Here is a 57,671-nt window from a genome sequence, read left to right on the forward strand (position 1 = left end):
AGAGCTGCCTCCATTTCATCTGTATGTAAGATGTATGCCTTATACTCCGTACATCGTCGTGATTCGTTTTTTCACTTCATCATCATGAAACGTCTCATCGTGCATGATTAACTCCTTCTCAATGACGGCCGGAAGCTGCTCGCGAAACGGCGTCACCAAGTGCCTTTTCAATGTAATTAAAGAGTTTCTCGGTTTTTCTGCAAGCTCACGGGCCAATTCCTGCGCATAGTCTAGTACTTCCTGCCGAGGAAGCACCGGAAAAGGCACCCCTCTTTTCTCCAGGTCACCGCCGCGGTAGTGGCCGCCGTTTAACAGCATTTCATGGCCGAGGCTTGCCCCAAGCTTCTCCGGAACGATAAAGGTAGCGCCCATTCCGGGGGTGAAACCGTATTTCATAAAGTTTGCGGTATACACGCTTTCTTTGCTTAAAATGACAAAATCACTGAAAAGCCCCATGACAAATCCGCCTCCGATTCCGTGTCCCTGCATGGCGGAAATGACGGGGATATCACATTCCAGCGCCAAAGAGTACATGCGGTCTTCCGTAAACTTCGTGATGCCCTGCTGAATCCTGAGCAGGCCTTCCTGTGTGCCTCCGGAAGCAAAGTAATGGCCGTATCCTGTTAAAATCACAGCTTTATAGACTGACGATTTTTTTATACGGGTGAATGCTTCCATCAATCCATCCGTCAGTTCTTTGGAGAAGGCGTTTTTATGGGCTTTATCCTGCATTGTCACTTGGATAATATCCGGTTCAATTTCGAGCAGTTCAACTGCGGCGTTCGGCATGATATCCTCCTAACTGTTCTCCGTTTCCCAAGGAAGCCGCCCCGTTTCTGCATAACGGGTGATGGCTGATTGGTTATCCGGATCTGAAAACATCGCTTGATTTTCGGCTAAAGCAATGGATTTCGAACGATGAACAAGGTCGTTTAAAGAATCCATGTATTTTTTATAGCGGATGACTGCTTTTTTCGACAGCGGGCGGAGGCGCAGCAAATGCTTTCTCAGCTCTGTTGCTGAGTCCGGGACGCATACGTCACAAAGTCCCCATTCAAGCGCCTGGCGTGCCGGCACGGGCTTTGTCATGATCGTCATATAATGCGCCTTTTGAAATCCGATTCTTTGAATTAAAAACGGCAGAACGCAGGCCGGATAAAGTCCGAATAACAGTTCAGATAAACTGAACGAAGCATTCTCCTCTGCAATGACGATATCGCACGCGGCGGCAAAACCGACACCTCCCGCATTTACTTTTCCGCGGACGCGGGCGATTGTGATGTACGGCCCGGATTTTAATGCCAGCCACAAACGGTAAAGCGGCTCCTGCGATTCCGCATGCTGCATTCCCTGCCTCATTCTCCGGTACATCTCATCAAAATCCGCCCCGAAACAAAATACCTCCGGCTGCCCTTCAAGCACTACGGAGGTCACGGAGTCTTCACATTCAGAAAGAACATGCAGGCATTCCTCCACTAAACGCTCATTAATCGTATTGTTGGCTTCAGGCCGATCAAAGGTGATGAAGCAGACATTTTGCTGAAAACGGACGTTTATCGTTTCATAGGTCACGATATCCACCTGTATTTCCGATGAAATTCCGTGATTTCTTCCAAATATAAACGAGGGCTCCCGGCATGATGGTCTAAAATGTTCGGAATCATATTCATATCCAATTTGACATTCCGGGTACCGAACTTCACCAGACCGCTGCCTTTAAACAGTTCTTCATATTCTTCCATGGACAGCCTGTACCTGTTGTTCAGATGCTCTTCTATTTTGAAAGAATGCTGCCGCGCTTGCCCTTCAGGCGTCACAACGCCGCTGTAAAATTCCGAACAGCATCCGGAGCCGTAGGAGAAACAGCCGATCCGCTTAGAAGTGCCGAATGCCCCTTGGTCAATCGTGCTTGCAAGAGCCAGTAAAGAGGCTGCCCCCATAATGTTTCCGACTCTTTGGCAGTAGCGGAGCCCCGGCTCTACTCTGGTTTGAAAATCTTGTTCGATCTCAGCGTTTTTCGCTTTTGCAAGCTTGCGCATCATCGTCCGGTGGGCCCCTTTGACCATGCCGCCAAACGGTGTATGGAAGGCAAGATAGTGAAACGTCTCTTTGTAGTCAGCGCCCGGCACACGGTTTTTGTACTCGCGAAATGTCTGTTCACAGCAATCGAGGTAAGACATCAATGACAAATCGGCGTCACCGGCTTCACTGTCCGGGATCGGACGGCATGTATCCATCACCTCATAGCCGTAGTAGCCGTTGGCGCCCGCATCCGCCTGAAATACGATTGGATTTTCACCGATCAATAAGGCGACGGCACCCGCTCCAGCGCTCGGTTCTGCGTAAGACCAATCCTCGCTTAACGCATCGCCGCCTTCGGCAATTAAAAACCGGGAAATATCCGTCGCGACGACAAGCGCCTTCGCTCCGGGGGATGTCTGCGACAAAATAAAGTTAAGCGCCATCTGCAAACCCGCCGTTCCTGAATAACAGGCTTGTTTCAGTTCAAATAAACGGCAGTTCCGGTTGAGGCCTAAGTAATCATGAATATATGTACTGAGTGATTTTCCGAAGTCGATGCCGGACTCCGAGCAGGTAATCAGCAGCTCGATTCTGTCTTTTTCAGCCTCTGTCAATCGGTCGATAATCGGCTTTGCCGCGTTAACGCCGAATGTAACGGGGTCTTCGTACGGAAGCGCCACCGCTTTTTCTTTCATCAGTAAATTCTCAAATCTGGCAGGGTCTAAGTTTCTGTACTCCGCCAGCTGCATGACATCAAGGTATGCTGTCCCGCCAAACACATTTATCGCTTCTATTCCGGCAGCCGCCATGAACTTCGCCTCCAATATGAATTTTGAGTTTCCGATTATTTCACCGTTTTATCAGACAGCCTGTACCTTTTCATAAAGCTTTGCCGCCAATTCGCCGATGTTTGACACTCCCGTCAGCTCAACACGCGGGATCTGCAGTGATAATTCTTCAAGCATCATCGTGATAATTTCGGCGCGGTCCACTGAATCCGCCCCCAGATCAACTAACCGGTCTTCCTGCGAAAGCTGTTCGCCTTCTAAATCAGGTAAAACCTCGTAGATTGTGTTCTGCAGCAATTCAAAGATTCTTTCTTTACTCATTGTCAGTTCCTCCCTGTTTCATCTTTTATGAATATTCCATGTTTTCAATCTATCATTTCGTCTTGTCAACACGTTTGCAAAAATGAACCTAACTTCTGATTCAAAAGCGAGGCCGTCTCTTCCATAAGCCGCATGCCGATACCATCGGCATGGCGGTTTTTCCAGGACTCCAGCTCCGTACCTTTCACCCATTGATTAAAGGCGCCTAATGCCGGGCCGCAATGAATCTGGAAGTCTACCTTGGCATCCGGGTCTCCTTTAATCGCCGAAGCAGAGCTTTGCCTGAAATACCATTTGAATATGAGCGCCATTTTCTGTTTCGGATTCCGTTCGGCTTTTGAAATGTCTTCATTCGAATAATGAGCCTTCACTTTGTCATAAATACTGCTTACACTTGCCTTAAAATACTTCTCTTCTATTTGTCTGAGTGTCTTTTCATCAATTTCTTCAATTGAGCGGTGACGCTGATACAGTTCATGCAGCTTAGAGGCGCGGGTCGGAAAGAACAGCCCTTTCTTTAATACCTGCACCTTGCTGCCTGATTCAAACATATCGCCGGCCGGCGCGTAGGCCGTGTCCTGTACATTCATCTGCTGCAGGAGGTCCTTTACGAGGCCGCTCGTCGCTGCCTCAACGGTGCATTGGTTAATAGATCCGGTCACAATAAAATCAGCGCCGAGCATAAATGCGGCCATGGCAGCCTCGGGCGTTCCGATTCCCCCTGCGGCTCCGACGCGGACAGTTTTGCCGTATCGGTATTTTTTCATCATGTCATCTCGTAAACGGATGATCGCCGGCATGAGACTGTAAGCAACTCCGCCGTCAGTGTGGCCGCCTGAATCAGCCTCTACGCAGATGTCATGCGCAACGGGTATTTCTCTCATCAGACTTGCTTCTTCAGCGGTAATTTTGTTTTCGGCTGCAAGTTTCTGCAGAATGTGATCAGGCGCCGGGCTGAGAAACGCTTCCGCTACTTCCGGACGGGACAGCTTGGCGATAATCCGTTGACGCGCTATTATTTGTCCGCCGGCACCGCGTTTTAACCCCTTAGCGCGAAACCTTACTAAAGCGGGAGTAACCGTTAAAAACGCTGATGCTTCCAAGTTCTGAATCCCATGCTTCAGTAAAAGATCAATCATTTTTTCTTCTGAATCTGTATGCTTCATGTTATGTACAACATTTATGCCGAAGGAACCGCCGTCACGAAGCTCATGCTGAATTGACAAAATGGCGTCCTCAACGTGCGCGATGTTCAAACCGCCCGTTCCGAAAAAGCCCATCATTCCTTTTTCAGCCAGTTTGACAACCATTTCCTTCGAAGAAATTCCGCGGTACATGCCGCCGGCCAAGTAGGCGTATTTCAATTGATAATCGCGCTTAAACTCTTCATTTCCTAAAGACGCCGCCGTAATTGAGCTTTTTCCAGCCTCAGCCGGGACTTTGATTTCATCTGTTATCGGCTCCGCTTCAGCCGTAATTCTTTGTATCAGCCCCGTCAGCACTTTTCCGGGACCGATTTCCTCAAAGCTCATGTTCTTTCTTCCCATTAAGAAACGGATGCTGTCTGTCCAGTTCACCGATCCCGTTATTTGTCCGGTGAGTGTCTCTTTCAGCTCTCTCTGCTCATAGGGTCTTGCCGTCACATTTGAAATGACCGGGATGGACAGCGGCTTAAAATGGAAAGATTCAATAAACCGTGAAAACTCTTCCTTCGCTTCCAGCATGTATCTGGAATGAAAGGCGCCGCTGACATTTAAGCGGTGAACCATTTTTACGCCGGTTACGGCTTCAAAAACGGATGCTGCTGTTTCAATATCTTCTTTATATCCGGAAATGACAATTTGCTGCGGTGTGTTCATGTTGGCGATATCAATCATATCCAAGTGATTTTCTCTTAAAACATCCGTCACCTGCTCATGAGTCAGGCCGATCACCGCTGCCATGCCGCCTCCTTTTGCGCGGCTCATCAGTTCGCCCCTTTTTTTGACCAGCTGTAAGCCTTCTTCAAAATCAAAGGCGCCCGAAGCGTATAACGCGTTATATTCGCCCAAACTGTGTCCGGCGGTAAAATCCGGTTTCAAGCCGGTTTCTTCTGTTTTTTTCAAATAACTGAGGGCATTGACGACATAGAGCGCCGGCTGAGTGAATTGAGTCTGATTGAGACGTTCTCCGTCCCGGCACAGCTCCTGAATGGAATATCCGAGAATGTGATCGGCCTTTGCGGTTAATTCAGGATAGCGGCCGAACAGGTCCTCCCCCATCCCTATTCTTTGCGAGCCTTGGCCTGGAAAAACAAAGCTGATCATCTTACAGTCTCCTTCCGGGCGGTGATAAAATGCTGTCTTCGATTTGCTGCAAATGTGTTTGTTCTTTATGAAACGGCGTCATAATGGCACGGATGCGTTCAGCCGATCCTGCGGGAAGAATCTGTTTGGCAAATGCGGCCAATGTTCCGGAAGGCCCGGCATCGATATACAATCCTTTTTGGCGGCTGTCTGCGAATTGAAGCGCTTCGCGGAATCGAATCGGCTTTCTTACGATATCCCAGAAAAAGTCCGCTTGTATATCGGTCTCAGCCTCTCCGGTCGCACTGGAGATGTACGGTATAAACGGAGTCCGGATTGATTTCTGAGCTAAAAAGCGCTTGTACGGCTGTTCCGCCTGATCAACCAGCGCTGAGTGAAACCCGTAAGATACCGGCAATAGCTGATGAGGAATCTGCTTTTCTCTCAGATCGTCCATGATCTTTTTGATATGTTCCCGCTCTCCCGAGATGACAAAGTGAGAATGATAGTTTACAGATGCCAATTCACTATGTTCGCCGAGCAGCGGATCATCTTGATATAAAGCCGGATCACCCAGTATCGCAAGCATGCTGCCGTTACGGCAAGTTTCCGTAACGATTCGGGCCTGTTCCAGCACGCAATCTAAAGCATCCTCGGCGCTCAGCACGCCCGACACAGCGGCCGCTGCATACTCTCCGAGGCTTGCTCCGATCACATAATCGGGACGTATGCCTCTTTGCTCCAAAGCATATGCAAGTGCGTACTCAGCCATAAAAATGGCAGGATGGCTGAAAAGAAGGCGGTCAAATGGATCAGACAGACGATTGCCTGTATGATACATCTCTTTAAGGACAGAGTAACCGAAACGGCTGACTGCAAAATCGTCCAAGTCAAGCATTTTCTGCCGAAAAGCGGCGTTATGTGCAAACAGCTCTTTCCCCATTTGATAGTATTGGGAACCCTGTCCAGAAAACATGAAAACAATTGGCTGGTTCATTTGTTCTCCTTTTTGCTCTTTATTTTTTTAAAATATTGATTTGTGAGTTTTTCGTGATGTCGTGTGCAGGTGAAGTGGTCGTGATGCTGTATGGCTGGCACTATTGTGTGAGATAAGAATTTTGACTTGCGTTCCGCTACATGGCGGGTGAAGCTTCAGTTTCTTTTTTGATGCGGTGAATAAGTCCTGTCAGCACATGGCCCGGGCCGACTTCTTCAAAATCCATCCGCCCTTTGTCCAGCAGATAGCGGATGCTGTCGTTCCATCGCACTGAATGGTCGATCTGATCGGCCAGAACGGAGTGGATTCCGTCTTGCTCATAAGGTCTGGCATGCACATTAGAAATGACAGGAATTGATATAGCAGAAAAATGAAATGACTGTAAAAATTTTTCGAACTCTTGTTTTGCTTCACTCATATACCTCGAGTGAAAAGCGCCGCTTACGTTTAACGGATGAAACATCGTAACGTCTTTTAATCCTTCGAATACGCTTTTGGCTCTTTCAATGTCTTCTTTGCGTCCGGATATGACAACTTGGTGAGGAGAATTCATATTGGCAATATCAATCGTATGTAACCCGTGCGTTTGAAGGGCGTCTGACACTTGAGCTGCAGTTAACCCCATAACAGCGGCCATTTTTCCGTCAGTGGCCATACTCATTAATTCGCCTCTTTTACGGACAAGCTGCAGACCGGTAATAAAATCAAAAGCACCTGCTGCAAACAGCGCATTATATTCTCCCAAACTGTGGCCGGCCACATAATCCGGCTTTATGTCATTGTCTTGGATTTTTTTCAAATAGCTTAACGCGTTTACAACATATAAAGCAGGCTGGGTGAACTGCGTCTTGTGAAGGTTGGAATACGGATTCTCAAGACAAAGCCGTTTCATGGAATATCCGAGTGTTTCATCAGCCTGCTCCGTTAAGTCTTTAAATTCATCAAACAATGAGCTCCCCATTCCCTGCTTTTGAGAACCTTGTCCGGGGAATAAGTATGTGATCATTTTCTCAGCCATCCTTTCTCGGATTCAGATAAGAAGCATGTTCAAGTTGATAGTAACTTCACAAAAATACCATGTCAAGTTAATTTATCCTATGCGAACTCCTGAATAATGCCTATTTTTCCCTGTCGAAAGGCGGACTCAGGGCTTTCGGAACAGGCGTAAGCAGAATGTCCCATCCGGCCTGCCCGGCGTTCTCTTCCGCAAACTCCCGTTACTCAGCCATTCATCACCAGAAATCTAGTAATAACTTCCATTCCATTTCAGAAGTTCCTTGCCTCAAAAGAAAAGCTAGTTAGATAGAACTAAATTACACATTACTTAAAATGAAACAGCCCTTTTTGATTTTTTCTGTTGCGGAAATTCACAAAATGTTCTTTTTTTTCAATCTGAAAGTAAATATTGTTTTTCAAAAGACTCTCCATTTTTTGACCCGGCTTCTCCCCGAAGGAGTGCCCCGGATACACACGCACATGCGGCGGAATGGAGGCTTTGATCCTCTGTATACTGTGAAACATATCTTCAGCTGAGCTGCCCCTGTCCCCACATATACCGCACCCTTCTGTAAACACGGTGTCACCGGTAAAAAGATGATCAGATAGCAAATAGCACATTCCCCCGGCCGTATGTCCCGGGGTCAGTATACTTCTGATGATAAACCCTCCGGCCGCAAAGGTTTGGCCGTCTTCAAGCGCTATTAAGTTTCTGCACCGGAATTGATAGAAATCGATTTCCGCCGACGACATGTATATATCAGAATGATAGATTTGCTGAAGCGGCTCCGCCAAGTTTACATGGTCATAATGCGAATGTGTTAATAAAATAGCTGATAAATCAACATCCAATTCATGCAGTTTATCGGTTATTTTATCGATTTCCCAGGACGGGTCCACCGCTATCGCAGATTTTTTTGAGCGGTCTGCGATAATATAACAATAGTTGGACCACATCTGGTGATAAGTTTTGATTTGATGCACTTCATATGTATGATCCATTGTCACCATTCCCATTTAAAAGATCCGGGCAGACTGCTGCCGCCGCCCAGCCGACTGTAACCACTTTACCAGATGACACCACGTTTTTCCATGGATTTTCCGGTAAAGTTAAAAAAACTTTCTGCTCCCGCCAAAAGCACCAGTCTGGACCTTTTTTACAAATTGCTATGCTGATATATAAGGAAATTAGAATATTAATTTAGATGAATTCTTTAGGGAATTTTATTCAGAAAATGAAGGATGAATATGAGTTTCGGATAAAAAGAAAACAAATTGAGCTTTTGTTTTGAAAAGCAATTGCCGAAGCGGCCGAAGGGGATAATCAGTTTTTAGAAATGACCCGCAATCAAGACTATTATTTCAATCCTTTTCTTCAAGATAAACTAAACCATACGGGCTCTCGAAATATATCAGAATACCTTAGTTCTTACACCGAATTCAACGTTATGTTGACATTAACATAATTGAACTTAGAAAAGTACGGCGTAATTTACACTCTTTTCAAATCAGCCCTAGCTGCAACAATTCACGAAAGCGTCGCGCAGCTTTTTACTGTGCAAAAACAAAACTAACATAAAATCATTAAGTGTAAAAAGTAAATATAAAATATTAAACATTAGACAAATAGACTATGTTATATGGGTCGGAGTTTACTGCTCAAGGTAAATTGCCCTGGGATGCAAAAGCACTAAGAGCAGATTGGGATGCAATACCTGCTAAAGTTAAAGCTGCTATGGGCGGAATCGGCGTTTTGAAATAATTCTTAATACGATCGACAATTTTACTGGTGCAGTTGAAGATGCGTGCTATGCGGGTGCTCTAAAAGAACTGGCAACCCAACAGCCGCTTGGTGGATTACTAAAACTCTTAAGCTTTTCATTTAAACGGGGCTATTGTTGGCGTTTAACAAATTTATCCTGTGTTAAGCTTTAAAGTGATTATTTCTAAAGTGTTAAGACAGGAGGTAACTATGGAAGATAAAAATAACGCTGAACCGAGCCCAAAAGTTATAAAAATTCTAACTTACATTATTCCTATAGTTTTAATAGGGCTTATCCTTGTTCTTAAGAATATTAATACCGCAGCAGCAGAAATTTCATTTTATATCGTTGCTATCGGTGCGGTTCTCTTAGTGGTTTTCAGTTTGATCAAAAATAGAAAAAACCGCAGGAAGAACTAAATGTAAGGGGGGCTAATTACTAGTCCCCCTTGACTAACTTGCGGATAGTATAACCTGCCAAATTCGAATTTTATTTAAATTCCCCCTCCATCTCCTCCCTGTGAATTTGGAAAAGCAGGTACCCATCTATATAACTCAGGGTAGTCACCTGGTTCTTCACAGATAACTTTAAGATTTTAAGGAATCGCTTTCTCCATTATTTCACTATTAATGCAGTGACATATAGACGGTTACACCAAACACAAGATGCTGCGCTGTCACCCCAAATACTATCCATAAACAATTTTTATATGAAAGAAAAGCAGCTGGATGTTAAACAAATTATTTTCATGATTTACGGCATACAGATGCAACAATTATACCAGAAATTAAAAAACTCAAAAGTTATCTCTGACAGGCTGGGTCATTCAAACTAGTAAGGCTACTTGTGGGCAAATAACGGTTTAGTCTCACATAAATCATTGTTCTTGCATCACACGCTTAAACATCTTCTCCATCTCATACGTACTGTTATTTTTAGTTTTTTGACAATAAACCATGATTACTCAAAACATTGATATTTCAGAGCTTCTAATAGTTTTCTGGGTAAATATTTTTATTAAATTAGCATGGTTAGACATAAAGAGAGCAGCCTCCTTTTTTGATGATAATAAATATGATGATGAGTGGACCGAGAATGGTTACAAAATTAAATTTAAGCGAACCCCTATTATAAATATAGCGGATGTTTATATATCTAAGAAATAGTCTTAACTTTTTAATTTAAGGGAATGAAAGATATGCTGACTCAGAAAGGAAATATACCGTATTATACTTAACATGAGCTACCGATGTAAAAGGCCAGTTAAAGAGAAAAACAGGAAAAAGCGAAATAGATTTACGTGCAGTTGTAAAAAGTCTCATGCGACAAGGAGAGGTTCCGTAAGACAAAATACAAAATTGCATCATCTAAAAAAGCCCAAACTCTAAAAAGTTGGGCTTTTAATTTAAGCGGGGAGAAAGCGATTTGTAGCCTTAAAATAAAGTTTGATTAAATGAACTTAATAAACCTTGATAAAAGTACAAATAGAAAAAACGTGTTTTGAAAAAAAGATTGATCAAAACACGTTTTTTCTATATTCATTTCAATCATCGTTTTATAAAAAAGTTTGATCATTTTATGTCTAGAATCTTCAACAAACGCGCAGTCTGAGGAATAGTACCTTATAATAAAAACTGCTGAGTGCTACCTAGACTGAATACTCCACCCATGTGTTTTAAGCTTTTTTATATAATCTTCAACACTAATTTTTTCAACTTCAATTGCTAACGGCGTCAGTGAAACAAGGCACTCATTTGAAGTATAATTTATTGTAACTTTTACCACCTCGTATCCATTATGGAAACCTGAATCAAATCCAGGATCGTCAATTATATCTCCTACTTGAGGGCGAAAGTCAGATTCAAATGTTTTCACTAATGTTTGAGTATTTTCCTCTGTAGGTTCTTGATTAATTGATGAGACAAATAATATTAAATTTATATTCAAAGCATTTCCCCCCTTTCTATGCTGTTTAAATAATCTTTAGTTTAATTCTATTGTTATTGATGATAACAAATTTTAACTTGCATCACAAATTAATTGTGCCATTAAATGGACCGTTTGTTGAATTCTAAAAATCTGTATTGTTAATGTGATTCTATCAAACTTTTTTATAAATTATCGGACTTTGTTTTACATAATCAATCTTTATTTTAAAGCTACACGATTAAGTTTTTTAGTCCTCCCCTGTTTTTCTTTTATTTGATTTTACTACTATCCCCGTAATTTGCACAAATGGAAAAACCGCAATATGATTGCGGTCTGCTGTGAATCTGTATTTGAAGTTATTCAGTCCGCTCATCAGCTTGCGGCTTTAGTAAGATGGTTAAGACAATTCCTGATAATATCAAAACATTTCTATAAAAAAAGATTCGGATTATAGAATGCTTAAAGACAATTACCTGGACAAGGAACAAGTATCTGTCTTTATGGAGGCAGCAAAATCTTCTAAATATCATCACATGATCGCTTTAACTCTTTTAAGGACCGGCTTAAGAAAAGGTGAACTCATTGCTTTATATTGGTCCGATATTGACTTTAATAACAAAACTTTAAGGATTGCTAAATCTAAGAACGAGTTTGGAATCATAGCACCTAAAACCCGTAAAAGTGTTAGAACTATAAGCATCGATGACACTTTAATTAAAGAGATGAAAAAGTTTAAGGAATGGCAAGAAGAAAATAAAATAAAACACGGTGATAATTATAACCAGTCTCCCTTTTTTATTATCAACCATAAGGGAGATGACCTTGGACCGTTTGGAATTGATAAAGTCATAGATTCCTTGCTAAAGAAAACTGATCTGCACCACATTACTCCACATGGTTTGAGACACACACACGCCATTATGCTGCTAGAAAGTGGTGCAGATATCAAATTTGCAAGTGAGAGACTCGGTCATACGGATGTGAAAATGACAGCTGATGTCTATATCCATATCTTGCAGAATCACAATCAAAAAAGCATTAATCAGTTTGATGAATACCTAAACAGCTAAAATCAGTGGGCAAAATGTGGGCACGAGAGATAAATCCCTCACAGAATCCTTCTACATCACACGCTTAAACATCTTCTCCATCTCATACGTACTGTGGTGAATTATAATCGGCCTGCCGTGCGGGCATGTGAACGGGTCTGTCGTTCGGCGCAGGTCGTCCAAGAGCGCTTTGATTTCATCGTTTCGCAAATGGCGGTTCGCTTTGATTGAGCCTTTGCAGCTCATCATAATGGCCGCTTCCTCCCGCAGTTTTTTAATATCGATCTGTTTGGCGTCAAGCACCTGCTGAATGATTTCTTCAATCAGTTCAGCTTCTTCCCCTTTTGGAAACCAGGCCGGATGGCAGCGAACGATGTAGCTGTTCGTGCCGAATGCTTCTAAAAATACTCCGACGCTTTCAAGCTCATGCTGATGCTGGTCAATGATCAGCGCTTCATTTGCCGCATAATGAAAGGTGAGCGGCACGATCATATCCTGCACTTCAGGCTCGACCTGCCCGACTTTCTCCCGGAAATATTCGTATTTAATCCGTTCTTGGGCCGCATGCTGGTCAATGATATACAAGCCGTTTTCGTTTTGGGCTAAAATATATGTCCCGTGCATTTGGCCGATCGGATACATCACCGGAACTCTTTCTTCACGTATTTCTTCAGAGACAGCTTCCGGTTCCGGAGTATCGGAAACAGGCGCTTCCGTTTCGGGCATGCCGATCTCCGGCGGCACATCGTGATCCGCTTCATTCGGGAGGATCTCTTCTTCTATTATTACCGGCTCAGGCTCTTTTACGACCGAACTCAGCTTCATTGGTGAGTAAGACGGCTCCGGCGTTTTTTCAGGAAGTTTCCGCTCAGGCGCGCTTTCCTCGAATGTCATAAATTGCTGTTCGTTTTTGGCCGGTGCCGGCGCGGATTTTTTCGGGAGCTGGGCGCTCGGAATAAGCCGCTGCTTTTGAAACACTTCCTTTATCCCATCACGGATCAGCTCATGCAGCTCCGTCTCTTTGCTGAGGCGGACTTCAAGCTTCGAGGGATGGACATTGACATCGACCAAAATCGGGTCCATCGTAATTTCGATAAACGTAATCGGATGGCGGCCGATCGGCAGTAGTGTGTGATAGCCCTCATGCACCGCTTTTACAAGCGGGAAATTCTTAATGTATCTTCCGTTAATGACAGATGACATGTAGTTTCTGGATGCACGCGTGATTTCCGGAAGCGCAATGTAGCCCTTGACTTCAAAATCAAGCGAGCTGACATGGAGCGGTATCATTTTTTTCGCAACCGCCGTCCCGTAAATTGCGGCCAGCACATGGCGCACGTCCCCGTTACCGTTTGTCTGCAGCAGATTTTTCCCCTGATGGCGGAGACGGATCGATACTTCCGGATGCGCAAGAGCGATCCGGTTGACAACATCCGTAATATTGCCGAGCTCCGTATGCACGGTTTTCATATATTTCAATCTGGCGGGTGTATTGAAAAACAGGTTGGTAACGATAATCTCCGTTCCTTTTCTGCTGGAGGATTTCTGCTCAGAAATGATATTCCCGCCCTGAAGAATGAGATGGGTTCCCGCTCCCTCGCCGATGCTCGTTTTGATTTCCAGATGAGAAACAGACGCGATACTTGGCAAAGCTTCTCCGCGGAAACCGAGTGTTCTCACCCGGAACAGGTCGTTTTCATCTTTGATTTTACTGGTCGCGTGGCGGCGGAAAGCCCGCTTGCAATCATCGGTTTCCATCCCTTCGCCGTTATCGAGCACCCGAATCGACGAAAGCCCCGCTTCCTCTATGTCGATTTCAATGACTGTGCTGTTTGCGTCGATGGCGTTTTCCACCAATTCTTTAACGACTGAGGCAGGCCGTTCGACCACCTCGCCGGCCGCTATTTTATTCGAGAGTTCATCTGACAGCTGGATGACTTTTGCCAAGTCCGTCACCTCTTTCTATTTTAATTTTTTTTGCAGCTTGTACATTTCGTTCATCGCTTCAAGCGGCGTCATATCGAGAATATTGATTGACTTAAAGGCTTCAAGCACTTGTTTTTCTTTATTAGAAACAGCCGGTGCCTGCTGTTCTTTTTCACCGTCAGCAAAAAAGGACAGCTGTGCCGGTTCTTCTCTGACGGCGGGCTTTTTCTCAGATACCGCCGGAAGCTCCGGTTTATCTCCCGTCTGCTCAAGCTGTTTCAAAATCTCCTGCGCGCGGCTGATCAGATCGTCCGGGAGCTCGGCAAGCTGGGCGACATGAATGCCGTAACTTTTATCTGCGGCTCCTTCTTTGATTTGATGGAGAAACACGACCGTTCCGTTATATTCCTCTGCGCGCACATGAACGTTTTTCAGCTGAGGAAGCTTATCTTCAAGCACCGTCAGCTCATGATAATGCGTGCTGAACAGTGTTTTAGCGCCGATATGATCATGGACATACTCAATAATCGCCTGTGCCAGCGCCATTCCGTCGTACGTTGATGTCCCGCGGCCGATTTCATCAAACAGGATTAGGCTGTCTTTTGTGGCGTTCACAATCGCGTTTTTCGCTTCCAGCATTTCCACCATAAAGGTGCTTTGTCCGGAAATCAAATCATCCGCTGCCCCGATTCTCGTGAAGATTTGATCAAAAATCGGCAGAACCGCTTCTTTTGCGGGCACAAAACAGCCGATCTGAGCCATGATCGATAGAAGTGCGATCTGTCTCATATACGTGCTTTTACCTGACATATTCGGACCCGTAATCAGGAGCATTTCCCGCGAATCGCCCATCAGGCAGTTGTTCGGGACGTATTCTTGACTGTCCATCACCTTTTCAACGACGGGGTGTCTCCCTTCAATGACTTTTACTTCATTATCAGAAAAGACAGGCTTTGTGTAATGCCTGTTTTCACTGATCGTAGCAAAGCATTGCAGTGCGTCCAGCTCACTCATTTGTTTGGCAAGACGCTGCAAGCGCGGAATAAATTGTTTCACCTTTTCACGCAGTCCGGCAAAAAGCTCATATTCCAGCTCGCAGATGTTGTTTTCCGCTTCTAAAATAAGCGCTTCTTTTTCCTTCAATTCCGGCGTAATGTACCGTTCGGCGTTTGTGAGGGTCTGTTTCCGCTCATACCGTCCGTCTTCAAGCAGATGAAGGTTTGCTTTTGTGACTTCAATATAATAGCCGAACACTTTATTGAAACCGACCTTTAATGAACGGATGCCCGTATAAGCGCGTTCCTGCTGCTCCAGTCTGGCAATCCAGTCTTTACCGTTTTTGCTGGCGTCACGGTACTCATCGAGCTTCTGATGATAGCCGTCTTTAATTAAATTGCCTTCTTTTAACGATAACGGCGGGTTTTCATGAAGGGCTTCTTCTAACAGGTCAAGCAAATCTCCGCACGGATCAATCAAGCCGGCGCGTTCTTTTGCTTTTTTATGGTTAAGAGACCCTACAAGCTCTTTGATGCTCGGCACTTGTTTTAAAGATTCTTTCAGCTGGATTAAATCCCTTGCGTTGACGTTTCCGAATGCGACCCGGCCCGCCAGACGTTCTAAATCGTATACTTCCTTCAGGCGCTCTCGCAGATCTTCACGCTCAAACAGATGATTGATCAGCGTCTCGACCATTTCCTGGCGTTCTTCGATTTGGGATGCCCTGATCAGCGGGCGGTCAATCCATTGTTTGAGAAGCCGGCCGCCCATCGCTGTTTTCGTCTCGTCTAAAAGCCAAAGCAATGACCCTTTTTTGCTTTTCGAACGGATCGTTTCCGTCAGCTCAAGATTCCGTTTTGAATACAGGTCAATTTTCATCGCTTCTTCCAATTCATATACTTGAACCGACTGCAGATGATCCAGGCTCCGTTTTTGCGTTTTCTGCAAATACGTATATAAACGCATAAACGTCTCTGTCAGCTCTTCGCCCGGCAAGTGCTTTGCGATTTCAATGCGTTCTGTTATTTCCCCGTCTTCGATAGAAATCGTGGCGCCGCACCGTTCTTTCAGCTGAGCAGCTGTATGTTCGTTAAACTTGCTCGATACGACAATTTCCTTTGCGCCGACTGAGTAAATTTCTGACATGACATCTTCAATCCGCTCAATAAATACGGCCAGGTTTTCTCCAGTCGTTAAGTCCGATAAAGCGAGACCGTATCCGTCACGGAATTCGGAAACGGAAGCGATAAAGTTGTTTTCCGATTCATGAATGCCTTTTCCATCCATCACGGTTCCCGGTGTGATCAGCTGGACGACTTCTCTTTTAACAACGCCTTTAGCCGCCTTCGGATCTTCCGTCTGCTCACAGATCGCCACTTTATAGCCCTTTTTAATCAGCTGTTCAATATAAGCCGCCGCGGAATGATACGGCACGCCGCACATCGGAATTTTATCAGCCGAACCTCCGTCTCTGCTTGTCAGTGTAATTTCAAGCTCTTGTGACGCTTTTTTTGCATCTTCAAAAAACATTTCATAAAAGTCACCAAGCCGAAAAAATAAAAAGGCATCTTGGTGCTCTGCCTTTATCTTCAAGTATTGCTGTATCATAGGCGTGTAACTAGCCATCATTTAATCCCTCACTATGTATCTTCTCTTATCCGAATCCCATTATAACATAAACAAAAGAGTGATATCTTTATATATAAAAAAGAGACTTGGGGTGTTAAACTCCCCTAGCCTCAACTTATTCTTCAGGATCTCCGACTAAAAATTCAGGGTTAATGTCCTCTAATTCTTCATCAAGATCGTCTTCCCAATCATCATCATCGTCTTCTTCCCAGTCAGGATTGACTTCGACGACGACTTTCGTTTCACCGACCACTTCTGCTAAAAATTCTCTCTCTGCCTGAACCACGATTTTATTTCCGTTAGGAGAAATGGTGACTTCAAGACAATTCGGCTGCTGCAGCACTTTGGCAATGACTTCGTGTTCGTCATCTAAGTAATTTGTGTCTCTGTATCTGAGTTTAATCACATCGACATACTTTACTCTCTCGGTTACAACTTCCGTTTTTGTATTATCGGCGTAAGAGTACCAGACGTTTATATCATAATACCCTTCAATTTCTACAGTCTTCCCGATCTTTTCGGCATCGTACTTGTGGTTGATAATCCAGCCGCCCAATATACTTGACGGTTTTTCTCCAGGTGAGATCGTGTTGGTGCATTGGGTGAATTTTCTTCCTTTCGCAACTACCGCTTTCGTAATAATTTCCCTGTATTCAGACATTCCGGCAGGCCTCCTTGTTCTTCTTCGTGTTATCTTATGCTGGGCATTTGTCTCATGTGCATTTTTATAATAAAAATATAAAAATACAAAGTTTCTGTTTCATTGTATGCAGCCCTGCCCAGAAACTTTACCTTTAAGTATGATAAAACTTTCCAGTAAAATGGGACAAAACGGTGAGTCAATGAAACTTTAGTACATATTACAATTAGTTCTCAACCAGCAAAAAAACACGGGCCGATGAAGGCCCCGTGTTTAAATAGAACAGCTGTTATTCGAATGTTTTACTTTTGAACCGGTTTCTCCCGTCAGCAGGTTGCCTCCGGTAGATGTAATGATTTCGTTTGTCACCTGATTTGAGATCGTATGTGCGACAAGCTGAAGAAGGTCATTGACCTCAATCTGGGAATCTCTGAATTCCTGAATGATCGGAATCCCTTCAAGCTCTTCCTGCAGGGCGTCAATTTTACTTTCCACTTGTTTCAGCGCTTCAAGCTTTTCGTAGTGCTTCAGGTTAACGGCTTGCTTTTGCAGGGTTTTAATCTGATTAATAATCGCAGAGACTTTTTCATTTTCGTTAATCTGCGCCTCGGCGCGTTTGAAAAAATCAACTTCTTCTGTTTCAGAAATCATTTTCGCAAGGTTCCTAGCCTGCTGTACAATGTCTTTCTTTGAGTAAAGCGTCATTATTATTTCACCTCGATTGCTTCTCCTGCCATCACACCGTCAAGCGACCATGTTTTCGCCTGTTCGATTTTGACGCGTACAATCTTGCCGATGGCGTCTTTCGGCCCTTTGAAGTTGACGAGCTTGCTTTTTTCCGTATAGCCGGCAAGAATGTCAGGGTTATTTTTGCTTTCTCCCTCAACTAATACTTCGACAGTCCTGCCTTCATATTCCTTCATTTTTTTGGCTGAAATTTCTTTCACCAAATCATTGAGGCGCTGAAGACGTTCTTTCTTGACCCTCATCGGAACATTGTCTTTCATCTTCGCTGCCGGCGTGCCTTCACGAGGAGAGTAAATAAACGTATATGCGCTGTCAAATTCCACTTCGCGATATAACGAAAGCGTTTCTTCAAATTGTTCATCGGTTTCATTCGGAAAACCGACAATAATATCGGTCGTCAGTGAAGCGTTCGGCATCGCTGCTTTAATTTTTCCGACAAGCTCCAGATAGCGTTCTCTGTCATATTTGCGCGCCATCATTTTTAACATCGCTGAGCTTCCTGATTGAACCGGAAGATGGATATGGTCAAGAAGGTTGCCGCCTTTGGCGAGCACTTCGATCAGATGATCATCAAAGTCACGCGGATGACTCGTCGTGAATCGGATTCTCGGAATATCAATTTTACGCAGTTCGTCCATTAAATCACCGAGTCCGTACGTCATATCCTCAAAATCTTTTCCGTACGCATTCACGTTTTGACCGAGCAGTGTGATTTCTTTATAACCTTCGCTTGCAAGTCTTCTGACTTCCTGGATAATTTCCTCAGGACGGCGGCTTCGTTCTTTTCCGCGGGTATACGGTACGATGCAGTATGTGCAGAACTTGTCACAGCCGTACATAATGTTGACCCAGCCTTTAATTTTCCCGTTGCGGACTTTCGGAAGGTTTTCAATGACATCCCCTTCCTTCGACCACACTTCAATGACCATCTCTTTTGATAAATATGCCTCTGATAACAGTTCCGGCAGACGGTGAATGTTGTGCGTGCCGAAAATCATATCGACAAACGGGTGCTTCTTAAGGATGCGGTTTACGACTGATTCTTCCTGTGACATGCAGCCGCAGACGCCGAGAATCAGGTCAGGGTTATTTTTTTTGAGCGCCTTTAAATGGCCGAGCTCTCCGAACACTTTGTTTTCAGCATTTTCCCGGATAGCGCAAGTGTTTAATAAAATAACGTTCGCGTCATCAACCGAATTTGTCGCTTCATAACCGAGCGCCATAAAAATACCCGCCATGACTTCCGTATCATGCTCGTTCATTTGGCATCCGTACGTGCGGATATAAAATTTCCTGCCTTCACCGAGGCCTTTAAATTCTTCTGAGATTTTAAAATCGTTATGATATTGAACGGATTCTTTGCCCCGTTTTTTCGCATCTTTTAAAGAAGGCGGAATATATACGGCTTCAAAATACTTGCTGTAATCCTTTTCGGATGTTTTGTCCGCCGGATTCACTTGTCCGCTTTCCTGCTTTTGCTTTTCATTCATGTTCGAATGTCTCCTTTCAACCGAAACTTCCACCCTCAAGTATACTGGTTTAAAGCGTTTGGCACAACCGCCAGCCTATTATTGTACACCTTATTGAGAATAAGAATCAATAAGAAATAAAAAAGAGGGAATCATTTCCCCCTTACACAAGCTGCAGCTCTTTTGCGGCTGAACGGATTACTTCCAGGGCCCGGTCAAGCTCCTCTTTTGTATGCTCCGCCGTAATAATGGTGCGGATTCTCGCTTTTCCTTGGGCGACCGTCGGATACACGATGCTTTGTGCAAAGACGCCGCGGGTCAATAAAAGGTCTGATAATGCCTGGGCTTTTTCTTCCTCCCCTATTAATATCGGCACGATCGGTGTTTCGCTTTTTGTGAGGGTCAGCCCCATTTGAACCAATTTGTCTTTGAAATACGCCGTGTTCTCCCATAGCTTTTCCATATGCTCCGGCTCTTCCAGCAGGACGTCAATGGCTTCTATGCATGCGGCCGTTACCGCAGGCGGATGAGAAGTGCTGAATAAGAAAGGACGCCCTTTATGGCGCAGGTAATCGATCAGAACCCGCGATCCTGCGGCGTAACCTCCAAGCACTCCGATGGCTTTGCTTAATGTGCCCACCTGTATGTGGACTCTTCCGTCAAGCCCGAAGTGATTAACCGTTCCCCTTCCGTTTTTTCCGAGTACGCCGGAAGCATGCGCGTCGTCGACCATCACAAAGGCATCGTACGCCTCTGCAAGTTTGACGATGTCAGGCAAAGGAGCGATGTTGCCGTCCATTGAGAATACGCCGTCGGTGACGATCAGGCGCATGCGGTAATTCATTGATTTTTTCAGCACCCTTTCCAAATCGTCCATATCAACATGGCGGTACACCTTTTTGTCTGCTTTCGTCAGCCTGATCCCGTCAATAATGGAAGCATGGTTCAGTTCGTCAGAGATCACGATATCCTCTTTTGTAAGTATGCTTGATAAGACGCCCTGATTCGTTGTGAACCCCGATTGAAAAACAAGTGCCGCTTCTGTTTTTTTAAAGTTTGCCAATTTTTTCTCCAGCTCATTGTGTATGGTGAATGTTCCGGCGATTGTCCGGACGGACCCCGTACCCGCTCCGAATTCTTCCGCGGCGCGTTTGGCCGCTTCGACAAGCCTTGGATGCGACGTCATACCGAGATAATTGTTCGATGAAAGCTGTATCACGTTTTCCCCTTTGACTTCCACCGACGAACCCTGCTTCGTTTCAATTTGTTTCATTTGCTGCCACGTTTTATTTTCTTTCATTTTATCAAGCTCTGCTTTTAGAAATTCAAATTCTTTCATTATAGAACCCTCCCCTTATGGAATCAAAATGACTTTGCCGCACTGGCCCTTTCTCATCAGGTCAAACCCTTTTTCAAAGTCTTCAAGCGGAAACTGATGCGTGATCACCGGCGTCAGATCAACAAGGCCGGATTCAAGCAGGTGCGATACCTGCCGCCATGTTTCAAACATTTTTCTGCCTGTGATGCCTTGGACGGTAAGTCCTTTAAACACCACGTCATTTGTCAGGTCAACCGTCACCGGACGTTCCGGCAGACTCAGCATATGGAACCTTCCCCCGTTGGCCGCCATCTTTAATCCTTGTGCGATAGCTGCCGGGTGGCCTGACATTTCGCAGACAAGGTCGATCCCTTCTCCGCCTGTTAAGGTATCGATCACCTCAAGCGGATCTTCCTTATCAGCTGAAATGGTGATCGTGGCTCCCAATTTCTTCGCAAGAGCCAGCCTGTAATTATTTTTATCAATGGCCGCAATACGGGATGCACCGGCCGCTTTAGCCACCGCCACCGCCATCAGCCCGATCGGTCCGCAGCCGATAATTGCAGCGGAACCGCCCGCAAGCTGGCTGCTTTCCAGCACCGTATGCACCGCGTTGCCAAGCGGCTCTTGAACAGAAGCGACGGCGGGGTCCATATCAGCGGGATTTTTCCAAACATTTCGAGCCGGCACTTTGACATATTCAGCGAAGGAACCGGCTGTATCTACGCCGAGGATCTTTGTATGGGTGCACACATGATGTTTTCCTGTTAAACAAGGAACACAAGTACCGCAGACGAAGTGGGTTTCAGCCGAAACGTAGTCACCTATTTTGACATTTGTGACGTGCTTGCCCGTTTCCGCTATGATACCGCTGAATTCATGTCCGAATACTTGAGGTGTTTTGATTCGTTTCTGCGCCCATTGATCCCAATTATAAATATGCACATCTGTACCGCATATAGATGCGGCCTGTACTTTAATGAGAACTTCATTCTCATTAATGGAAGGTATGGGAATTTCTTTCAGAGTTGCTCCGAAAGCGTTTTCATTTTTGACGATAGCTTTCATCTTTCCTCCCAACACGTACACTCCTCCTCGAAAAAACACTGTAATAACTGGATTGTAACATGATATAAAAAGGAGGTAAATACCAGTGTCCACTCCGAGAAAACAACTGCTTCCGTCCGGAAAAATGGGCGGGATTTTTTTTGAATATTATATGAATAAAGCCATTTATCATCTCTTCGTACTATCAATATAATATTGTGAGAAAATATGACAACAATAAAAACAACCCGCTCGCCTTACGCAAGCAGGTTGAGAATGTCATGTTTTTGTTTTTAACGGGGTTCGACGATTAACTTAATCGCCGTTCTTTCTTCTCCGTCAATCTGTATATCTGTAAAAGCCGGAATACAAATCAAATCTACGCCGCTTGGCGCGACAAAGCCTCTGGCAATCGCAACCGCTTTAACAGCCTGGTTTAAGGCGCCCGCCCCAATTGCTTGAATTTCGGCGGCTCCGCGTTCCCTCAATACACCGGCAAGCGCGCCTGCTACTGAATTTGGACTTGATTTTGCTGAAACTTTTAAGATTTCCATTTCTGCTCCCCCTTAGTTTTACAATGGATAAGTGAGTGTTCATTAGAACAATCATTATTAGATGTTGCTATCCAAAAAGCCATCCCCACAATGCTTTTCAAAAATAGCGGGCTACCTTCCATTTCTACTATATTCACTAAGAAGTTGCTATATTCCTGCTTTTCCTTTTAATATTTTTATAAAATAAACACATGATCACCTATTCAAAGAACATATGGTCATCATTGATTAATATCCGTTCGATATTTACGGCCTTTTTCGTTTGATCGTCGATGTCAATGAGCACTCCGCTCAGTGTAGTTTTACCTTCCGCCACCGTAAACCGGACGGGAAGATTGGTTTTAAACCGCTTGATGACCGTTTCTCTGTCCATACCGAGAATTCCGTCGTACGGACCCGTCATGCCTACATCAGTAATATATGCCGTTCCTTTCGGCAAAATGCGGTTATCTGCCGTTTGCACGTGTGTATGGGTGCCTACCACGGCAGAGGCTCTTCCGTCTGTGTACCAGCCGATCGCAATTTTTTCGCTTGTCGCTTCGGCGTGAAAATCAATAAAAATGTACGGCGTGCGCTTTTTCGCTTCTTCTATTAATTCATCCGCTTTAGCAAACGGATCATCAAGCGGCGGAAGAAACGTCCGCCCCTGTAAATTAATGACGGCAAGCTCTTTTCCGTTCGATTTAATATAAGTAATGCCTTTGCCCGGCGTACCTTCCGGGAAATTCGCCGGCCGGACAAGATGCGGCACATCATCAATAAAGTCGAAGATCTCTCTTTTATCCCACGTATGGTTTCCCATTGTAATGGCATCTGCTCCCGCTTCCATCAGGCTGTGGTAGATCTTTTCTGTCAGTCCTTTTCCATGTGCTGCATTTTCTCCGTTAATAATTGTAAAATGCGGTTTATGTTTCGCTTTCAGTTTCGGGACATATTCTTTTACCATGTCGCGGCCCGGGGAACCGACAACATCTCCGATAAATAAAATTCTCATACATTCCATTCCTTCCTTTTCAGGGACTCAAAAAAATAAAGTGATGCGCTAAGCATCACTTTATTTTGCATACTCTACGGCTCGAGTTTCTCTGATTACGGTCACTTTAATGTGGCCCGGATAATCAAGCTCGTCCTCAATTCGTTTACGGATATCACGTGCCAAACGATGGGCTTCTAAATCATTAATGGAGTCCGGCTTCACCATGATGCGAACTTCACGGCCGGCCTGAATCGCAAATGATTTTTCAACACCTTCGTAAGACTCGGAGATTTCTTCAAGCTTTTCAAGTCTGCGGATATAGTTTTCGAGCGTTTCACTTCTCGCACCCGGTCTTGCGGCTGACAGTGCATCAGCGGCAGCAACCAGAACGGCGATAATGGAAGTCGGCTCTTCGTCTCCGTGGTGTGACGCAATACTGTTAATGACGACTGGATGCTCTTTATATTTGGTCGCAAGCTCCACTCCGATTTCCACGTGGCTTCCTTCCACTTCATGGTCAATTGCTTTTCCGATGTCATGCAGAAGACCGGCCCGCTTGGCAAGCTTTGCATCTTCTCCAAGCTCGGAAGCCATTAAACCTGCTAAAAACGCAACTTCCATAGAATGTTTCAGTACGTTCTGCCCGTAGCTTGTACGGAATTTCAACCGGCCGAGGATCTTGATCAGATCCGGGTGGAGTCCGTGAACGCCGACTTCAAACGTCGTCTGCTCACCCATTTCCCGGATATAGTCATCTACCTCACGGCGGGATTTTTCAACCATTTCTTCAATGCGCGCCGGGTGAATACGGCCATCCTGAACGAGTTTATCAAGAGCGATTCTTGCCGTCTCCCGTCTGATCGGATCAAATCCGGAAAGAATGACTGCTTCAGGTGTGTCATCAATAATCAGGTCAATACCTGTAAGCGTTTCAAGCGTACGAATGTTACGCCCTTCACGGCCGATGATACGTCCTTTCATCTCATCATTCGGAAGATTGACGACCGATACCGTCGTTTCGGCAACATGATCTGCTGCACAGCGCTGCAAAGCAAGCGACAGAATGTTTTTCGCCTTTTTATCTGCCTCTTCTTTCGCACGATTTTCGGTTTCTTTTGTCATGATGGCGATGTCATGTGAAAGCTCATTTTCAACCCGGTCAAGAATGATTTGTTTCGCTTCATCCCGTGTCAGGCTCGAAATGCGTTCGAGTTCTGACTGCTGCATACGAATCATCTCATCCACTTTGCTTTCCATCTCTTCAATATGTTGTTGTCGTTCATTCAGAGAATGATCTTTCTTCTCCAACATCGCTTCCCGTTTATCAATTCCTTCATGTTTACGGTCAAGATTTTCTTCTTTTTGAAGTAAACGGTTTTCTTGTTTTTGAAGCTCATTTCGTCTTTCACGAACTTCCTGTTCAGCATCTATTCGAAGTGTATGGATTTCGTCCTTTGCTTCAAGCAGAGCTTCTTTTTTCAGTGCTTCAGCATCACGCTTTGCATCTTCAAGGATTTGCTCGGCAGCACCGCGTGCGCCCGCAATCTTTGCTTCGGCAATGGTTTTACGAACATAGTAGCCAACAACTAAACCGAGCAGAGTCAGCAAAATGGAGATGAGAACCGTCATTGGGGTCATACTTTCACCTCCTCTTGCTATGAACTTGGTTTTTGCTTAAATAAGTGCCGGCATGTACATTGTCTGATTTTCTCAACATACAGAACCTTCACAGGGAATGAGTCTCTCATGCCCTTGTCAAGTTTAAATGGTTTAACAATCATGTTAAAAAAACAAATGTTACAACTTCATTGTAATTGTGTCGGAAATACTTGTCAAGCTTGCCAGCTTAACGATTCGCCTTCAGCTCGGATCTTCGCCCATGTATATATCATACCATACCATACCTAGATCCGCTTTTCGTGAATGACGGCTCTGTTAGTCCGGCTGGTTAAGCAATTGGTAAATTCTATTGTTTACCTGTCCTAATTTGGCGTTATTCTGAATGTTTGACAGTAATATGACATATTTGCTTGCCGAATGGCTGAAGCTGTTCAAAATGTTGTAACCGGGCATAACACCGTGATTGGAATAGCTTCCCGGATCAATGTAAAACCCCATGCCGTAAGCGGCACTGCTTCCTGCTGTAAACATTTTTGTGAAGCTTTCTTTTGAAAGGAGCGTGCCGTTTACGATCGCTTTATCAAATTTATAGAGATCTTCAGCGCTCATATACATGTCGCCCGCCCCGTACAGCTGCGATAAGTCCAAAAGGTGCGGCGTTACAAGACTGCCGCTCTCATCGACTTTGTAGCCGACGGCAGGATATTTGGCTTTGGCAAATGTTTTGTAAAATCCGGCATGCTTCATTCCGGCCGGTTTGAACACGTGTTCTTTTATATATTGTTCATAAGACTCCCCGCTGACTTGAGATACGATATAAGCAAGCACTGAATAGTTGGAATCCCTGTAATCCCAAACCCCGGGCTGCCGTTTAATTCCGCGGTATTCTATATCCTTGATTAAATCAATTGGAGAAATCGGTCCCTGTCCCTCAATATGCCCGTTTATGCCGGACGTATGATTGAGCAGGTTTTTCAATGTAATGCGCGTGCCGTTAGGAAAATTCGGCAAGTATGTACTGACGGGGTCACTCGTCTGCAGCAGCCCTTTTTCTTCAAGCTGCAGGACAGCCGTCGCGATTAACGCTTTTTGTGAAGAACCGATATAATATGATGTCTCCGGATTGTTTTTAATTTTTTGTTTTCGGTCCGCATAGCCAAAGCCTTTTTTCAGCACAACTTTTCCATCTTTTACGATCATTGCCGTGCCGCTGAACCCGATCTGTTGCAAGTAATTGCTGATCTGTTTATTGTGATCGATTGATTTAGGTGTTTTCTCTTTTTGCGTCTTTTCTTTTTTCTGTTGAGTCTGGTCTTTTGAAGTATCAGATTGAGCGGCGGGAGCGTTTTTAACGGATTCCTTCTCCCGGTGATGCGCCGTGACGGTCCAGATCATAATAAAAACAGTGACAAGCAGCAGAAAAAGAAACAGCCCTCCCGTTTTCATCAGCTTCTTCTTTCTTTTTTTGTTAATTCTTGTGCGGCGGGGGCTCGTCATCTTTTTTCCTCCTCAGATATAATTTCAACTTTCGCCATGATGTTAGACGAGTGAAGGGTGAAAAAAGTTGTAACATTTCAGATAAAATTTTCCGAAACAGCCAGTGTTTTTTTAAACACACAAAAAAAGAGCGGAAATTGCTTATTCCGCTCTTTTGATCGTGTTTTTATTCTTCTAATTCCATCTCTTCCTGAGTTTCTTCCGCTTTGTCCGTTACACCGTTACTGTCTAAACCGTAATGTTCACGGATTTGTTCCTGAATCATCAGCATGATGTCTTTATTTTCTTTTAAGAACTGCTTGGCATTTTCACGGCCCTGACCGAGGCGTTCTTCTTCATAAGAATACCACGAACCGCTTTTTTGCACGATATCCAGTTCAGTTCCAAGGTCGATGATTTCCCCTTCTTTGGAGATTCCTTCACCGTACATAATGTCCACTTCAGCCGTACGGAACGGAGGAGCGACTTTGTTTTTTACGACTTTAATTCTCGTTTTATTCCCCATCACGTCGTTGCCCTGCTTTAATTGCTCGGCACGGCGCACTTCAAGGCGCACGGAAGAATAGAATTTCAGCGCGCGGCCGCCCGGTGTCGTCTCCGGATTTCCGAACATAACGCCGACTTTTTCACGAATCTGGTTAATAAAGATTGCGATTGTTTTAGATTTATTGATGGCGCCGGAAAGCTTACGGAGCGCCTGAGACATGAGACGCGCCTGTAAACCGACGTGTGAATCACCCATGTCACCTTCAATTTCAGCTTTTGGAACAAGCGCCGCAACAGAGTCAACGACTACGATATCAACAGCTCCGCTTCGCACCAGCGCTTCAGCAATCTCTAGCGCCTGCTCTCCCGTATCCGGCTGAGAAAGCAGAAGCTCTTCGATATTGACACCGAGCTTTTGCGCGTAAACAGGATCAAGAGCATGCTCAGCATCAATAAATGCTGCCTGTCCGCCTTTTTCCTGAACCTCAGCGATTGCGTGAAGCGCTACAGTCGTTTTACCTGAGCTTTCAGGTCCGTATACTTCAATAATCCGTCCGCGCGGGTATCCGCCTATTCCGAGAGCGGTATCAAGTGCAAGGGAACCGCTTGGCACCGTTGAAATTCTTGTATCCGTTTTTTCTCCGAGCTTCATGATGGAACCTTTGCCGAATTGTTTTTCTATTTGCTTAAGAGCCATATCTAAGGCTGCCTGACGATCACTCATTTATTTTTTCCTCCTTTATCTTGCCACTACATATACTATACCTTGTTTACTGGCATTTGCCAAGAAAAAAGCGAACGCATATTCGGATTTTTTCCGCGTTCGCTTTTCTGCAAAAGAGCATAATTTCCCTTATAAAACTTAAAAATCAGAGAAAACGGCTCTTTAAAACTTTATTTTTGATCCAGCATTTTCATAATGAGATGGCAGCCGTATTTAGCGGCGCGCTTTCTGATTCCGGTTCTTGAGCCGGCAAAGTTAAATTCGTGCACCTCTTCTTTTCCTTCCGCCGCAATGCCGATAAAGACGCGGCCCGGCGCATGCCCTTCCTGCGGGTCGGGACCCGCCACCCCGGTAAAGCTGATGCCGATATCGCTTCCGGTCAGCTTTCTCACACCGGCTGCAAGCTCTTTCGCACACTCTTTGCTGACCGCTCCGCTTTCTGCGAGCGTCTCAGCTTTCACGCCGAGCACATGCTGTTTCACGCTGTCGGAATAACAGACAACGCCCCCTGCAAATAGTTGAGACGCACCGCTTAAATCAGTCACCCACTCTGAAAACAGGCCGCCTGTAAAGCTTTCGGCAGAGGAAATCGTAATTCCGTTTTGTCTGCATGCTTTTGAAAGCTCCTTCACCAGAGACGTATCATCATATCCGTAGAAAAATTCACCGACACGTTCTAAAATGGCGGCTTCCGTTTCTTTTAAAAGCCGTTCTGTTTCTTTTTCGTCGGCATGTTTCGCCGTTAAACGCAGCGTGACCTCTCCGTCAGCAGCAAGCGGCGCAATCGTCGGGTTCGTCTGCGCATCAATAATATCTTCTAAATCAGCTTCAAGCTGGGATTCACCGATTCCGAAAAACCGCAGCACGGTTGAAACGATTTTCTCATTAGAACCGAGCTTTTTAAGAAGCAGCGGCTTCGCTTCATTTTCAAACATCGGACGCAGCTCGCTCGGCGGCCCGGGAAGCAGCATATAAAGCCTTGAGCCGTGCTCTGCAAGCATTCCCGGCGCCATGCCGAAATGATTCGCCAAAACGTCTGAGCCCTCAATGACGAGCGCCTGTTTGCGGTTATTCGGCGACATGGTCCGTTTTGTTTTCGCGAAATATTCTTCGATCGACCGGAATGCTTCGTCATTCAGAACGAGCGGACGCCCCAGTGTGTTTGCAATGGTTTCTTTCGTCAAATCGTCCTTGGTCGGTCCGAGGCCGCCTGAAAAAATAATCAGGTCTGAGCGCTCTTCGGCAATGCGGATGACTTGCTTAAGCCGCTCCGGATTGTCACCGACAGCGGTATGATAAAACACGTTTACACCGATTTCCGCCAGCTCTTTACTGATAAACTGCGCGTTCGTATTGGCGATCTGGCCGAGCAGAAGCTCCGAGCCGACTGCAATGATTTCTGCTTTTTTCGCTATTTCCATCTTTAAGTCCTTCTTTCTTAGTTAGATGTTTTTAACGCATCCCAGTTCTTCGCAAAATAATCCCAGCCGGAAATGACTGTGAAGAGCACGGCCACCCATAAAGCGATATCGCCGAACGGGAAAGAAACGAGCTCAAACGGAAGATTATGCAGCAAAAGCGCGGCAACAGCGATGATCTGAGCCCATGTTTTAATTTTCCCCAGCATATTGGCGGCTACAACTTCCCCCGTTCCCGCCAGCACAAGTCTTAATCCCGTTACGGCAAATTCGCGGCTGATGATGATGATGACCATCCACGCCGGCGCAAGGTCAAATTGCACAAGCGTAATTAATGCCGCGGACACCAGCAGTTTGTCAGCCAGCGGATCTAAAAATTTCCCGAAGTTTGTCACGAGGTTCAGTTTTCTGGCATAGTAGCCATCCACCCAGTCAGTCGTTGATGCGATAATGAACAAAACAGCTCCCGTAAGATGCGCGACCGGAATCGATTCATCCCCTATATGAACGCTGCCCCACTGAAAAGGAACAAGCATGATAATCATAAATACAGGAATTAAAGCGATTCTTGCCAGTGTGATTTTATTCGGTAAGTTAAACATAAAGCCCCTCCAATATATGTACTCGGACGTGAAGAAAAAGTCATCTTAATCGTTCAGATGACTTTTCCCCTTTTATTTTTTCATCTTGATTGTGATGGTCTGCGCCATCACATCATGCGGATTGAGTTCATAGGACAGAACCTCTCCGTTGATTTTAATTTTCAGGTTAGGGGCATAGCCCGTGCGGATTTCAATCTGCTTTTGATCCGTGACGTCTTTTTTAAAGGTTTCGCCTTTTTGCAGCGTTCCTTCTTTTAAAGAACCGCCGCTGTCATCACGGACGCGGATCCATGCGCTGTCAGAAGCAATCAGTTCAAGCTTATACTTATCTGCCCCGGAGACGTTGTATGAAGAAGCCGAGCCTTCCGTTCCGGCCGCTTTGATCTCCGTCTTTTCACTGCTTTTTTCTTTCTTTTTCTGCTCTGACGCTTTTGTGTCCTTTTTGTCTTTTTTGCTGTCAGATTGCGCTTCGTCATTTGTATTGCCGTCGTTTTTCAGCGCAGAATCCTTAGGAATCTCATACTTGCTCTCACTTTGGGTGACGGCCTTATCTCCATCTGTCTGCCCGGATTTGCTCATTCCGAGCTGAATAATCGCATAAATGATCGCGATGACGATAATGACACCGATGACGACAAGGACGGTCGGAAGCCATTCCGCCGCCTTTGAAGCGGACTTAGGAAGCTCCCTTTGCATGGCGAGACCGGAGATTTTTTCCGACACATCGTCATGGTACGTGTTAGGGATGTCTTTTTTATATTCTTCAAATAACTGATCTGAATCAAGCCCGACAGCTTCAGCGTATTGCTTGATAAACGCCCGCACATAAAAATTGCCGGGAATGACGTCATAATTGCCTTCTTCCAGAGCGGTTAAGTATCTTTTCTGAATTTTCGTCGCCGCCTGGAGTTCATCCAATGACATCCCTTTTTCCTCTCTGGCTTCTTTAAGCCGGATTGCTAATTCTGTCACAACAAACACCTTCCAATATTAAAAATCAAAGCTTGAAAAACCGGTCTGATCAAATATTTGCGGTTCTTCTGCATGTTCATATGTAATAACTTCGTCAGGATCATTTCTGAGTTCGATAATGTAATCGAAATCATCGAGCGTATACTCCGAATTTTGAACAAAAATATCCGGGTGCTCCACGACCTTTGTCGCCGGAAGCCGCATAATTTCACTGACGAGCTGAAGATGGCGCTCAGATCCCCGTCTTGTCGAAACGATGCCGTCGAGGATAAACACGTTTTCCGTGCTGTATTCATCGGCAACCAGCTGGCTCCGGATCGTTTGTTTTAGCAGCGTTGATGATACGAAAAGCCATCTTTTGCTGGCACAAACGCTTGACGCAACGATGGACTCCGTTTTTCCGACCCTCGGCATTCCCCGGATTCCGATCAGTTTGTGCCCTTCTTTTTTAAACAGCTCGGCCATAAAGTCAACCAGAAGACCGAGCTCGTCCCTTTCAAAACGGAAGGTTTTTTTGTCATCGGCATCACGCTGAATGTATCTTCCGTGGCGGACTGCGAGACGGTCGCGAAGCCTCGGTTCTCTCAGCTTCGTTACCTTAATGGTCTCCATTGTTTTTAAAATTGATTCCAATCGTTTAATTTGATCTATATGCCGGCATCTGAGCAGCATTCCCCTTCTGGAAAGGTCGACACCGTTAATTGTGACAATATTAATTGACAGCATCCCGAGAAGAGATGAAATATCCCCGAGCAGGCCGGGGCGGTTCACTTGAATTTCATATTCAAAATACCATTCGAGCTTTGCCAAATGATATACCCCCTCCATTGTGGCAAATTTTTACCTTCCTTTATCATAAAACATTTTTCTCTAATTAGAAAGAAGAATGTTGCTCTATAGAGGAAAACATAAAAAAAGAGAGGAGAAATCCCCCCTCTTAATGAGTGCTGTTATTTTCAACAAGCTTCACCATCATATTTGCGATGGCGCGCTGTTCATCTTCAGAAGCAACGCTCCAAAGATCAGCAAGCACTTTTTCCTGATGGTTTTTCGAGTCGACTTCGTTCGCAAGGTAACCGCCGATTTCTGTAGCGAGGTCAGTGATCGTTTCATCACTCATCCCTTTTTCCTGCGCATAGTTCAATCTGTCGCCAAGGAAATTCTTCCAATTATCCCAGTTTTCTAATACTGACATGTTGGGTTCCTCCATTTCATCTGTTGTTACAAAATTATTTTGTCCGTACAGATGCAAACTATACACACATTTTTTTCAGCAGTGCCAGCCGCCGTTTACGGATAATATATGCCCCGTAATATAGGAAGCCTTGTCCGATAATAAAAAGGCCGCCGCTTCGGCGATTTCCTCCGGCTTTGCCAGCCGGCCCGCGGGAATTTCCTCTGCCAACGCTTCTTTTTCATCAGACGTGAACTGATCAAGCATATTTGTATCAACGGCACCCGGCGAGACTGCATTCACGCGGACGCCGCTCGGAGCAAGCTCTTTGGCAAGCGCTTTGACGAACGAATGCTGCGCTCCCTTGACCATGCTGTATAATACCTCGCACGATGCGCCTGTTTCTCCCCAGACGGAACCGATCGCGACGATGCCCCCGCTTTTTTTCCGGATCATGCCGGGCATCAGATTACGCGCCAAAAGAAACGGACTCGTTACATGCAGCTGCACCATCTCCCGCGCCGTGTCATCCGTAACGTCCGTAATCAGGCCGAAATGACTTTTGCCGCTGTTTAATACCAGAGCATCCACAGGCTGCTTAACGGAACGGCTGAGTGTCTCCGCGCCATCCGGTGAGGACAGATCCGCCTGAATAACGGAGGCTTTTACGCCGAATGATGCGCTCAGCCTTTCCGCAAGCCTGTGTGCGGCTTCCTTATTAGAATGATAATGCAAGAGGACGTCATATCCGTTTTTTGCGAGGACTTCACTTATACTTTGTCCGATTCCGCCGCTTGCTCCGGTTACGAGCGCTGTCTGTTTCATCAATCAATACTCCTTCTTTCCCCAGAAAAACATCCCTCAGGGCGTGAGGGATGTTTTTGTTATGATTTTGGCACGACTTTGCAGACTGTCAGCCTGTCTTCTGATATTTCTTCTTCAATGACCCGCTTTACGTCATCCAGCGTAATCTGCTCCAGTACGGTTACGACATCAAACAGACTCATATCTAAAAAGGCGTAGCGTGTGAATTGGTTGGCGATATATTCAGGCGAATTGAGCGCTTTTAAGAATGACCCGATCTTCTTTTTTCTCGCAAGATCAAGTTTTTCCGCAGTCACGGCTGATTCCGCATCAAGCAGCATGTGTTTTAATTCGTCAGCGAGCTTATCCGGCTCCGGTGTATCTCCTCCGACAGAGGCAAAACCGAATCCGTATTCAGCCGTGTAATCGAAGCTGAAGGTCTCATCAATGTAGCCTTTGTCGTACAAGTCACCGTAATGCGGTGAGCTTTTTCCGAAGAGACATTCAAGCATGAGGTTCATGCTGAGCTCGTGCTTTAACAGCCCCCGCCCCGTTTTATAAGGGTCTTTCGCCTTTAAACCGACAAGACATTTTGAGCCTTGCACGTTCATTTTTAATTCCTGCTCCCGGCGGAAAACCGCTTCCTGCTCCTGAACTTCTTCACGTTTGATTTCGGGCTGGTCTGTAAACGGCTTTTTCTCCTGGTTTTTCCGCACCTGGCTGATGACCGCTTCAGGATCTACGGGACCGACGATAAAGAGCAGCATATTGCTCGGGTGATAAAACGTTTCGTAGCACTCATACAGCAGATCTTTCGTAATATGTGAGATGCTCTCCACCGTTCCGGCAATGTCAATTTTCACGGGGTGGTCTTTATACATATTTTCGATAAGGCCGAAAAACAGCCGCCAATCCGGATTATCATCATACATATTGATTTCCTGGCCGATGATGCCTTTTTCTTTTTCAACTGATTTTTCCGTGAAATACGGGTCCTGAACAAAATCCACGAGTGTTTCCAGGTTTTTCTCCACATTAGAAGTACTGGAGAACAGATAAGCGGTTCGTGTAAATGATGTAAAGGCATTTGCCGACGCCCCCTGCTTACTAAAGTCCTGAAACACGTCGCCGTCCGCTTTTTCAAACAGTTTATGCTCCAGAAAATGCGCGATTCCGTCAGGGACGTGTACCATTTCTTCCTTATTTAAAGGAACGAATTGATTGTCAATGGAACCGTACTTTGTCGTAAACACGGCGTATGTTTTATTAAAGCCCTGTTTCGGCAGCACATAGACATCAAGGCCGTTTGCCATTTTTTCATGATACAGCGTTTCCTGAAGCTGTTCGAAGTTTATCGGTTTAGTCAAGATGCTCCCCCCGTCCCTTTTAAGAAATAAGTCGTATCCAGCTTAATGTTCTTTCCGACATTGATAATGTCCTCTTTTGTCACTTTCTCGATATTGTCAAGGAATCTTTCGATCGGTATCTCTACTTGGGCTGAGGCCTGCTGATACAGAAATTCCGCTAAGCCGTATGCCGTATCAATGGTTTCTAATACTTGATTTTTAATAACGGCTTTCGTTTGGGCGATATCATCTTCTGAAAAGTCACCGTTTTGCATAGCCTGAAACTGTTCTTCAATGATGGTGACGGCCTGCTTGTAATTTTTCACCTCAATGCCCGACATGACCATCAAAAGCCCTTTGAAACTTTCCACCCTTGAGGCTGCATAATAGGCGAGGCTCGCTTTTTCACGGACATTTATAAACAGCTTTGAATGAGAGAAACCTCCGAACAGCCCGTTAAACACCTGCAATGCCGGATAATCCGGATCTGTATATGTCGTATTGGTCCGGAATCCGATATTCAGCTTGCCCTGCTTGACGTCCTCTTCATCAATGACTTCCTTCGGATCGGGCTGTTCATTCGCCGCGCTTCTTTCAAAAGGCTGCAGCTCCCGTTCTTCCGTTTTAAAATACGTATCAACGGCCGTTTTCACCTGATCTGTATCAACATCGCCGATGACGTACAGGTCCAGCTGATCTTCGCGTATGGCTTTTTGATAGGCTTCATACAAATCTTGCGGTGTAATGTGTTCAACATCATCGAACTCGCCGTTGACGTGAAGGGCATACGGTTCGCTTTTGCACATTTCCTGAACGAGACGCAGATTAGAATATCTCATCTTATCATCATATACGGCTTGAATCCGCTGTTTCAGCGTCCGTTTTTCCTGCGTGACATAAAGGGGCAGGAAGGCGCCGTTTTCCAAAGCGGGCGAAAAGACAAGCTCTGATAAAAGCTGAAGGCCTTTTTCCAATAACGGTGTGCGGTCCTTCAGATACTTTTCATTAGGAATCTCAAGTCTGAACGTAATGACATGACGTTCTCCCTTTTTTGTCAGATCAGCTGAAACGGATGTGCCGTACAGCTCATCAAAATAAGACCGCAGATCAGCGGTTTTCGGGCGGCTTTCTGTTCCGCGCAGAAGCACATGCGGAAACAGCGCCCTTTTTGTTACGAGCTCTTTCGTTAAAGGAGCCAGCATTTTAAACGTCAGCGAAACGGTTTTAAATTTCTCGGTCTTTACGATGTGGGCGGTGATCCCGCCGTGCTTTGACTTCATTTCATTTACGTAAGTCATGTGAAACCTCCTTCGTTCATTCTTTCATAGTATGTATTATGACCAAATTTCAGCATTCGCAAAAAAGAGTGCGCAGATGTAATTATATCAACTGGAGGATTTATAAGGAAACAAAAAACCTCTGCCCGAAAACAGGCAGAGTCATTGAACGTTATTTTTTCAAATTGAAAGGCCACCAGTTGACTCTTCCGAATATTTTCACCATGACCGGTACAAAAAACGGAAGGACGACAATTGCGTACATGAGAAGGCCTGTTAATACCACGGTTGCAATCTGTAATAAGGAAAGAACGCCTGACGGCAGCATGGCCGCAAAGGTTCCCGCTAAAATAATGGCTGCAGAAATGATGACGGAACCCATATTTTTCATACTGCTGATCATTGCGGGTTCCGTTCCTTCTTTTTTAAGCTCATTAAAGCGGTCCATTAAAAAGATGGAATAATCCACGCCTAGAGCCATCAAAATGACAAAGCCGAAGAACGGCACGGCCCAGTTTACGCCCGGATACCCGAAGAAGTGTGTAAAGATGTATTCCGTCACGCCGATGGATGCGAAATACGTCAGTACGAGCGACGCCACTAAATAAACAGGCATAATGAGGGAGCGCAGCATCACGATGAGAATCAGAAAAATTCCCGCCAGCATAAACATGGCCGTCCGTTTGAAGTCTGAAGCCGAAACTTCCTTCAGATCGGCATTCATGCTGGAGACTCCCGAAACGCCGAAAGAGGCATTCTTCAGATCCGTGTTCGGAATGGCCCTTTTTACGCTCGCTTTGATCGCTTGAATATCTTGAATGGCCGTATTTGAGTAAGGATTGTTATCAAGAACGACAGTCAATTCTGTCGTTTTTCTGTCATCTGACATGTACGTATTAAACACGCTTGTGAAATCACTGTTTGTCAACGCGTCTTTCGGCACAAACCAGCCTGTCATTTCTTTGTCTGACGCCTTGTGAAGCTCACCCAGGTAATCATTCGCCCCCATCATGCCGCTTGATACTTTCTTAAGCCCTTTTACACTGTCGTTAAGGCCGGAAGAAAGTTCGCTGAGCCGGGAAGAAAAATCACCGAGACCGCTCTTCATTTTTTTCTGGCCCTCGGCGAGCTGTCCTGCCGCCGATTCAAGGCGCGGCATTTGTCCCGCGAGAGCCCCCTGTCCGTCTGACACTTGCTGCAGACCGTTTTCAATACTGGTCAGACCATTGATCATTGCGTTAATTTGAGTGTCAATCTTCTTCTGAGCGGCTGCCAGTCGGGCAAATTGTTTTTCCGCTTGCTGCAGATGAGCCTTTTGACTGTCGACCTGTTTAGAAAAAGCTTCTGCATCCGCGTTTGCCTTGGAAACGGCTGACTGTACACCCGTAAAGGCCGATTTGATTTCTTGGTAAGAGGGATCGGTTTTGACTGACGGTATTGACGCTTCCAATTTTGCAAACGGCAGCCGGGCAAGCTGCTTGTTCAAATCGGCAAGCTGTCTGCTGGCTTCATCTTTCATCGGCAGGACGGTTTTTACCAATTTTAAAGCGTTTTGCGTTTCTGAAGCGAGACCGCTGTTTTGTTTGAGCTGTGAAGTCAGCATTTGTTTTTGCTCTTCAATCCGCTTTCTCATCTGGGCGACGCCGGCTTTATTCTCGTTCACGCCAGCCTGCAGTTTATTCAGGTTTTCTCCTATATCAGAAAGCCCGGATTTCAGAGACAATGTTCCGTCAATAAGCTGATTGACGCTTTTGCCCGACTCTTCGATCTGCGGCTGTGAATCAGCTAACGACTTTGCGGCATGCCCTAATCCGTCCGTGATTTTTTCAAGTCCTGTATTGCCTTTATCAAGCCCTTCTTGAAGCTGCTTTGCCTGATTTGTGACAAATAATTGATTCAATCCGTTTCCAGCGGGGCGCGTGGCGCTTCTGACCGTTTTTACACCCTCTGTTTTTTCAAGTTCTCTGCTGATTTTTTCGATATCAATCAGGTGTTTTTCGGTATTTAATGTCTCATCATTTTTGATGACGACTGTGGCCGGAAGAAGTTCTCCCGGGCCGAATGCGTCTGAAATCGTATTAAACGCGCGGACGGATTCATATTTATCCCCGATTTCGTCAAGACTGTTGTAAGACAGCGACCCTTTGTAAAGAAGGATAGGCGGGACGGTGAATACCGCAACGATTGCAAGACTGATGAGCGGCCTTTTAAATGAAAACCGCCCTGACGTTTCCCATGCTTTGCTTTGAGGATGGGAAATATCGCCCTTAACAGGCCAAAACAGGCTTTTTCCTAAAACAGCCATAAAAAACGGCACGATCGTCATGAGCGCAAGCAGCAGCACCGCGACACCGACCGCAACGGCCGCTGCCGACTGATACAGCTTAAATGTCGCAAATCCGATGCAGGCAAATCCGATCAGCACCGCACCGCCGCTGTACAAAACCGTCTTTCCGGCCGTTTTGTAGGTGACGACGATCGCTTCTCTTATATCAGCGCCATGCGACAGTTCTTCTTTAAATCTGCTGAGAAGCAGAATGCAGTAGTCTGTGCCGATCCCGAACATAATCGCAACCATAAAAATCTGCGTAAAAGTTGAGAGCGGAAAATTCAGCTGATCGACTAAAAATGCGACAATCGACTGGCTGACTAAATAAGATATCAATACTGATAAAAGCGGCACGAACGGAGCGACCACTGACCGAAATACAAGGATCAGCACGATCAGGATAAAAGCGACCGTTATATATTCAGTCTTTTTCAAGCCGTCCTGTGAGCTTTTTAACACATCTTCGTCGATCAGCGATTGGCCTGTAATGCCGTATGATACGCCGTACGGTTTCAGCTGTTTATCAATTTTATTTTTTATTTCGATGATATCGTTTTTGGATGTATCAAGCTGCAGCTGAACGAGCATCGTTTGTCTGTCTTTTGAGAGCAGCTGTTTTTTAATGTCGTCATTTTTCTCCCCGAAGTATGAAGTCACTGTTTTAATCTGAAGCGCTTTTTTATGTTCAGACAAAGTGCTGACGGCTTCTTCCAGACGATTTTTTTTGTCTGTCATTAAGCCTTTTTCGTGAAATACGATGACGGCAGAAGAAGACGGTGCATCGGAATCAGACATTTCATCAAGCAATTCATGGGCGTAAGAAGAGGAATATCCGTCCGGTACGGAAATCTGCCCTTTCTCCCGTGTCAATTCAGCCATATCAGGCGCTGTAAGCATAAATATCACCGTTGCGGCGACCCACACCGCGGCGATGATCCAGCGGGCTCGGATAATGTTTTTCATTATGTCTGCTGATCCTCCTCAGTCATCATCAATCGATATAATTTTTCATATGTATTCACGAACATCTCCGCCTCGTCTTCATCAAAATACATAATATATGATCGGACGAGTTCCTCAATCCGCCGCTCCACACGGTGAAATACTTCCGTCCCCTTTTCCGTGACATTTAAAAGTATGCTCCGGCGGTCGCTTTGGCTGCGTTCTCTATTGATGTAGCCTTTTTCATACAGGCGGTTCGTCATAGATGTAATGGCGCTTTTATTGACGTGGCACACCGCGGCCAGTTCAATTGATTTGCAATCGGGATTGAGCATAATATAGCGGAGGATGTAATATTGATCCAATGTCAGTTCTTTGTTCACTTTTTCAGCGATAATGCTGTCAATTTTTTTTAAGACGTGCAAGTATACATCGGAATAACGCTGAATCAGCTGCTTTACTTTTTCTTCATGCACCTTTTCCCCCTCCTTCCGATAGTTAATATGTTTAACTATTAAAAAGGATAACGACTTGACGGTATCATGTCAATCTTCAAAATAAAATAAAAAAAGACAGTGCAGATTACACCGTCTTTAATGATTCCTTTTTTTCTTTTGCTTGTGATGAGATATTTAACAGCGCTAAAAATACAGACACAATGCCGCAAAAAGCGGATAAAATAAAAATCAGCCAGCCTGCATTTGACATCAGGGCAGCAAAGATCGGCGGTCCCGCCGCTACTCCGATAAACCGCATGCTGTTATAAAATGAGGTAATGGTTCCCGATTCCTCGTTGTCTACGCCTTCTGTGATGACAGCGTCTAAAGCCGGCAATGCCATTCCGATACCGATACCGCTGACACACAAAAAGATAAATAATAAATAAAAACTGTGATTCCACCATAGGCCGATAAACGACAGTGTCACGGCACTCATTCCGAAAACGATGCAAAACTTCATTTTGCCTTGGTCTTTTCCGATTTTCCTGCCTGCTATATATGAACTGACGGATAGAAATAAAAGCGGGATTGCCAAAAGCGCTCCTTTAGCCACACCGTCAATGCCGTATTTCTTCTCCAGTGAGTCTGATAAATAAAAAAGAACCCCGAACAGCAAAAACATAATCACGCAGCCGATGATAAAAACCGTAAAGAGCCAGCGTCCGTCACGCTTAAATATGCGGCCGACATTTTTCACAAATTCGGAAATAGAAGGCGCTTCTTTTTGTTCCTCCGGCTTTGCCACCAAAAACAATACGAGAAAAAAACTGATGAGCGAAAAAAACGGAATGAACCAAAATGGCATAAACCAAAACCATGCAGCCAAGAGCGAACCGAGAATCGGGCTTATTACTTTCCCGGCAGTGTTAGACGTCTCAATATCGCCGAGCCCCGCGGTAATCCGCTCATCATCCCCTTTGAATAAATCACCGATAAACGGCATCACTACAGGAGCCGCCCCTGCCGAACCGATTCCCTGCAGCACCCGCCCCGCCAAGATAATGGGATAAGGATGCTTGAACGCGGTGGAAGCTATCGCGGCAAGCGCTCCGCCCGCACCGGCTATGAGAAGACAAGGCAGAAGAACCTTTTTTCTTCCGAATTTATCGGACAGATATCCGGCAATCGGAATACAAATAATCGCCACAATCGAATAGACCGTTATAATTAACGATACTTGAAAAGACGATATGGACAGCTTCTTTTCAATCATCGGAAGCACAGGAATCAGCATGGAATTCCCGAGTGTCATCACGAGCGGTACAGAAGCCAGAGCAATGATATTTTTCGTTCCATTTTTCTTCTTACTCAACTTATTCACCCATTCACTATACTTGGTTGTTTCCTGTTTTATTGTGCCTTGCAGAAAACAAAGTATGTACTGAAACGGCAAATAAAAAAACAGACACATGACGCGTCTGTCTTAAAAACGTTTTCTTACAACATGAAAACTGAACTTATCAGCCCGGAAATAATTTAATGAATACAGCACAGGTTCATCATTCTGATTATAGTGGGTTTGCTTCAGCAATAAAAGCGCCGTCTCCGGCTCGCATTCCAAAACCGGTGAAATCGTATCGTGATATCCGATCGGTTCGATATCAGCAACGGCATAGCTGATTACAGACCCGGAGTTTTTTTCCAAAAGATCAAAAATAGACTCCTGTTCATGACAGAAAGAATTCGGCAGAATGTGCATCGGAATCGTATCTAAACAGTAAACGACCGGAGTGCCGCTTGCCGTTCTCACGCGTTCCAAATAAAAAAGCTCCTGCTCAGGCTCAAGCCGGAATCTAGCGATATCTTCATCAGACGGCGTGATGACCTGAGACGACAAAAAAATCGTACCCGGCACCATGTTCGCCTGCTGAATCGTTTTCGTCACGCTGTTGAGCTGTTCAATACCTGAAAGAAACAGCGGTTTTGTATGGACGAAAGTGCCCACACCGTGCCTTCTGATAATCACATGCTCCTCTTCAAGGATACGCAAAGCTTCACGCAGAGTTGCCCGGCTGACACCCATTGATTTTGAAAGCTCAAATTCAGAAGGAAGCTTTTCCTTTTCGGTGTAAATTCCGTTTTGTATATCCTCTTTGATTCGCTCAATCACTTTTAGATACAAGTGACGATTGTCAGCTTTTGTAGACATGTTTCCCCTCCGTAAACCACTTTCATAAATTATTGAACAATTGGGACAACTATATCATGTTTTAATAAAAAAATAAATAGGAATGATTTTGGTGATATCATTTTCAGTGAAAACTCTCTCCTTTTTAAGAAGAGAGCTCATCATATTGTTCCTTAGATAATAGTACTTCCCTCGGTTTGCTTCCTTCATACGGCCCGACGACGCCCCGTTCCTCCATTGCGTCAATCAGACGGGCAGCTCTCGTATATCCGATTCTGAACCGCCTTTGGAGCATGGAGACTGATGCCGTCTGCATGCCGATAATCAAATCGACCGCTTCGTCATAGAGATCATCCGTTACTTCACTGTGTGTTTCCGAAACTTCTTCCGGAATCATCTCTTCTTGGTACTGCGCTTTTTGCTGCGTAATGACATGCTCAACGACATGCTCAACCTCTTCATCGGATAAGAATGCCCCTTGCACACGCACCGGCTTATTTGCGCCTACAGGCAGAAACAGCATGTCTCCGCGCCCCAGAAGCTTTTCAGCGCCGCCCATGTCTAAAATTGTCCGTGAATCGGTCTGAGAGGAGACACTGAAGGCGATTCTTGACGGGATGTTGGCTTTAATAACACCGGTAATAACGTCGACTGAAGGCCGCTGTGTCGCGATAATCAAATGAATTCCCGCCGCCCGCGCCATCTGTGAAAGTCTCGTAATTGAATCTTCCACGTCGGAAGAAGCGACCATCATCAGATCGGCAAGCTCGTCAACGATGACGACGATGTACGGCAGCTCAGGCTGCTTGACTTCTTCTTCGGCATTTGACCGCTTAATATGATCGTTATAGCCTTCTATATTTCTCGTACCCGTATGGGAGAACAGCTCATAGCGGCGCTCCATCTCATTGACGACCTTTTTCAAAGCCTGCGAGGCCTTTTTCGGATCTGTCACGACCGGCGCAAGCAGATGAGGAATGCCGTTATACACATTCAGCTCAACCATTTTCGGGTCAATCATCATCATCTTCACTTCATGCGGTTTGGCCCTCATCAGAATGCTCGTAATAATACCGTTGACACAGACGCTTTTTCCGCTTCCCGTTGCCCCCGCTACGAGCAGATGGGGCATTTTGTTCAGTTCGGCAAGCACGGCTTCCCCGGAAATATTTCGTCCCAAGCCGATCAGAAGCTTCGCGTCCGGCTTGTCATTGAGCTTGGATTCAAGCACTTCTTTTAACGAAACCATCGCAACTTCAGCATTGGGCACCTCGATGCCGATTGCCGATTTACCCGGAATCGGCGCTTCGATCCGGATATCCTTCGCGGCAAGCGCGAGCGCGAGGTCATCGCTCAGATTCACGATTTTACTGACTTTGACCCCGACGTCCGGATACACCTCATATTTTGTGACCGCCGGACCGAGATGAACCTGCGTCACTTTCGCCTTTACGCCGAAGCTTTGAAAAGTCCGTTCGAGTTTTCTTGCATTCTCGTAAATGTTTTTCTTATCGGTCTGCTGGCCGGTATGTTTCGGGTCAGCCAGTATGTCCAGTGAAGGCATTTGATAATCTTTATTTTCAAGCTCTGTAAACGTCATCGGCGGAGCCGCAGCCGTTTCGCCACTGTCTTGAGCGCCGCCGGAAGGCTCATCTTTTGCCGCTTGTGCAGCCTCCTGCGTTTTTTCCGGGATCAGCGGTTCGGCGGGCTCTTCCTGACGGTCTGAAAAGCTTGAAATAATCGGCTCTGAATGGATGATCGGCGAAATGATTTCCTCATCCTCTTCCTCCGGTTTAGGCTCTTCTTTTTTCTTTTGAACCCGTTTTTGTTTTTTGCCCGATTTTGTTTTTGTTTTCGGCGAAGACATGTTCGTTCTGACTGTTTTCATATCCTCAAGAAATGCCTGCCATTGACTGCGGATAAACCGGCCGACGGGGCTCGTCCACTTTTTGAGCGTTTCCTGCAGTGAACGCCCCGTTACAAGAATCAGCCCCATTAAGATCAGCACGATCGCCATGATCTGTGAACCCGTTGATGCAAATAAAAAGTGGGAAGCTGCAAACAGTACCGCGCCGATCATGCCGCCGCCCAAATCAGGGGAAGCAGCCTGCTGTTTCATGTCAATCATAAACAGCTCCCACGTGTTGCCGATGACACTTGCCGACCGAATCGACCCGTGATGAGACAGATTTTTAAAGAGCTGCACGTGAGACAGCAGCAATATACTGGCGATAATACAGTACATCCCTGCCTTTCTTCTCGTTAAAAGGCTTGGACACTTCTTTTTCCAAAACAGCGAAATTCCGAGAAGGAAGAGCGCAATTAAGCATAAAACAAACCACTCTCCGGCAAAAAAACGGAACAAGTACACAAATGTCTGTCCCACAACGCCGAGCTGCAAAACAGCAATAATCGAGATTGCAACACAGAGCAGTCCGCTTAGTTCGTATTTTAGATTGAGCTTACTCTCTTGTTTCTTTTTAGATTTCCGTTTTTTCTTTGCCACACTCATCACCTTACTGCGTTAAAAAATGTAAAATCATACATCATGAAGAAAAGCAGCCTTTTGCCGGCTGCATTTTTCTGTAGGATTCCCCTATTATAGCATATTTTGCCCCCGAGAAACGGACTGAATGCCGGTTAGATTTTCAGCTTGATTTTTTGTCCCGGAGCGATGTCCGGATTCAAGAAATCCATCGGGTTCGTACTTAAAATCTGTACGACTTCAGCTTCATTTCCCTTCATCTCAACTAGCAGCGGCACGCCGGCGTAATCTACCTGTTCATGCACGCTTTGCTCTATATCCTGACCGTAAACGACTTCTTGGGGCATGACGGTATAAAGGATCATTGAATCATCCTTCCTTCCTCGCCCTTTCGTTCCTCAATCAGCTGATTCAGCTTTTTTATCGCCTGTCCGACGCCGCCCACGGCATCAATTAATCCGTAATCAGCCGCATCTTTCCCGACTACGTTCGTCCCGATGTCCCTGGTTAAGTTTCCTTTTGAAAACATCAGCTCTTTGAATTTTTCTTCGGAAATATTTGAATGATGGGTCACAAAGTTGACGACCCGCTCCTGCATTTTGTCCAAGTATTCAAATGTTTGCGGAACCCCGATAACCAGACCTGTAAGCCGAACGGGGTGAATGGTCATAGTCGCTGTTTCCGCGATAAAACTATGATCACATGACACGGCGATCGGCACACCTATCGAGTGTCCCCCGCCGAGTACGATTGAGACGGTCGGTTTTGATAAGGATGCGAGCATTTCCGCAATCGCAAGCCCCGCTTCCACATCGCCTCCGACGGTGTTTAAGATGATCAGAAGTCCTTCGATTTTCGGATTTTGCTCAATGGCGACGATTTGCGGAATGACGTGTTCATATTTGGTTGTTTTATTTTGCGGCGGGAGTTGGACGTGCCCCTCAATTTGGCCGATGATCGTCAGGCAGTGAATATTGGTATCTTGGGACATTTGCGGCAGAGATGTCTCTCCCAGCTGCTGAATTTTGCTCATAATGCTGTCTTTCGCATCTGATTTTTCGGGCTGCTGTTCTTCGGTGTTTTCCATACGATGATCCATTTTATCTTTCACCCTTTCCGAATGTCTCTTTGTATTATGAACAAAGATGATGATTTCCATCCGGGACATGAACAAAAACAAAGCCGGAGCATCATGCACTCCGGCTGTGTATACATTATACTTCCATAATGATCGGAATGATCATCGGCTTGCGTTTTGTTTTTTCATAAAGGAATTGATTCAGCGCATCACGCATTGCTTGTTTCAGCGTGGACCATTCTACGGCAGATGTTTCCGTCGCTTCAGTCACGATAGAGCGGACGAGCTCAGTAGCTTGTACAATTAAACCTTCTGATTCTCTGACATATACGAAACCGCGCGTAATGATCTCAGGACCTGATACGAGGTTCTTTTTCTGCTTATCGAGTGAGATCACGACGATGAGAATGCCGTCTTGTGATAATAAGCGGCGGTCTCTCAGCACGATGTTGCCGATGTCGCCGACTCCGAGGCCGTCAATCAACACGTTTCCGTACGTGACTTTATCCCCGATTTTCACATTCTGGCCGCGGAATTCAACGACGTCACCTTTTTCAATCAAGAAAATGTCGCTGCGTTTCATGCCGATCTCTTCTGCGATTTTGGAATGCGCTTTTTGCATTCTGAATTCACCGTTAACCGGAATTAAATATTTCGGTTTCAGCAAATTAAGCATGAGTTTCAATTCTTCCTGCGAACCGTGACCGGACACATGCACGCGTTTTTGGGCGAAAATGACTTGAGCGCCGGCTCGGGCAAGCAGGTTGACGGTTTTGGAATATATCAATTCATGCCCCGGAATCGGTGTTGATGCAATGACAACGGTGTCTCCTTCTTCAATGTTAAGCTGCTTGTGCGCCTGCTTGGCCATCCGCGTAAGAGCGGCCAGCGGCTCACCATGGCTTCCGGCTGTAACAATTGCCACTTCCCGCTTCGGATATTTTTTCACATCCTGCACAGGAATAAACATTTCATCTTCGGCTTCAATATAGCCGAGCTTGCGCCCAAGCTGAAGCACGTTTTGCAGATTTTTTCCGGCGATTGCAAGTTTGCGGCCGTTCTGGACGGCAGCCTGTATCACTTGCTGGATCCGGTTGATATTAGACGCGAATACAGCAATGATGACACGGTTTTCTGAATTGTTCATCGCATCGGAAATTTCACCGCTTACATATGCTTCTGACGGAGTATACCCCGGGCGCTCCGCATTGGCGCTGTCAGAAAGCAGGGCGAGCACGCCGCTGTTTCCGATTTTGGCAATTTCGCCAATATCACATGATTGGTGATAAGCAGGCGTCTGGTCAAATTTGAAGTCTCCCGTGCATACAATAGAGCCAAGTGATGTTTTGAAGCTGACTCCCACTGAATCCGGAATACTGTGAATCGTTTTAAAGAACGATACTTTCGTTGATTCAAATGTAATGACTGATTTAGAGTGAACTTCACGCAAATCAGCTTTTCGATTATGCCCGTACTGCTTGAGTTTTTCTCTCAGTAATGCAAGCGTAAGCTTCGTTCCGTATACCGGCACCGACAGCTTGTTCAATAAATAAAAGACGCCTCCGATGTTTTCATCGTGCCCGTGTGTCAGAAAGATGGCCTTCACGCGGTCAGCCCGTTCTACTAAGTAGGAAATATCCGGAATGACGACATCAATACCGAGCATTTCATTTTCAGGGTGCATCAGCCCTGCATCCACTACAAATATGTCTGAGTCAATTTCAATGACATATAGGTTCTTCCCAATTTCTCCGACGCCGCCAAGGGCGATAATTCTGACGTTTTCTGTATTTTTCTTTTTCAAAATCTGTATCCTCCTAGTCTCATACCCGTCCATCATCACTTGTTCCTATTATAACTGATATCAATTTTAGAAAACAAGAAGAAGCGGAAGGTTTAGGGAAAACCAATATGTATACAAAACGGTCAAACTCACGATAAAAATGAGAATGACCGCGTATTTTAACTGTATAAATTTTTTCTTACAGTTCGCTGATGACGCTGCTCAGGCTCAGACGTTCATCTTCATTCAGCGGGATAAGAGGAAGACGCACAGATCCGACATCAAGGCCTTTCAGCTGTAACGCCGTTTTGACCGGAGCCGGATTAGGCGCTTTAAAGAGCTCCTTCATGATCGGCAGAAGCTTCTGATGAATCAGTGCCGCGGTTGCCGTCTGCCCGTTCGTATAGTTTTTAATCATCTGCTGCATGTCAGAACCTACGATATGGCTGGCCACTGACACGACTCCTCTTCCGCCGACTGCGAGAATAGGAAGCGTTAACCCGTCATCACCTGAATAGACGTAAAAATCTTCCGGTGTTTCGGCAATGATTTTCGTAATGGCATCAAGATCGCCGCTCGCTTCTTTAATCGCAGAGATATTCGGTATCTCCGCAAGTCTGATGGCCGTTTCCGGCGCAAGCGAAGCGACCGTTCTGCCCGGCACGTTGTAAAGCATCACAGGAAGAGACGTTTCTTCCGCAATGGCTTTAAAATGACGGTACATCCCCTCTTGGGAAGGCTTATTATAATACGGCGTGACAAGCATAACGCAATCGACGCCGGCTTCTTCAGCTTTTTTTGTCAGTTTAATGGAGTCTTTCGTATTGTTGCTTCCCGTACCCGCAATAACAGGCACGCGTCCGTTCACTTCTTTGACTGTAAATTCAAAGAGTGCAATTTTTTCTTCCGTTGAAAGTGTCGGAGATTCGCCGGTCGTGCCTGCGACGACTAAAGAATCCGTGCCGTTTTTCAACAAATAGTCGATTAATGTAGACAGTTTTTGAAAGTCTACATTCCCTTTACTGTCAAAGGGGGTAATCATCGCTGTAGATATATTTCCGACATTCATTTTTTTCACCTCATCATGATTCAATCACATTTACTTTGAAAGTTCAAACACTTCATGCAGCGCATTTACGGCCGTTACCATATCTTTTTCATGAACGAGCACCCAGATCGTCGTATGGCTGTCGGCAGATTGCAGAATCGGAATGCCTTTATCAGAAAGTGCGGAGACGATTTTAGACGTGACACCCGGAACACCCATTATTCCGGCGCCGACCGCTGACACTTTCGCACAGCTTTCCGTCACTGTCGGCTCATATCCTAATTCAGCCAAAATGCTGCGCGCGGCTTCCGTTTTACTGCCGGCTACGGTATATACGATTTCACTCGGCGTAATGTTAAAGAAATCTACGCTGATTCCGGCATTTGCCATTGCTTTAAAGACTTCAGTCTGAACGTTGTATTGCCCCATTTTGGCGGGAACCTTAAATTGCGTCACATCTTTCACATGGGCGATCCCCGTGATCAGCCGTTCGAATACATCGCTGCCGATGTTAGACGAATGATGGGACGTCACCAAAGTGCCTTTGTCTTTTGAATAAGTGGAGCGCACGCGGATCGGCACCTTTGCCTGCATGGCGATTTCCACCGCGCGCGGATGAATGACTTTCGCGCCTTGATAGGCAAGGTTGCAGATTTCCGTATATGTGACGTTCGGAAGCGGCTTAGCATTTTCCACGATTCTCGGATCGGCTGTCATAACGCCTTCCACGTCCGTAAAAATGTCGATAAACTCAGCATCTACCGCCGCGCCGAGCGCCGCTGCTGAAGTATCGCTTCCTCCTCTGCCGATCGTCGTCGTGTCGCCTTTTTCAGTCGCTCCCTGAAATCCCGCGACAACGACAGCGTCATGGCTGGCGAGTGCAGCGAAAAGCCGCTCTGTTTTCATTTCTATAATTTTGGCGTCAGTATGCTGGGCATTGGTTAAAAAGCCGGCCTGGGCTCCTGTTAAAGCTGCGGCTTTTATGCCGTTTTCCTTCAGCATGCTGGAAAAAACAACGGACGAAATCGTTTCTCCGCAAGACAGAAGCATATCCTGCTCTCTCGGAGAAATGTCGGACTGGCTGCCGTAAAGGAGCCCGATTAAAGAATCTGTCGCGTACGGGTCTCCTTTTCTTCCCATCGCCGATACGACAACAACAACTTTATAACCTTCACTGATGGCATCTTTAATGTGTGCTAGCGCAAGCTTGCGGCCTTTGTCATCTTTTACGGATGTTCCGCCGAATTTTTGAACAATGATCTTCACTATTTTCACTCCAAATTAGTCTGACGTAACAGAAGAGAGCAGGCAGAGCCTTACTCTCTTCTGTTCGCCTATAGAAAATACGTTTGTTTTATACGAGGTTCAGTTTTTGCAGGCTTTCCGCGATTTGAACTGAGTTCCAAGCGGCGCCTTTTAACAGGTTATCAGAAACAACCCACAAATGAAAACCGTTTGCTCTGTCCAAATCTTTACGGATTCTTCCTACAAATACATCGCGTTTGCCGACGCAATCAGCAGGCATCGGGTAAAGCTGCTCCGCCGGATCATCCTGAAGCGTAACACCCGGAGCTTCTTTTAAAAGCTGTTTCATATCTTCAACGGTTGCGTCATCACGGTCAAGCTCAATGTAAACAGATTCTGAGTGCCCTGTTTCAATCGGCAGTCTGACACATGTCGCAGCCACTTCCAGCTTCGGCATATGCATGATTTTTTTCGTTTCATTAATCATTTTCATTTCCTCAAACGTATAGCCGTTATCTTGGAATTTATCAATTTGCGGAATGGCGTTAAATGCGATTTGATAATGCTTTTTGTCGCCTTTAACCGGCATAATGGACGGTTCTGCAGGTTCATTGTTTAAAATCGCCTTTGTCTGGCTGTACAATTCCTTCGCCGCTTCATTGCCGGCCCCGGACACAGCTTGGTAAGTAGATACAATGACTTTTTTCAAACCGTACGCTTTGCGGATCGGTTCAAGCGCAGCCACCATCTGAATCGTTGAACAGTTAGGGTTGGCGATAATGCCGTTATGTTTGTGCAGATCACCTTCGTTCACCTCAGGCACCACGAGCGGTGTATTTTCGTCCATACGGAATGCGCTGGTATTGTCAATCACAATGGCTCCCCGTTTTACAGCCTCAGGCGCCAAGCTTTGTGATACGCTTCCGCCGGCGCTGAATAACGCGATATGAACGCCTTCGAAGCTTTCAGGAACAGCTTCCTGCACTGTATATTCTTCGCCTTTAAACGTTACTTTCGTACCAGCAGAACGCTTTGAGGATAGTAGTGTGAGTGTTTCGATTTCAAAGTTTCTGTCTTCCAGTGTTTTCAGCATTTGCTGTCCTACGGCTCCCGTCGCTCCGACAACTGCTACGTGTAATCCTCTTCCCATCTGTAAAACTCCTTCCGCCAATTAAGCATCATTTGTTGAATTGACTTTGCATTTTACGTTTTATTTTACCATAGAATAGTCACGGATTGATCGAATTTTTTTATTCCGGAATGATTTTCTGTCATCATGATTTTTTATTCATGGTGGTGTACGAGCACCGGCTGAACCTGTTGGTGCAAAAGAGCTTTTTCTACCGTAATCGGAAGGAGATCCATTCTGGCGACGAGCGATGTCGGTTTTTTCACGTGGTCGTCCTGGCCGAACGGGATGAAATATATGTTTTTTGCGGACATCAGCCTCATTAAGTTCGTTCCGTTTAAACCGAGTCCGTCGTTTGTCGAAATTCCGAGCACGACCGGGCGGCCGTTGCGGATCGTGGCTTTCGCAGCCATAAGGACGGGGCTGTCAGTCATCGCATTTGCGAGTTTGCTCATTGAATTTCCGGTTAAAGGGGCGATGACCATGCAGTCGAGCGGAAGTTTCGGCCCGAGAGGCTCCGCTTTTACGATGGAATCAATCGCCTCAAAGCCTGTTGCTTCTTCAATTTTTCTGACCCAATCTCCCCCCTCCCCAAAGCGGGTATCGGTCGATTGAACGGTTGATGTCACGACCGGCCGGACTTCAGCTCCTTGACTGATAAGCGCCTCTATTTGCGGAAAAACTTCCTCATATGTGCAATGCGAGCCGGTTAATCCGAATCCGATTCTTTTCCCTTTCAGAGACATGGTTATTTCCCCTCTTTCTTTAAGTCTGCCAAAAGCTTGCTCAATACGTTCGCAATAATCTGTCCGGCTGTTTTCGGGGCCACAATTCCCGGAAGACCCGGAGCAAGCAGCGCTTTAATGCCTTGTTTTTCAGCATATTTGAAATCCGTTCCGCCCGGACGGGATGCTAAATCCAAAATCAAGGTCTTCGGCGTCATGCGCGATAAAACGCTTTGATTCAGAATCAAGCTCGGTACGGTGTTAATGCAGATATCAATATCATTTACATGTTCAGTAAGCTCTTCAAGTTGAAAAGGAGAAAGCCCCATTTCCGTTATACGGGCCAAATGAGCCGAACTCCGCGCGCCCACTTTTACCTTCGCCCCTAACGCCGCAAACGTCCGGGCGATCGTCATACCGGTGCGCCCCATGCCGAGAACGGCGACATTTGATCCGTGAATGGTATAATCCGTATGCTGAATCGCCATCATGATTGTTCCTTCAACAGTGGGAATCGAGTTGAATATCGCGATATCGTCCCGTTCAAATAATTTCACAAGTTTGCGGCCGGCTTCGCTGGCGATCCCCTCAAGATACGCGTTGGAGATGCCTGAATAAATGACGCAATGCTCCGGTGTCCGCTCAAGATAGCTCTGCTTTAATACCACTTCTTCATTTGAAAAAACCGTGGAAACAACGCCTTCTCCGGTCGTTGCCGATACGGGCAGGATGATACTGTCTATTTTTTGAAAGGGAATCTCATCGATTTTGCATTTGACGGTTCCTGTAAAACCGTCATCCAATTGGTCAAACCCTGCAAGATAAATATCGGCATGCTGTTCTGTCAGCTTTCTTATAATCTCAAGCTGTCTTGCGTCACCGCCAATGATCGCAATTGTCAATCCGGTTAACATCTGAAACGTTCACCTTCTTTACAGTTACTGGATCTTTTAAGTGTCATCCTCCTCTTCATCGTATGTGCAAAGAGAAAGGGCGGTGAATGTACAGCGTCTTTTTCATGAAAAAAGCACCGGCTGTATGAGCCGGTGCTTGCAAAAAATGAATAAGATCTACTCTTCGGGAGGCGTGATCTCCCCCGGAACGTCTAAAATGATCATGTCTGATCCGATTTTTTGGATATGATTCCAGGGGACGCGGATGTCGTGGCCTTGTTTTCGCAATCCGAACCATTTTACCGTCGGTATCAACAGCGCGGTAATTTGTCCGTCCTGTTCATTAATTTCCAAATCGGTCTGGCCGAGCACGCCGAGCCGCTCTGCCCGTTTAATGTCCACAATTTCTTTACCTGACAGTTCACTGAGCCTCATGATAGCCACCCCCTTGTACTATATGACCCGGAGCAAAAAAAAATGCCTGCCCCGTATAGAGGCAGACTGCTTTTCCGATTAAGACGAGGCCGGCATATTGCCGGTCGGGCTGATGAGCGATAGTGCGTAATCATCCGTAAATAAGCGGCGGCTGAGGCCGTTGACGCTTTCCAGGCTGACCGCATTTAATTCAGTGATAATTTCATCCATGGTCTTATGCTTTCCGAGCAGGAGTTCGTTTTTCCCGTTCCGGCTCATTTTGCTGTTTGTGCTCTCTAAGCTGAGCATTAAGCTCCCCTTCATTTGCTCTTTGCTGTTTTCCAGCTCTTTCGGGGTGATACCGTCACGTTTTAGAACCGATAACGTTTCCTGAATGGTTTCAGACAGAAGTCCGAGCTGATTCGCGCCGGTGCCTCCGTAAATCGTCAGCATACCGCTGTCTTCATAGGAACTGTGATAGCTGTATACAGAATAGGCCAGTCCTTTATCTTCGCGCACATCCTGGAAAAGACGGCTGCTCATGCTTCCGCCCAGCACGTTGTTTAAGACGATCAAATCGTAAATGTCCGGATCTCCGACTTTCAGGCCTTTGAAACCGAGACAGAGATGCGCCTGTTCGGTGTCTTTTTTTCTGGTCAGCTTTTCATAATGAAACTCAGGCTCGCTGATGCCGCTTGCTTTGCCCTTCGCTTCGTATGTACCGAACCATTTCTCCACGTCTTTAATGAATTGTTCCGTTACATTTCCGGCGACAGAAATGACGACGCGGTCCGGCGTGTAAAAGTCATCCATATGCTGTCTGAGAGAATCGCCGTTAAATGACGAAAGCGTTTCCTCCGTCCCGAGAATCGGGTAGCCGAGCGAATGATTGCCGTATGTCGCTTTGCTCAGCAGATCGTGGACAATGTCATCCGGCGCGTCTTCATACATTTTAATTTCTTCATATACGACGTTCTTTTCTTTTTTGAGCTCACCTTCGTCAAAAGCAGAATGAAAGAACATATCAGCCAGCACATCAAGTGCGTAGTTTGCATGCTCATCCAGCACTTTGGCGTAATAGCACGTATATTCTTTTGAAGTGAAGGCATTCACTTGGCCGCCTATCCGATCGAAGGATTCTGCGATTTCACGTGCGGACCTGGTATTTGTTCCTTTAAAAAACATATGCTCAAGAAAGTGCGAAATACCGTTTGTATCCGGCGTTTCATGACGTGACCCCGTCCCGATCCAGACGCCGATTGCCACAGACCGCACCGTTGGATTATTTTCAAGCACAACTCTTACACCGTTTTGGCATGTATAGCGTTTTATCAAGTCTGTTCCTCCTATTCAAAGACAGGCAACTGCCGCCTGCTACTTCATCAGCCTGTTTTCATCCATTAAGTCAGACACTGAGCCGAGCGCGTAGCCTTTTTCTTTGATTTTTGCAATCAGTGTATCCAGGCTTTTCGCAGTCGGATCAGTCGGATGCATTAAAATCATGGCTCCGTTATGTATTTTGCTCAACACCCTTGTTTGTAAAACAGCGGGAGACGGTTTTTGCCAGTCAATGGTGTCAACGGTCCACATGATGGTGCCCATTCCTTTTTCCGCCGCAAGGTCGACCACGGCTTTTCTGAAGCTGCCGCTTGGCGGCGCAAACCATTTCGGCTTCATGCCGAGCGTCTCGCTGATTTGTGCATTGGTTTTGTCAAGCTGTTCGGAAATGCTTCCTGAAGTCAGTTTGCTCATATCAGGGTGATTGTATGAATGATTTCCGATTTCATGTCCGTCTGCCGCTATTTTTTTCCCCAGTTCCTGATTGTTTTTCAGCCATTTCCCTTCAAGAAAGAAAGTTGCTTTGACCTGGTGCTGCTTCAGAATAGGCAGCATTTGCTCCACGTATTCATTTCCCCAGGCGACATTTATCAGGAAAGCGACCATCGGTTTGTCGGGATTTCCTTTATAAATGGGTTCGGGCGCGAGAGAATCAAGATGGACTTTCGGTTTTACCTGCTCATAGACAAGGCCGTCTTCGTGAAATTCTCCGTCCTTTTTCATTTGTTTATAGGATTTTTCCACATTGACTTTTAAACCGTTATATCCCGGTATACTCTTCCATATTTTATCAATCCGCGCGTCTTGCGGCTTCACTTCATACTCTGACGCTTTTTGCAGTAATTCTTCATAGAGCGGATCTTTTGATGCTGACACAGTTACAGCGTCTTTTTTCATTGCGTCTATGTAATCAACTGTATACGGATTTTTTAACATTTCAAACGAAACAAAAAAAAGAAATAAAAAAACGGCAAACGGCACGAATTTTTTCAACATGTCCTTCCCCCCTCACCACACATTATGTATGAGGAGGACAAGGTAGAACCCGTCTGTTGTCTTTCTCAAAATAAAGAAGCCGGGTCTCCCAGGCTCCTTGTTAGGTTTTCATTTAAGATTGTTGTTGTTCCTGTTCTTTTTCTTTCTCTTCGCGCAGCACTGCTTTACGCGACAGATTCACTCGTCCCTGTTTGTCAATTTCAGTTACCTTCACAAGGATTTCGTCACCGATTTTCACAACATCCTCAACCTTGCCGACCCGTTCGAGCGCTAGTTCAGAGATGTGAACGAGACCGTCTTTTCCGCTGAAGATTTCAACGAAAGCGCCGAATTTCTCAATCCGTTTGACTTTACCGAGGTAAAGCTGGCCGACTTCGACTTCTCTGACAAGATCTTCGATGATTTTTTTCGCTTTTTGGTTGCTGCTTTCATCAGTAGAAGAAATAAAGATGGTGCCGTCTTGTTCAATGTCAATTTTAACACCGGTATCTTCAATGATTTTGTTGATTTGTTTACCGCTCGGTCCGATAACGTCACGGATTTTATCCGGATTAATGTTCATCGTTAAAATTTTCGGCGCATATTGAGAAAGTTCTTTTCTTGATTCACCAAGCGTGCTGAGCATGCTGTTCAAGATTTCCATTCTTCCTTTTTTCGCCTGCTGAAGCGCTTCTTCAAGAATTTCTCTTGAAAGGCCTTCAATTTTAATGTCCATTTGCAGCGCTGTCACGCCTTTTTCCGTGCCGGCTACTTTAAAGTCCATGTCACCGAGGGCGTCTTCCATCCCTTGAATATCCGTTAATACCGTATAGTACTCGCCTGATTTCACAAGTCCCATCGCGATACCCGCAACAGGGGCTTTAATCGGAACACCTGCGTCCATCATGGCAAGCGTGCTCGCGCAAATGCTGGCCTGTGAAGTGGAACCGTTTGATTCAAGCACTTCGGATACGAGACGGACCGTATACGGGAAGTCTTTTTCATTCGGAATGACCGGCTCAAGCGCACGCTCTCCAAGAGCACCGTGACCGATCTCACGGCGTCCCGGTCCGCGCATCGGGCCTGTCTCCCCTACGCTGAACTGCGGGAAGTTATAATGATGCATAAAGCGTTTTGATTCTTCCACGCCTAAACCGTCAAGAATCTGAACGTCCCCAAGGGCGCCTAATGTACAAACGCTGAGCGCCTGCGTCTGTCCTCGCGTAAACAGCCCGGAGCCGTGCGTTCTCGGCAGAAGGCCGACTTCTGAAGAAAGCGGGCGGATTTGATCAACGCCGCGTCCGTCCGGACGGACTTTTTCTTCTGTGATCAAACGGCGCACTTCGTTTTTCACGAGTTTAGACAGTGTCTGTTTCACTTTTTTAATCGTATCTTCATCATGCTCTTCTTCTTCGAATTTCGCGACAACTGCATTTTTCACTTCATTGATCGCGTCTTCGCGAGCATGTTTTTCGTGAACCTGAATGGCGCTGAGAAGATCCGGCTCCGCAAGGCTTTTTACTTTTTCGCTGAGCTCTTCGTCAATTTCATACAGTTCGATTTCCGTTTTCTCTTTGCCGACTGCCGCGACGATTTCTTCTTGGAATGCGATCAGGCGCTTAATTTCTTCGTGACCGAACATAATCGCCTCAAGCATGATTTCTTCAGGAACTTCATCCGCTCCGGCTTCCACCATGTTGATGGCGTCTTTTGTGCCTGCAACGATGAGGTTGATATCACTTTTTTCAAGCTGGTCAACCGTCGGATTGATGACGAATTTCCCGTCAATGCGGCCTACCGTCACACCCGCGATCGGGCCTTCAAACGGGATATCGGAAACGCAAAGAGCGAGTGATGAACCGAACATTGCAGCCATTTCAGATGAGCAGTCCTGATCAACACTCATGACAATGCTGATGACCTGTACTTCGTTGCGGAATCCGTCTGCGAAAAGCGGGCGGATCGGACGGTCAATCAGACGGCTGGCTAAAACGGCCTTTTCACTTGGACGGCCTTCTCTTTTAATAAAACCGCCCGGAATTTTACCTACTGCATATAATCTTTCTTCATAGTTAACGGTAAGCGGGAAAAAATCTAGCGGTTTCGGTTCTTTTGATGCGGTTGCTGTGCTGAGCACTGCAGTATCGCCGTAGCGGACCATGACAGCGCCGTTTGCCTGTTTGGCAAGCTGGCCGGCTTCTACTGTAAGCTGTCTGCCGGCCCAATCTATGGTAAAGACATGTTTCTCTTGTCCCATTCGATTACGAGCTCCTCTCTTAATGTGTGAAATAATCAATTACTCCTATTATGAACGAAATGAATTGAACATATCAATGTCAAAGTAGTATGTAAAAGGATTTCATTGTTTTTTTATTATTATTTTTTTCGCTTTAATACGATAAAAAAGCGGGAATCCTCCCGCTTTTTACGATTATCGACGTAAGCCTAGTTTGTTAATTAACTCACGGTAACGAGTTACGTCTTTATTACGCAGATACGTAAGAAGATTACGACGTTTACCTACCATTTTAAGAAGACCGCGACGTGAGTGGTGATCTTTCTTGTGAGTACGCAAATGCTCGTTCAAGTTGTTAATTGAGTCTGTTAGGATAGCGATCTGAACTTCTGGAGATCCAGTATCAGATTCGTGTGTTTTGAACTCACTGATGAGTTGATTTTTACGCTCTTGAGTAATTGCCATCCTGTTTCACCTCCATATCATAATTAGCCCCAGTTACCTAGCAACCGTCGGTGACTTCGGATTGCCAAGCAATGGTTTTAAGACTACGAAACATATGATACTAAAAATCGCGCCCATATGCAAATCTTTTAGAAGAAAATTTGTGTACTTTTGATGTTTTTTCCGTTATTTGCTGAAAAAACGGATCGCTTCTTGTTTGTCTTTCCCGATCTGAGCCGTCAGTTCATCGATGCCGTTAAACTTCCGTTCGCTTCGGATTCGTTTGTACCACTCGATTTTAACGTCTTCTCCGTATACATCCTGTTGAAAATTAAACAAATGTACTTCAATTGACGGCTGATCGGGACGCTTTTCATAAAAGGTCGGTTTGTAGCCGATGTTGCAGACGCCTTCATACACCTCGCCTTTTATTTCGGCTTTCACTGCATACACGCCTGTCGGCGGCACGATATAACTGTTGTGCAGGCCGACATTCGCGGTCGGAAAACCGATGGTGCGGCCTCTTTTGTCTCCGTGAATCACAGTGCCCCGGATAAAATACGGCTGGCCGAGAAGAGTGTGCGCAAGTTCAACGTCACCATCCTGC

Annotated in this window: 50 protein-coding genes (1 of these 50 running past the window's edge); 2 read left to right on the forward strand and 48 right to left on the reverse strand. The window is 45.6% G+C overall.

All coding sequences use genetic code 11. From position 1 onward, the window contains the following. Positions 1-39 precede the first annotated feature (39 nt). The 8 genes from AC1RRX_RS10400 to AC1RRX_RS10435 form a co-directional block, all read right to left on the reverse strand. On the reverse strand, positions 40-789 hold the full coding sequence (locus AC1RRX_RS10400) for a polyketide synthase (protein WP_003154094.1): 750 nt from the start codon (positions 787-789) through the stop codon (positions 40-42). A 9-nt stretch (positions 790-798) separates the two neighbouring features. Further along, on the reverse strand, positions 799-1,572 hold the full coding sequence (locus tag AC1RRX_RS10405; protein WP_144464330.1) for an enoyl-CoA hydratase/isomerase: 774 nt from the start codon (positions 1,570-1,572) through the stop codon (positions 799-801). After that, positions 1,569-2,831 (reverse strand): hydroxymethylglutaryl-CoA synthase family protein, encoded by a 1,263-nt coding sequence (locus tag AC1RRX_RS10410; protein WP_032866033.1) that lies wholly within the window; start codon positions 2,829-2,831, stop codon positions 1,569-1,571. The genes AC1RRX_RS10405 and AC1RRX_RS10410 overlap by 4 nt, the downstream gene beginning before the upstream one ends. A gap of 51 nt (positions 2,832-2,882) precedes the next feature. After that, positions 2,883-3,131: an acyl carrier protein gene (locus AC1RRX_RS10415; protein WP_007409841.1), complete on the reverse strand. Its 249-nt coding sequence runs from the start codon at positions 3,129-3,131 to the stop codon at positions 2,883-2,885. A 65-nt stretch (positions 3,132-3,196) separates the two neighbouring features. After that, a complete protein-coding gene (fabD, locus tag AC1RRX_RS10420; RefSeq protein ID WP_144464332.1) occupies positions 3,197-5,437 on the reverse strand; it encodes an ACP S-malonyltransferase in 2,241 nt (746 codons plus the stop codon). Between the two features lies 1 nt (position 5,438). Further along, the gene (locus tag AC1RRX_RS10425) at positions 5,439-6,413 is read right to left on the reverse strand and encodes an acyltransferase domain-containing protein (protein WP_012117590.1); all 975 of its coding nucleotides are present in this window, start codon (positions 6,411-6,413) and stop codon (positions 5,439-5,441) included. A 136-nt stretch (positions 6,414-6,549) separates the two neighbouring features. Then, entirely contained in the window at positions 6,550-7,419 is an 870-nt protein-coding gene (fabD, locus tag AC1RRX_RS10430) for an ACP S-malonyltransferase (RefSeq protein WP_144464334.1), read from the reverse strand. Positions 7,420-7,733: 314 nt separating this feature from the next. Further along, entirely contained in the window at positions 7,734-8,411 is a 678-nt protein-coding gene (locus tag AC1RRX_RS10435) for an MBL fold metallo-hydrolase (RefSeq protein ID WP_012117588.1), read from the reverse strand. 970 nt (positions 8,412-9,381) lie between these two features. On the opposite strand from AC1RRX_RS10435, the gene AC1RRX_RS10440 reads away from it, so the two are divergent. Further along, positions 9,382-9,591 (forward strand): hypothetical protein, encoded by a 210-nt coding sequence (locus AC1RRX_RS10440; protein WP_106080035.1) that lies wholly within the window; start codon positions 9,382-9,384, stop codon positions 9,589-9,591. 1,225 nt (positions 9,592-10,816) lie between these two features. Here the strand turns inward: AC1RRX_RS10440 and AC1RRX_RS10445 are convergent. Continuing rightward, the gene (locus AC1RRX_RS10445; RefSeq protein WP_007409833.1) at positions 10,817-11,119 is read right to left on the reverse strand and encodes a hypothetical protein; all 303 of its coding nucleotides are present in this window, start codon (positions 11,117-11,119) and stop codon (positions 10,817-10,819) included. Between the two features lie 437 nt (positions 11,120-11,556). Between AC1RRX_RS10445 and AC1RRX_RS10450 the strand changes: the two genes are divergently transcribed. Beyond that, positions 11,557-12,171: a site-specific integrase gene (locus AC1RRX_RS10450; protein WP_020955840.1), complete on the forward strand. Its 615-nt coding sequence runs from the start codon at positions 11,557-11,559 to the stop codon at positions 12,169-12,171. Positions 12,172-12,222: 51 nt separating this feature from the next. On the opposite strand, the gene mutL is transcribed toward AC1RRX_RS10450, so the two are convergent. The 39 genes from mutL to ribF all read right to left on the reverse strand — a co-directional run. Further along, complete coding sequence (mutL, locus tag AC1RRX_RS10455; protein WP_144464336.1) at positions 12,223-14,097, reverse strand: DNA mismatch repair endonuclease MutL; 1,875 nt, start codon at positions 14,095-14,097, stop codon at positions 12,223-12,225. A gap of 15 nt (positions 14,098-14,112) precedes the next feature. Then, positions 14,113-16,698: a DNA mismatch repair protein MutS gene (mutS, locus tag AC1RRX_RS10460; protein WP_144464338.1), complete on the reverse strand. Its 2,586-nt coding sequence runs from the start codon at positions 16,696-16,698 to the stop codon at positions 14,113-14,115. A 118-nt stretch (positions 16,699-16,816) separates the two neighbouring features. Then, entirely contained in the window at positions 16,817-17,362 is a 546-nt protein-coding gene (cotE, locus tag AC1RRX_RS10465) for an outer spore coat protein CotE (RefSeq protein ID WP_003154111.1), read from the reverse strand. Between the two features lie 252 nt (positions 17,363-17,614). Next, complete coding sequence (gene ricA / locus AC1RRX_RS10470) at positions 17,615-18,046, reverse strand: regulatory iron-sulfur-containing complex subunit RicA (RefSeq protein ID WP_003154113.1); 432 nt, start codon at positions 18,044-18,046, stop codon at positions 17,615-17,617. 2 nt (positions 18,047-18,048) lie between these two features. Then, entirely contained in the window at positions 18,049-19,578 is a 1,530-nt protein-coding gene (gene miaB, locus AC1RRX_RS10475; RefSeq protein WP_012117585.1) for a tRNA (N6-isopentenyl adenosine(37)-C2)-methylthiotransferase MiaB, read from the reverse strand. A 142-nt stretch (positions 19,579-19,720) separates the two neighbouring features. Beyond that, complete coding sequence (locus tag AC1RRX_RS10480) at positions 19,721-20,899, reverse strand: glycine C-acetyltransferase (protein WP_144464340.1); 1,179 nt, start codon at positions 20,897-20,899, stop codon at positions 19,721-19,723. Between the two features lie 12 nt (positions 20,900-20,911). After that, positions 20,912-21,958, reverse strand: a complete 1,047-nt coding sequence (tdh, locus tag AC1RRX_RS10485; protein WP_144464342.1) for an L-threonine 3-dehydrogenase — start codon at positions 21,956-21,958, stop codon at positions 20,912-20,914. A gap of 257 nt (positions 21,959-22,215) precedes the next feature. Beyond that, positions 22,216-22,476, reverse strand: coding sequence for a stage V sporulation protein SpoVS (gene spoVS, locus AC1RRX_RS10490; protein WP_003154135.1), 261 nt, complete (start codon positions 22,474-22,476; stop codon positions 22,216-22,218). 199 nt (positions 22,477-22,675) lie between these two features. Further along, positions 22,676-23,470, reverse strand: a complete 795-nt coding sequence (locus tag AC1RRX_RS10495) for a TIGR00282 family metallophosphoesterase (RefSeq protein ID WP_003154137.1) — start codon at positions 23,468-23,470, stop codon at positions 22,676-22,678. Positions 23,471-23,530: 60 nt separating this feature from the next. Then, positions 23,531-25,090 carry a ribonuclease Y gene (rny, locus tag AC1RRX_RS10500; RefSeq protein ID WP_003154140.1) on the reverse strand — a complete coding sequence of 520 codons (1,560 nt, stop codon included), beginning with the start codon at positions 25,088-25,090 and terminating at the stop codon, positions 23,531-23,533. A 297-nt stretch (positions 25,091-25,387) separates the two neighbouring features. Further along, positions 25,388-26,569, reverse strand: coding sequence for a serine hydrolase domain-containing protein (locus tag AC1RRX_RS10505; RefSeq protein ID WP_007409824.1), 1,182 nt, complete (start codon positions 26,567-26,569; stop codon positions 25,388-25,390). 166 nt (positions 26,570-26,735) lie between these two features. Beyond that, positions 26,736-27,779, reverse strand: a complete 1,044-nt coding sequence (gene recA, locus AC1RRX_RS10510) for a recombinase RecA (protein WP_042635205.1) — start codon at positions 27,777-27,779, stop codon at positions 26,736-26,738. A 170-nt stretch (positions 27,780-27,949) separates the two neighbouring features. After that, positions 27,950-29,200: a competence/damage-inducible protein A gene (locus AC1RRX_RS10515; RefSeq protein ID WP_042635204.1), complete on the reverse strand. Its 1,251-nt coding sequence runs from the start codon at positions 29,198-29,200 to the stop codon at positions 27,950-27,952. Between the two features lie 17 nt (positions 29,201-29,217). After that, positions 29,218-29,799 carry a CDP-diacylglycerol--glycerol-3-phosphate 3-phosphatidyltransferase gene (gene pgsA, locus AC1RRX_RS10520; RefSeq protein WP_007409821.1) on the reverse strand — a complete coding sequence of 194 codons (582 nt, stop codon included), beginning with the start codon at positions 29,797-29,799 and terminating at the stop codon, positions 29,218-29,220. Between the two features lie 72 nt (positions 29,800-29,871). Then, positions 29,872-30,771, reverse strand: coding sequence for a helix-turn-helix domain-containing protein (locus AC1RRX_RS10525; RefSeq protein ID WP_014417801.1), 900 nt, complete (start codon positions 30,769-30,771; stop codon positions 29,872-29,874). A gap of 18 nt (positions 30,772-30,789) precedes the next feature. Next, a complete protein-coding gene (locus tag AC1RRX_RS10530; protein WP_007409819.1) occupies positions 30,790-31,581 on the reverse strand; it encodes a DUF3388 domain-containing protein in 792 nt (263 codons plus the stop codon). Between the two features lie 127 nt (positions 31,582-31,708). Continuing rightward, the gene (locus AC1RRX_RS10535; RefSeq protein ID WP_003154150.1) at positions 31,709-31,966 is read right to left on the reverse strand and encodes a DUF3243 domain-containing protein; all 258 of its coding nucleotides are present in this window, start codon (positions 31,964-31,966) and stop codon (positions 31,709-31,711) included. Positions 31,967-32,041: 75 nt separating this feature from the next. Then, positions 32,042-32,770 carry an elongation factor P 5-aminopentanone reductase gene (ymfI, locus tag AC1RRX_RS10540; RefSeq protein WP_038463882.1) on the reverse strand — a complete coding sequence of 243 codons (729 nt, stop codon included), beginning with the start codon at positions 32,768-32,770 and terminating at the stop codon, positions 32,042-32,044. 59 nt (positions 32,771-32,829) lie between these two features. Beyond that, entirely contained in the window at positions 32,830-34,116 is a 1,287-nt protein-coding gene (yfmH, locus tag AC1RRX_RS10545; RefSeq protein ID WP_038463879.1) for an EF-P 5-aminopentanol modification-associated protein YfmH, read from the reverse strand. After that, positions 34,113-35,393: an EF-P 5-aminopentanol modification-associated protein YfmF gene (yfmF, locus tag AC1RRX_RS10550; RefSeq protein WP_012117578.1), complete on the reverse strand. Its 1,281-nt coding sequence runs from the start codon at positions 35,391-35,393 to the stop codon at positions 34,113-34,115. Before yfmF ends, yfmH begins: the two co-directional genes overlap by 4 nt. A gap of 151 nt (positions 35,394-35,544) precedes the next feature. Beyond that, a complete protein-coding gene (locus tag AC1RRX_RS10555) occupies positions 35,545-38,664 on the reverse strand; it encodes an MMPL family transporter (RefSeq protein WP_144464344.1) in 3,120 nt (1,039 codons plus the stop codon). Then, entirely contained in the window at positions 38,664-39,119 is a 456-nt protein-coding gene (locus AC1RRX_RS10560; protein ID WP_003154157.1) for a MarR family winged helix-turn-helix transcriptional regulator, read from the reverse strand. The genes AC1RRX_RS10555 and AC1RRX_RS10560 overlap by 1 nt, the downstream gene beginning before the upstream one ends. 106 nt (positions 39,120-39,225) lie before the next feature. Next, on the reverse strand, positions 39,226-40,455 hold the full coding sequence (bcbE, locus tag AC1RRX_RS10565) for a bacillibactin exporter BcbE (RefSeq protein ID WP_007409814.1): 1,230 nt from the start codon (positions 40,453-40,455) through the stop codon (positions 39,226-39,228). A gap of 111 nt (positions 40,456-40,566) precedes the next feature. Continuing rightward, a complete protein-coding gene (locus tag AC1RRX_RS10570) occupies positions 40,567-41,292 on the reverse strand; it encodes a GntR family transcriptional regulator (protein WP_007409813.1) in 726 nt (241 codons plus the stop codon). Between the two features lie 124 nt (positions 41,293-41,416). Further along, on the reverse strand, positions 41,417-43,777 hold the full coding sequence (locus AC1RRX_RS10575; RefSeq protein WP_144464346.1) for an FtsK/SpoIIIE family DNA translocase: 2,361 nt from the start codon (positions 43,775-43,777) through the stop codon (positions 41,417-41,419). 134 nt (positions 43,778-43,911) lie between these two features. Continuing rightward, positions 43,912-44,121, reverse strand: coding sequence for a YlzJ-like family protein (locus tag AC1RRX_RS10580; protein ID WP_003154161.1), 210 nt, complete (start codon positions 44,119-44,121; stop codon positions 43,912-43,914). Further along, positions 44,118-44,855, reverse strand: a complete 738-nt coding sequence (locus AC1RRX_RS10585) for a ClpP family protease (RefSeq protein WP_003154162.1) — start codon at positions 44,853-44,855, stop codon at positions 44,118-44,120. Before AC1RRX_RS10585 ends, AC1RRX_RS10580 begins: the two co-directional genes overlap by 4 nt. 115 nt (positions 44,856-44,970) lie before the next feature. Next, positions 44,971-46,638, reverse strand: coding sequence for a ribonuclease J2 (gene rnjB / locus AC1RRX_RS10590; protein ID WP_007409811.1), 1,668 nt, complete (start codon positions 46,636-46,638; stop codon positions 44,971-44,973). A gap of 178 nt (positions 46,639-46,816) precedes the next feature. Further along, positions 46,817-47,686, reverse strand: a complete 870-nt coding sequence (dapA, locus tag AC1RRX_RS10595; RefSeq protein ID WP_003154166.1) for a 4-hydroxy-tetrahydrodipicolinate synthase — start codon at positions 47,684-47,686, stop codon at positions 46,817-46,819. Positions 47,687-47,716: 30 nt separating this feature from the next. Further along, positions 47,717-48,931: an aspartate kinase gene (dapG, locus tag AC1RRX_RS10600; protein WP_003154168.1), complete on the reverse strand. Its 1,215-nt coding sequence runs from the start codon at positions 48,929-48,931 to the stop codon at positions 47,717-47,719. Positions 48,932-49,019: 88 nt separating this feature from the next. After that, positions 49,020-50,060 carry an aspartate-semialdehyde dehydrogenase gene (gene asd, locus AC1RRX_RS10605; protein WP_025284739.1) on the reverse strand — a complete coding sequence of 347 codons (1,041 nt, stop codon included), beginning with the start codon at positions 50,058-50,060 and terminating at the stop codon, positions 49,020-49,022. 134 nt (positions 50,061-50,194) lie between these two features. Further along, entirely contained in the window at positions 50,195-50,785 is a 591-nt protein-coding gene (dpaB, locus tag AC1RRX_RS10610; protein ID WP_007409809.1) for a dipicolinate synthase subunit B, read from the reverse strand. A gap of 2 nt (positions 50,786-50,787) precedes the next feature. Then, positions 50,788-51,678 carry a dipicolinic acid synthetase subunit A gene (gene dpaA / locus AC1RRX_RS10615; RefSeq protein ID WP_007409808.1) on the reverse strand — a complete coding sequence of 297 codons (891 nt, stop codon included), beginning with the start codon at positions 51,676-51,678 and terminating at the stop codon, positions 50,788-50,790. A gap of 156 nt (positions 51,679-51,834) precedes the next feature. Continuing rightward, the gene (locus tag AC1RRX_RS10620; protein WP_003154176.1) at positions 51,835-52,092 is read right to left on the reverse strand and encodes a YlmC/YmxH family sporulation protein; all 258 of its coding nucleotides are present in this window, start codon (positions 52,090-52,092) and stop codon (positions 51,835-51,837) included. A gap of 78 nt (positions 52,093-52,170) precedes the next feature. After that, positions 52,171-53,406: a M16 family metallopeptidase gene (locus AC1RRX_RS10625; RefSeq protein WP_095352144.1), complete on the reverse strand. Its 1,236-nt coding sequence runs from the start codon at positions 53,404-53,406 to the stop codon at positions 52,171-52,173. A gap of 39 nt (positions 53,407-53,445) precedes the next feature. After that, positions 53,446-54,405, reverse strand: coding sequence for a polysaccharide deacetylase family protein (locus tag AC1RRX_RS10630; RefSeq protein ID WP_015417486.1), 960 nt, complete (start codon positions 54,403-54,405; stop codon positions 53,446-53,448). Between the two features lie 112 nt (positions 54,406-54,517). Next, on the reverse strand, positions 54,518-56,641 hold the full coding sequence (gene pnp, locus AC1RRX_RS10635) for a polyribonucleotide nucleotidyltransferase (protein ID WP_007611468.1): 2,124 nt from the start codon (positions 56,639-56,641) through the stop codon (positions 54,518-54,520). A 174-nt stretch (positions 56,642-56,815) separates the two neighbouring features. After that, positions 56,816-57,085, reverse strand: coding sequence for a 30S ribosomal protein S15 (gene rpsO, locus AC1RRX_RS10640; RefSeq protein ID WP_003154182.1), 270 nt, complete (start codon positions 57,083-57,085; stop codon positions 56,816-56,818). Positions 57,086-57,250: 165 nt separating this feature from the next. Then, positions 57,251-57,671: the 3' end of a bifunctional riboflavin kinase/FAD synthetase gene (gene ribF, locus AC1RRX_RS10645; RefSeq protein ID WP_007611467.1), read on the reverse strand. 521 nt of this gene lie beyond the right edge of the window; 421 of the gene's 942 nt are visible here — the last part of the coding sequence; its start codon lies beyond the right edge, outside the window — the gene reads right to left on this strand; it ends in the stop codon at positions 57,251-57,253.

It is taken from the genome of Bacillus sp. GW821-FHT11D08, from assembly GCF_058808515.1.

What these genes read in the sequence shown, in the direction of transcription:
- recA (WP_042635205.1), bottom strand. Translation starts at nt 27,779, where the DNA reads ATGAGTGATCGTCAGGCAGCCTTAGATATGGCTCTTAAGCAAATAGAA.
- fabD (WP_144464334.1), bottom strand. Translation starts at nt 7,419, where the DNA reads ATGATCACATACTTATTCCCCGGACAAGGTTCTCAAAAGCAGGGAATG.
- yfmF (WP_012117578.1), bottom strand. Translation starts at nt 35,393, where the DNA reads ATGACTTACGTAAATGAAATGAAGTCAAAGCACGGCGGGATCACCGCC.
- AC1RRX_RS10440 (WP_106080035.1), top strand. Translation starts at nt 9,382, where the DNA reads ATGGAAGATAAAAATAACGCTGAACCGAGCCCAAAAGTTATAAAAATT.
- dapA (WP_003154166.1), bottom strand. Translation starts at nt 47,686, where the DNA reads ATGAATGTCGGAAATATATCTACAGCGATGATTACCCCCTTTGACAGT.
- AC1RRX_RS10450 (WP_020955840.1), top strand. Translation starts at nt 11,557, where the DNA reads ATGCTTAAAGACAATTACCTGGACAAGGAACAAGTATCTGTCTTTATG.
- asd (WP_025284739.1), bottom strand. Translation starts at nt 50,060, where the DNA reads ATGGGAAGAGGATTACACGTAGCAGTTGTCGGAGCGACGGGAGCCGTA.
- AC1RRX_RS10620 (WP_003154176.1), bottom strand. Translation starts at nt 52,092, where the DNA reads ATGAGGCTCAGTGAACTGTCAGGTAAAGAAATTGTGGACATTAAACGG.
- AC1RRX_RS10585 (WP_003154162.1), bottom strand. Translation starts at nt 44,855, where the DNA reads ATGGATCATCGTATGGAAAACACCGAAGAACAGCAGCCCGAAAAATCA.
- rpsO (WP_003154182.1), bottom strand. Translation starts at nt 57,085, where the DNA reads ATGGCAATTACTCAAGAGCGTAAAAATCAACTCATCAGTGAGTTCAAA.
- AC1RRX_RS10570 (WP_007409813.1), bottom strand. Translation starts at nt 41,292, where the DNA reads ATGTCTACAAAAGCTGACAATCGTCACTTGTATCTAAAAGTGATTGAG.
- pgsA (WP_007409821.1), bottom strand. Translation starts at nt 29,799, where the DNA reads ATGTTTAACTTACCGAATAAAATCACACTGGCAAGAATCGCTTTAATT.
- miaB (WP_012117585.1), bottom strand. Translation starts at nt 19,578, where the DNA reads ATGAATGAAAAGCAAAAGCAGGAAAGCGGACAAGTGAATCCGGCGGAC.
- AC1RRX_RS10435 (WP_012117588.1), bottom strand. Translation starts at nt 8,411, where the DNA reads ATGGATCATACATATGAAGTGCATCAAATCAAAACTTATCACCAGATG.
- AC1RRX_RS10400 (WP_003154094.1), bottom strand. Translation starts at nt 789, where the DNA reads ATGCCGAACGCCGCAGTTGAACTGCTCGAAATTGAACCGGATATTATC.
- AC1RRX_RS10580 (WP_003154161.1), bottom strand. Translation starts at nt 44,121, where the DNA reads ATGATCCTTTATACCGTCATGCCCCAAGAAGTCGTTTACGGTCAGGAT.
- dpaB (WP_007409809.1), bottom strand. Translation starts at nt 50,785, where the DNA reads ATGTCTCTGAAAGGGAAAAGAATCGGATTCGGATTAACCGGCTCGCAT.
- AC1RRX_RS10425 (WP_012117590.1), bottom strand. Translation starts at nt 6,413, where the DNA reads ATGAACCAGCCAATTGTTTTCATGTTTTCTGGACAGGGTTCCCAATAC.
- fabD (WP_144464332.1), bottom strand. Translation starts at nt 5,437, where the DNA reads ATGATCAGCTTTGTTTTTCCAGGCCAAGGCTCGCAAAGAATAGGGATG.
- AC1RRX_RS10410 (WP_032866033.1), bottom strand. Translation starts at nt 2,831, where the DNA reads ATGGCGGCTGCCGGAATAGAAGCGATAAATGTGTTTGGCGGGACAGCA.
- ricA (WP_003154113.1), bottom strand. Translation starts at nt 18,046, where the DNA reads ATGACGCTTTACTCAAAGAAAGACATTGTACAGCAGGCTAGGAACCTT.
- mutS (WP_144464338.1), bottom strand. Translation starts at nt 16,698, where the DNA reads ATGGCTAGTTACACGCCTATGATACAGCAATACTTGAAGATAAAGGCA.
- dpaA (WP_007409808.1), bottom strand. Translation starts at nt 51,678, where the DNA reads ATGTTAACCGGATTGACAATTGCGATCATTGGCGGTGACGCAAGACAG.
- AC1RRX_RS10630 (WP_015417486.1), bottom strand. Translation starts at nt 54,405, where the DNA reads ATGTTGAAAAAATTCGTGCCGTTTGCCGTTTTTTTATTTCTTTTTTTT.
- spoVS (WP_003154135.1), bottom strand. Translation starts at nt 22,476, where the DNA reads ATGGAAATCTTAAAAGTTTCAGCAAAATCAAGTCCAAATTCAGTAGCA.
- AC1RRX_RS10515 (WP_042635204.1), bottom strand. Translation starts at nt 29,200, where the DNA reads ATGGAAATAGCGAAAAAAGCAGAAATCATTGCAGTCGGCTCGGAGCTT.
- rny (WP_003154140.1), bottom strand. Translation starts at nt 25,090, where the DNA reads ATGACCCCAATGACGGTTCTCATCTCCATTTTGCTGACTCTGCTCGGT.
- AC1RRX_RS10495 (WP_003154137.1), bottom strand. Translation starts at nt 23,470, where the DNA reads ATGAGAATTTTATTTATCGGAGATGTTGTCGGTTCCCCGGGCCGCGAC.
- AC1RRX_RS10505 (WP_007409824.1), bottom strand. Translation starts at nt 26,569, where the DNA reads ATGACGAGCCCCCGCCGCACAAGAATTAACAAAAAAAGAAAGAAGAAG.
- ymfI (WP_038463882.1), bottom strand. Translation starts at nt 32,770, where the DNA reads ATGAAACAGACAGCGCTCGTAACCGGAGCAAGCGGCGGAATCGGACAA.
- cotE (WP_003154111.1), bottom strand. Translation starts at nt 17,362, where the DNA reads ATGTCTGAATACAGGGAAATTATTACGAAAGCGGTAGTTGCGAAAGGA.
- pnp (WP_007611468.1), bottom strand. Translation starts at nt 56,641, where the DNA reads ATGGGACAAGAGAAACATGTCTTTACCATAGATTGGGCCGGCAGACAG.
- AC1RRX_RS10415 (WP_007409841.1), bottom strand. Translation starts at nt 3,131, where the DNA reads ATGAGTAAAGAAAGAATCTTTGAATTGCTGCAGAACACAATCTACGAG.
- AC1RRX_RS10555 (WP_144464344.1), bottom strand. Translation starts at nt 38,664, where the DNA reads ATGAAAAACATTATCCGAGCCCGCTGGATCATCGCCGCGGTGTGGGTC.
- AC1RRX_RS10535 (WP_003154150.1), bottom strand. Translation starts at nt 31,966, where the DNA reads ATGTCAGTATTAGAAAACTGGGATAATTGGAAGAATTTCCTTGGCGAC.